The sequence below is a fragment of the Tabrizicola oligotrophica genome (assembly GCF_011008935.1).
GTDB lineage: Bacteria > Pseudomonadota > Alphaproteobacteria > Rhodobacterales > Rhodobacteraceae > Tabrizicola_A > Tabrizicola_A oligotrophica.
Window position 1 is genome coordinate 389,316 of the sequence record NZ_JAAIVJ010000003.1, and the last position, 47,231, is coordinate 436,546.

Genomic DNA, 47,231 nt, shown 5'->3' on the forward strand with positions numbered 1-47,231 from the left:
GGAAGCCATCTCTATGGCCGGCGATCACCTTTCACTTTACCAGTTGACGATTGAGGACGGCACTGCCTTTGCCGAACGAGAGCGGCGCGGCCGCCTGCCGGGACTGCCGGACGAGGCGCTCTCCGCCGACATGTTTGACCTGACGCAGGACATGACGTCGGCGGCCGGCCTTCCACCCTACGAAGTTTCAAACCACGCGAAAGCGGGCGCCGAATCCCGGCACAACATGATTTACTGGCGGGGCGGCGATTACATTGGCGTCGGCCCCGGCGCGCACGGCAGGATCACCACGGAGCGGGCTCGATTTGCCACAGAAAGCCACCGGAGCCCCGCCGTCTGGCTGGAGCGGGCCTTGAAACTCGGCAGCGGCGAATCGTCCAGGGCCACACTCGATCCCGACGAAATGGGGACAGAGTACCTGCTCATGTCACTGAGAACCAAGGAAGGCCTCGACCTGCGCCGCTATGAGGTCATGCGGGGCAAAGGACTCCCCGAAGGCAAGATGCGGGACCTGATCGCCCTCGGGCTTGTCTGGACGTCCGACGGCCATGTAGGCACCACGGCCGCCGGACGTCCGCTGCTGAACGCAGTCCTGAGAGACTTGTGCGACTGACCCAAGCGCAGACGCACTCAGAGGCGCTTGAGGCTTGCATCCATGGCGGCGGCCGAAAGCGCGCTGCAGAGCAGATCCAGCTGGTCGAGTGATCGATAGGCGAGGGTCATCTTGCCACCCCCGGAATGATCATGATCGATACGAACCCCCATGCCCAGCCCGGCAGCGAGGTCATTCTCCAGGGCCCGGGTGTCCGCATCCTTATCCTCGGGCGCGCGCTTGCGCCTGGGCGCCAGCCCCTCCAGCCCCGCCTTTCGAACCAGATCTTCCGTCTCGCGAACGGAAAGCCCTTTGCCGACAACCTTCAGCGCCAGCTCCCCGGCGTTCGGCGCGGTGACAAGCGCCCGCGCATGGCCCGCCGACAGTTTGCCCGTCGCAACCATAGACTGAACGTCGTCCGGCAGGTTCAAAAGCCTGAGAATGTTTGCAATATGGCTTCGGCTTCTTGAAAGCGCCTCGGCCAGCTTTTCCTGGGTGTGGCCAAATCGATCCATCAACTGACGATACGCCAGCGCCTCCTCAATGGAGTTCAGCTCGGCGCGCTGGATGTTCTCGATGATCGCGATCTCCAGCACTTCAGAATCCGAGAATTCCCGCAGGACGGCCGGAACGGCGTGCAATTGCGCGATCTGCGCTGCCCGCCAACGCCGCTCTCCTGCGACAATCTCATATTTTCCAGAGTCAGCGATCTGACGCACGATCAGGGGCTGAATGATGCCCTTCTGCCGGATCGAATCGGCAAGTTCCTTTAGCGCTGCGGGCTCAAAAGTTCGACGCGGCTGGTTCGGATTTGGAACGATCTCTTCGATCGGCAGCAAGAGGTCCGGCCGCCTCGCAGATGCCGACGGCGCAGCACCGTTGGTCAGATTGATGTCCGCCATCAACGCAGACAACCCGCGCCCGAGGCCCCGACGTTCCGACTTCTTTTCCATGCGCCCAAACTTCCTTTCAGCTTCTCAGGGGGTGCCGCGCCAAGATCTCTGCCGCAAGCGAACGGTAAGCCTCGGCGCCCTTCGATGTCGTGTCATAGCTCAAGACCGGCTGGGCAAAGGACGGCGCCTCGCTGACCCGAACATTTCGCGGAATCATTGTCTTGAACACCAGATCACCCAGCGCTTCCCGCGCGTCTGCTTCCACCTGTTGCGCCAGCCGATTGCGGGTGTCGTGCATCGTCAATAGCACGCCTTCGATCCGAAGCGCAGGATTTGCCGCTTGCCGCACCTCACGGATGGTCAACATGAGCTGTGAAAGCCCCTCGAGCGCGAAGAACTCTGTCTGCAGAGGCACCAGGACGGAGTGACTGGCGACCAGCCCGTTCACCGTCAAGAGATTGAGTGACGGGGGGCAATCGATGAGAATGTAGTCGAAACCGAACTCCGACAGGTCCGGCTGACGAAGCGCGTCGTGAAGCAGGAAGCTCCTTTTCTCGCGCGAAACCAGTTGAATATCCGCCGATGACAGATCGGACGAGGCCGGGCACAGCATCAGGCCTTCGATGGCCGTCGGCTGAACGACACGGCCAATCGCCGCCTCTTCAACCAGAAGGTCATAAGTCGAAACGATTCTCTGTGCGGGAGCGATCCCCAGCCCGGTCGAAGCGTTTCCCTGCGGATCAAGGTCAACAACAAGCACACGCCCGCCCGCCTCGACGAGCGCGGCCGCCAGATTGATGGCCGTCGTGGTTTTGCCCACGCCGCCCTTCTGATTTACCACAGCGAGAATTCGGGTCGAATTTTCACCCAGAAGATCAGCCACGACGCAAGTCCCTCAGAAACAGCACGGAAGCCTTGCTGTCGGTGATGCTGCTGACGCGGTCAACCTCAAAATGCCACGCCTTCCTTGCAGCTTCGATTTCAACCTCGGCCCCCGAGCCCTTGAGGAATGCGCAAATGCCGGACGCCTTGAGATGACGCAGGGCATAGCCACACAGATCATCAAGGGCAGCCAATGCCCGCGCCGATACGACATCCGCAGCTTGAGGCGCCAGGGTCTCGGTGCGACAGGCATGCACAGCGACGACGATGCCGATTTGCCGCGCCGCTTCGGAAAGAAAGACGGCTTTCCGCTTGTCGCTTTCCACCAGGGCCACCTTCAGATCCGGCAGGAATTCATCCGCCAGGATGGCGATGACAAGGCCCGGAAATCCACCGCCGCTTCCTATGTCGAGCCAGAGGCTCTGACTGGCTGCGGCGCAACTGAAAAGTTGTACAGAATCAAGAATATGGCGCTCCCAGATTTGATCGGTCGTGGAGCGCCCGACGACATTGATCGTCGGGTTCCACTTTTGTACCAGATCGACAAGAAGCTCCAGCCGCCGGACCAGCCGACTCGACACCACCAGATCTGACCCCAAGGCACGTCCGAGTCTTTCTTCGCGAGTCATTGCCGGGCGGACCGTTTGGATTTCCGGAGGTGCGCCAGAATCAAGGCCAGCGCCGCCGGCGTCATGCCTTCGATCTTGCCCGCCTGCGACAGTGTTTCCGGTCGCCGAAGCTGAAGCTTGATGGCAAGCTCGGCAGACAGACCAGGCATGCCTTTATAAGTGAAGTCCTCAGGGATCAGAATGTTCTCGTCCTTCTGCATCGCCTCGACATCGTGTCGCTGCCGGTCAAGATACTGCTGATAAAGCGCGTCGTTCTCCAGTTGCGTCCGAATTTTCGGGTCCAGATCATCAACCCTGGGATCAAGCTGAGCAATCTGCTCTCTCGTGACACCGGGCATGGAGAGAAGTTTCCACAAACTGCGCTTTCCGCTGTCGAGATTGACCGCAATGCCGTGGGCATTCAGCTGCTTGGAACTGTGAAGGCTTTCCTCCATAAGCGCCCTCCCCGCGCTGAGCGCTGACCGCTTTCTCTCAAAAGCCGCCGCCCGCTCAGGCCTGACGCAGCCGATCTGGAGGCCCAGCGGCGTGAGGCGTTGATCGGCATTGTCAGCACGGAGGGTCAACCGAAACTCGGCGCGCGAGGTGAACATCCGGTAAGGCTCGGTGACGCCGCGATGGATAAGGTCATCAATCAGGACACCGATATAGCTTTCTGACCTGCCAAAGAGGATCTTTTCCTTTCCGAGAACCATGGCCGCCGCATTAAGACCGGCAACCAGGCCCTGGGCGGCCGCCTCTTCATATCCGGTGGTCCCATTGATCTGACCCGCGAAGAAGAGCCCGTCCACGCTTTGGGTCATCAAGGTCTGGCCAAGACCACGCGGATCAAAGAAATCGTACTCGATCGCATAGGCCGGCTGCAGGATCGCCACCTGCTCGAGGCCGACGATTGATCGAACATAGGCCTCCTGAACGCTGACTGGCAGAGAGGAAGAAATGCCGTTCGGATAGATGGTATGATCGTCAAGCCCTTCAGGCTCAAGGAAGACCTGATGCGAGCTCTTGTCGGCAAAGCGCACGACCTTGTCTTCGATCGACGGGCAGTAGCGCGGCCCGACACCCTCAATAAAGCCGCCATACATCGCAGAAAGGTGGAGATGGTCTCGCACGATGTCGTGCGTCTTTTCGTTCGTGTGGGTAATCCCACAAGTGATCTGGCGAACGACGGGCCCGATGCTCATGAACGAAAACATTGACGGATCGTCGTCGCCGTCCTGACGGTCAGTCCGGCTCCAGTCGATTGTCCGGCCATCCAGCCTTGGCGGCGTTCCGGTCTTGAGCCGACCGCCCCTGATGCCAATCTCGGCAAGCTGTGCGGCAAGACGCAAGGACGGCGCATCGCCCATCCGACCAGCGGGGGTTCGGGCGTCGCCGATATGGATCAGGCCATTCAAAAAAGTTCCCGCCGTAAGGATCGCCGCGCCGCAGGAAATGACCTCACCATTGGCGAGCCCCACGCCCCCGAGGCGGCCCGCGGAAATTTTCAGGTCGGTGACTTCTTCTTCAACGACGGTCAGAAGCGGTTCCCGACCGAGCAAATCCTGCACCGCCTTCCGGTAGAGCTTTCGATCCGTCTGTGCCCTGGGCCCCTGAACAGCAGGGCCCTTTCGCCTGTTCAAAAGCCGAAACTGGATACCCGCAAGGTCCGCACCCTTACCCATCACGCCATCCAGGGCGTCAATCTCGCGAACAAGATGGCCTTTGCCCAATCCACCGATGGCCGGATTGCAGGACATCACCCCGATCTTTTCACGATCCAGCGTGATCAAGGCCGTACGCGCACCCATACGCGCCGCGGCTGCGGCAGCTTCAGTCCCCGCATGGCCGCCCCCGATGACGATGACATCAAAATGTTTCACGTGAAACACCCTCACTTCCCGATGCAAAAGCGCGAAAAGATCTCATCAAGCAGATCTTCGACGCCGACCCGCCCGATCAGGATCTCCAAGGCCCTTGTTGCGCCCCGAATCTCCTCGGCCGTCAACTCAGCCGCACCCATTACCTCGACGAGAGACAGAGCGCTGCTCAAATTTGCCAAGGCCCGCTCCAAACCATGACGCTGTCGCTCCCGAATGACAAGACTGGGCCGCGCCGAAAGAACCTCCAACGCCGCAGCGATGCGCGCGATCAGCTCGTCAAGCCCTTCCCCGGTCAACCCCGAAACCGCACCGGCGCGCATCTCTCGCATGTCGGCCTTCGCCAGAAAGACCAGATCCCTCTCTTCCGGAACAAGCGGCAACTCCTCATCGTCGGCAACAAGAAACACCCTGAGGTCTGCTTGCCGTGCCCGCACAAGGGCGCGCTCAATGCCGCGGAGTTCGATCTGATCTTGCGTATCCCGCAACCCGGCAGTGTCCAGCAGAGTCACCGGCAATCCGGCGATCTCCATCCGAACCTCGATAACATCTCGCGTCGTTCCGGCAATCTCCGACGTTATTGCCGCCTCTCGACCTGCAAGCGCATTCAACAAGGTTGATTTCCCGACGTTCGGCGCACCGACGATCGCCACTTCGAAACCCTCGCGAATCCGCTCGGCCGCCCCGGCCCCCGCAAGCTCGGCAGCGATGGCGTCCCTCACCCGTCCCAGTGCCTGACTGACTTCCTCGGTCACGACCTCGGGCACATCCTCCTCGGAAAAATCAATGGTCGCCTCCAGAAGGGATTGAGAGCGCACAAGATCCCTGCGCCAATCCTCAGCCTTCCTGCCCAGCGCACCACTCAGCACCGCCACAGCCTGCCGCCGTTGTGCCTCGGTTTCCGCATCAATCAGATCTGCCAAACCTTCGATCTGCGTCAGGTCCAGCCGCCCATTCTCCAGCGCCCGGCGGCTGAATTCGCCAGCCTCGGCCAGCCGCAGACCAGGTTGCCGGGACAAGGCTGCCAAAACCGCACTGATGGTTGCCGCCCCACCATGGATCTGAAGCTCGACGCTGCGCTCACCGGTAAAACTCGCGCCCTCTTCGAAGGCCAAAACCAGCGCCTGATCCAGCAACGACCCCTGAAACTTCAGGGGCCGCACCCCGGCCAGCCGAGGCTCCGGCAGAGTGCCACAAAGCGCCGCGGCGGCCTCGAACGCCCGCTCACCCGAAATCCGGATAACAGAAACGCCTGCTTTCCCCCGGGCGCTGGCCAGGGCGAAAATCGTATCCATCGTGCAACCCTTTGCTAAGAAACGCCGTCAGGCGTTCATCGAGTCAAAGAACTCCGCGTTCGACTTGGTCTGCTTCAGCTTCGACAGCAGGAATTCGATGGCATCCGTTGTGCCCATCGGATTCAGGATCCGCCGCAGCACATAGGTCTTCTGCAGATCGATCTTGTCGACCAGAAGATCCTCTTTGCGCGTGCCCGATTTCAGAATGTCGATCGCCGGGAACACCCGCTTGTCCGCCACCTTGCGGTCCAACACGATCTCGCTGTTGCCGGTACCCTTGAACTCTTCGAAGATCACTTCGTCCATCCGGCTGCCGGTGTCGATCAGCGCTGTCGCGATGATGGTCAGCGACCCGCCCTCCTCGATATTGCGCGCCGCACCGAAGAACCGCTTCGGGCGCTGCAAGGCATTGGCATCCACACCCCCGGTCAACACCTTGCCCGAGGACGGCACCACCGTGTTGAACGCCCGACCAAGGCGCGTGATCGAGTCGAGCAGGATCACCACATCCCGCTTGTGCTCCACCAGCCGCTTGGCCTTCTCGATCACCATCTCTGCCACCGCCACATGCCGCGTCGCCGGTTCATCAAAGGTCGAGGACACAACCTCTCCCTTCACCGAGCGCTGCATATCGGTCACCTCTTCGGGGCGCTCATCGATCAGGAGAACAATCAGATAGCACTCCGGATGATTCTTTTCGACGGAATGCGCGATGTTCTGCAAGAGAACCGTCTTGCCAGTTCGCGGCGGCGCCACGATCAGCGCCCGCTGCCCCTTCCCGATCGGACAGACCAGGTCAATGATCCGCGCCGAGCGATCCTTGATCGTCGGATCCTCGATCTCCATCTTCAGCCGCTCGTCGGGATACAACGGCGTCAGGTTGTCGAAGTGAACCTTGTGCCTTGCCTTTTCCGGATCGTCGAAGTTGATCTTCGTGGCCTTCACCAGGCTGAAATACCGCTCGTTCTCGCGCGGCGCCTGAATGACGCCTTCAATCGAATCGCCAGTCCGCAACGAAAACTGCCGGATCATCTCCGGGCTCACATAGATATCGTCCGGTCCCGGCAGATAGTTCGCTTCAGGGCTGCGCAAAAACCCGAACCCGTCCTGCAGCACCTCCAGCACGCCATCGCCGCCGATTTCCCAACCTTCTTCGGCATGCTCCTTCAAAAGCGAGAACATCATCTCGCCCTTGCGCATGCTGGGTGCGTTCTCGATCTCCCATTCCTCTGCCATCGACAACAATTCGGCCGGCGTCTTGGCCTTGAGATCGGCAAGGTTCAAATGCTCAACGGTCATGGGAAACCCCTCGTGCCGCCCGGCGGGCGATCAGTGCAACAAACGTCAGGAAAGCGCTTCCGGCCGGACGGCCCGCGCATGCTCCGCACCTAAGCCCGCCCCTGCGGCGAGTCAAGCATTCAGAACTTCAGGATCACGGCAAAGACGATCATCAACATGAAAACCGTCGGCACCTCGTTCATCATCCGGTAATGCCGCCCGCTCAACCCATTCTCCCCGGCCAGGAACAATTTGCGCCGCGCGGCCAGCCACATGTGAAAGGCAGTCATGCCCAAGACCGCCAGCGCCTTTACCCAGGGCCAGACCTCACTCCAGACCACAATCCCCGGCGTCAGAACCAGCGCCAATCCGAACACCCAGCTTGCCACCATCGCCGGAGTCATGATCGCCCGCAAAAGCAGCCGCTCCTGATGCTGAAACAACAGGTCCATCTCGCTGCCCGGCTGAACGCCCTGCTTCCGCAATCCTTCGACGTGATAGACATAGAGACGCGGCAGGTAAAACAACCCCGCCATCCAGGACATCACCGAGACCACATGCAAGGCCTTGGTCCAAAGATACCACTCCGCCAGGAAATCGCCCATCTTCGCCTCGCAATCCCTTCTTCTTAATAAAGAAGAAAGAAAAAATATTGATGATGATGTAAGCCCTGTGGGTAACGGAATACAACCACAGATCCACGAACTTTTCCCCAGGGAAAAGCCTGTGGACGAAAGTTGACTGAAGTCAAAATGCAATAAATATGTATTTAAAAACAATGTGTTGATTGGATTTCCTTCCACAGGACGCCTTCTGCACCCTGTGGAAGATCACTCATCACCAGTACCGTGGAACCGTTGTCCAGATGTGGAGAACGCCCGCCGCGCGTCTTGACAAAACCGGATAAACCGCCCCCTCCTCGACGCCGAGATCGGATCTGCCCCACATTTTCCGGTTTTGCCCCCGCGCCACCCCGGATTTGTCCACAGCCATGTCCCAGCCCTTCGTCCTGGCCTCCTCCTCCGCCATCCGGCGCGACCTGCTGCGCAACGCCGGCCTTGAGGTCAGCACCCAGGCCGCGCGCATCGACGAGGACACCATCCGCCAAAGTCTGGAGGCCGAGGCCGCCAAACCCCGCGATATCGCCGACGCTCTGGCCGAGATGAAGGCCGCCAAGGTCTCTGCCCGCATGCCCGGCGCTCTCGTTCTGGGCTGCGATCAGGTGCTGGACTTCAAGGGTCAGGTTTTCGCCAAACCCGAAACCGCCGCCGAGGCTCGCCAACACCTGCTGGCGCTCCGCGGCCAGACCCATTCCCTGCTGTCCGCCGCCGTCCTTTATGAATCCGGCAAGCCGGTCTGGCGCCATGTCGGTCAGGCCCGTCTGACCATGCGCAGCTTTTCCGACACCTATCTTGACGCCTATCTGACTCGCAATTGGCCCGCGATCGGCCATTCCGTCGGCGGCTACCAGCTGGAATCCGAGGGCGTCCGGCTATTCGACCGGATCGAGGGCGACTACTTCACAATCCTTGGCCTGCCGCTCCTTCCCCTCTTGTCCTACCTCGCCACACGGGGTCTTATTCCCGCATGACAGATCTGCCCAAAATCCCCCTCGCCGGCGTGATCGGCCACCCCATCGCGCATAGCAGGTCGCCGGCGCTGCATGGGTTCTGGTTGCGCCGCCACGGCATCAAGGGTCATTACATCCCGATGGATGTCGCCCCGGCCGATCTGGAAGCCACGCTGCGTCTGCTGCCAAGAATTGGCTTCGTCGGGCTGAATGTCACCATCCCGCACAAGGAAGCGGTCCTGAAGATCGCCGATGTCATCACCGACCGCGCGGCGCTGATCGGGGCGGCAAACACGCTCATCTTCCGCAAGGATGGCAAGATTCACGCCGACAACACCGATGGCGCCGGCTTCATCGCCAACTTGCGCCAGAACGCCCCGAACTGGAACCCTGCCGCCGGTCCTGCGGCGGTTCTCGGTGCTGGCGGCGCCGCCCGCGCCGTCGTGGCCGCGCTGATCGAGGTCGGCGTGCCGGAAATCCGCATCGCCAATCGCACCCGCCCGCGCGCCGATGCCCTGCGCGCCGATTTCGGCGCCAAACTGTCGGTCCATGAATGGGTTCAGGCCGGCAACATGCTGGACGGGGCGGCGACGGTCATCAACACCACCTCTCTGGGCATGGCTGGCAAGCCCGAGTTCCGCGTGCCGATGGATGCGCTGTCGCCGGGTGCCGTTGTCAATGATCTGGTCTACAACCCTCTGAAAACCCAATTTCTTCTTGAGGCCGAACAGCGCGGCGCCAGCATTGTCGACGGGCTCGGCATGCTGCTGCATCAGGCCGCGCCGGGCTTCGAACGCTGGTTCGGCCCGACGCCCGCGGTCGATGAGGAAACCCGTCAGGCCGTGCTCGGATCATGACCGCCTTTCGCCTTGGCCTCACCGGCTCCATCGGCATGGGCAAATCCACCACTGCGGGGATGTTTGCTGCCGAGGGCTTGCCGGTCTGGGACGCCGACGCCGCCGTCCACCGCCTTTATGGCCCCGATGGTGCCGCCGTTGCCCAGATCGCTGCACTTTGCCCCAGGGCCGCCTCGACCCGCGGCATTGACCGCGCCGCGCTGAAAGACTGGATCGCCGCCGACCCCTCGGCACTGGTGCAGCTTGAATCCATCGTTCACCCGCTCGTCGCCGCTGACCGCGATGCCTTCATCGCCAGCGCCGCAGCGGATATCGTCGTTCTCGATATCCCGCTCCTCTTCGAAAAGGGCACCGAGGCCCAGATGGACGCCACCCTGCTTTGCACGGCCCCTGCCGACCTGCAAAAGGCCCGTGTCCTTGCCCGCGGCACCATGACGGAACGCCAGTTGGCGACCATTCTCGCCCGTCAGATGCCCGATGCCGAAAAGCGGGCCCGCGCCACGCATATCGTCGAAACCCTGTCTGTGGACAGCACCCGCGCCTATGTCCGCGCCCTTATCGCCCATATCCGCGAGACCCAAGCCCGCGAGACCGGCCATGCGTGAGATCGTCCTCGATACCGAAACCACCGGGTTTGAACCCAGCGAAGGCCATCGCATCGTCGAGATCGGTGCGGTGGAGCTGTTCAACCACATGCCCACCGGCAAGACCTATCATCAATACATCAATCCCGAACGCCTGATGCCGAAAGAGGCCTTCGAGGTTCATGGCCTCGGCGATGACTTTCTCCGCGACAAGCCGGTGTTCAAGCAGATCGGTCAGGCGTTTCTCGACTTCATCGGCGATGCAAGACTGGTCATCCACAACGCCGCCTTCGACGTCAAATTCCTGAACTTCGAACTGAAGCGAATGGCGCTGCCCGGCATCGAATGGTCCCGCGCCATCGATACGCTCGCCATCGCCCGGCAAAAGTTCCCCGGCTCCCCGGCTTCGCTCGATGCGCTCTGCCGCCGTTTTGGCGTGGACAACTCCGCGCGCGAGAAACACGGCGCGCTGCTCGATAGCGAGATCCTGGCCGAGGTCTATCTCGAACTGATCGGCGGTCGGCAACCGGATTTCGGGCTGGCGAGCCAGCCCTCGAAATCCGCTGCCAGCGCGGTGGCCCAGCATGACGACTGGCGGCCCCGCCCCCGCCCGGAACCCTTGCCGCCCCGTCTGACGGCAGAGGAAGCCGCCAGCCATGCGGCCTTTGTGGCAAAGCTTGGCGAAAACGCGCTCTGGGCCAAGCGGAAGTGAAAAGACCGGCCCGCCTGGGCCGGCCTTCCACTATCACATCAGGTTCAGTTGGCCGGCGTCTGGGCCTGTGCCCGCCGCGCCATCTCTTGCCGGTAAAGCACGAGGAAATCGACGGTGTCGATGTTCAGGGGCGGGAAGCCGCCGTCACGCGTCACATCCGAGATGATCCGGCGCACGAAGGGGAACAGCATCCGCGGGCATTCGATCAGCAGGAAAGGATGCAGCTGTTCTTCCGGTACGCCTTCGACATGGAATACCCCGCCGTAATCGACCTCCAGCAGGAACAGCGTGTCGCCATTGGCCTTGTTCTTCGAGGTAACCTTGTATTTCGTCACGATCTCGAACTGGTGATCTGCCTGCCGCTTGCGGGCGTCAAGGCTGACCGCGACCTGAATATCGGGCTGCACATCGGCCCCGGTGATGCCCTTCTGGGCCACCATGTTCTCGAAAGACATGTCACGCACGAACTGCGCCAGAACCGACATCCGCACCTGCGGCGTCGCGCCGTTTTCCTCGGCCATTGCACTCACTCCTGTTGAACGGGTCGCGGGTGTTCCTAGCAGGTCAGGACCACGGCCTCAATCCTGCGTCCACTGCGAAGGCGGCAGCCGTTCGCCCTGGGGCCGGCGCAGCTCTTCGTAGTCGCCTTCGATGATGTCGTCGTGTTGCGCGGTCGCCCTGCGGAACATGAAGCCAGAAGCGGACAACCTCTGGCCCAGAAGCACCACCATCAGGCGCTGAACCGGTGGCAGCAACAGCAAGAGCCCCAGCGCGCTGGTGAAAAAACCCGGCACGATCAACAGGAGCCCGGCCAGAAGGGAAAGCCCCTTGCCGGCCATCTGCATCATCGGATCGCGCGACCGCGGCTGTCCGACCTGCCCGCCGCGCCGCAGGATCGCCGCGCCCAGAACGGTTGAGCCAAGCACGAAAAACAATGTCAGCCAAAGGCCCAGAACACCGCCAAGAACCACGAACAGCGTGATCTCGATCAGTGGCACGGCAAGAAGCAGCAAGAAAACCGGCATGGCCCCATCCTTTGGCGTGCCTAACTGGACTTGGCCGCCCCCAACCCCTACATAAGATCACAACCCCCCCGGCTCAACTGCCGGGAGCAATTGTTCCGAGGTGTCCATGAACTCGTCGTTGTTGCAGCTTCTGGTCCTTGCCGGGATCGCGGTTTTCCTGATCCTGAAACTGCGCTCGGTCTTGGGCACGCGCGAAGGCTTTGAAAAGCCTCCGGTTCCGGCCGATCAGGTGCGGTCGCGTGGCAAGCGGAATTTCGAGGTGATCGAAGGTGGCCCGGACCGCGACATCACCGATCACGCCGCCGAAGGCTCCGAGATCGCCCGTGCCCTTGCGCAGATGAAACAGGCCGAGCCCGGGTTCTCGGTATCTGACTTCCTGACGGGTGCCCGCGGTGCCTATGAGATGATCCTCATGGCCTTCGAGCGCGGTGATATCGAGGCGATCCGCCCCTTCCTCAGCGATGAGGTCGAAGCCAGCTTTGCCCAGGCCATCAATGCCCGCGAACGCGAAGGCCTGTCGGTCGAGGCGAATTTTGTCGGTCTGCGCGAATTGGCCATCGCCGAGGCGGAGTATGACGCGACCAGCCGCACTGCCGAAATCACCGTGCGCTTCACCGGCGAGCTGACCTCGGTGGTCAAGAACGCCGCCGGCGAGGTGGTGGACGGGCATCCAACCAGCGTGAAGCGTCAGCGTGACGGCTGGACTTTTGCCCGCCGCATGGGGGTACAGGACCCGAACTGGCAGCTTGTGGCCACTGCGGACTGACAGGGGGTCATGCGTGCCGTCCTTGCCCTATGCCTTGCGGCGCTGGTCATGACCTGGGCGACCGGCGCCCCGGCGCAGATGCTGGATTTCGAGGCGCTGGACGGCTGGGAGCATGACAATCACCGGGCCGGGCTGACTGCCTTCCTGCAGACCTGCGATCTGCTGACCGATCCCGACTGGCGCCCGATCTGCGCCTTTGCCGCCGATGCCGGGGCCTCGGACGCCTCCGCCAAGTCGTTCTTCGAGCTGTTCTTCAAGCCGGTCATCATCGGCACGCCGCCTGCGCTTTTCACCGGCTATTACGAGCCGGAACTGAACGGCGCGCTGACCCGCAGTCCGCGCTTCGCCTATCCGATCTATCGCAAGCCCCCGGAACTGACCGAAGGCCAGACTTATCTGGACCGCGCCGCCATCGAAGCCGGCGCGCTGCGCGGCCGCGGGTTGGAGCTTGCCTGGCTGGAAGACCCGGTTGAAGTCTATTTCCTGCATGTTCAAGGTTCTGGACGTATCCGCTTGCCGGATGGACAGATGATGCGCGTGGGCTATGGTGGCAAAAACGGGCATCCCTATCGCTCCATCGGGCAGGAAATGATCCGCCGCGGCACCCATACATTGGCGGAGGTTTCCGCGCAGGAAATCCGCTCCTGGGTCAGGCGGAGCGGAAGGTCTGGCAGTGCGCTGCTGAATCACAACCCGTCTTACGTCTTCTTCCGCAGGCTTGATGACCTGCCCGCCGGCAAGGGGCCGATCGGAGCCATGGGGCGGTCGATCACCGACCTGCGCTCGGTGGCAATTGATCCGGATTTTACGCCGCTCGGCGCGCCGCTCTGGATCGAGAAAGACGGCACCAGCCCTTTGCGTCGCCTGATGGTGGCGCAGGATACCGGCGGGGCTATCAAGGGCATGCAGCGGGCCGATATCTTTTATGGTACGGGGGATGCCGCGGGCGATGCAGCGGGAATGGTCAAGGATGGCGGACGGCTGATCGTGCTTCTGCCCATCGACCGCGCCTATGCCATGTTGCCGGAAGACTGAGCCGTGGTCCGCCGCCGCTCCCTTCGTCCCGAAGAGCAGGAGATCTGGGCCGCAGTGGCGCGCACTGCGACGCCGATGCATCCGGGCCGCCAGCTTTTCCTGAAAGAGGTGGACAGTTCGGCCAAGGCCGTGCCGGTGCAGGCCGAAGCCCCGATGCCGCACGGCCATGCCCAGCCGCGGATGCCGCTGTTCCGGCTGGGCGAAAAGGCGCGATCCGCAACCAGCATCGACCTGCTGCCCACCCCGGCCGAGGCGCTGGCGGCAGCGCCCTTGCAGATGGACGCCAAGACTCACGGCAAGATGACCCGCGGCAAGCTGATGCCCGAGGCGCGCATCGACCTGCATGGCATGACCCTGTCCGAGGCGCATCCAGAGCTGATCCGTTTCCTCCTAAACGCCCAGTCCGACGGCATGCGGCTGGTTCTGGTCATCACCGGCAAGGGCAAGCGCGGGCAGGATATCGGCCCCATTCCGCAGCGCATGGGTGTCTTGCGCCATCAGGTGCCGCAATGGCTGCGTCTGCCGCCGCTGGGGCAGGCCGTGCAACAAGTGGCCGAAGCGCATCTGAAACACGGCGGCTCGGGCGCCTATTACGTCTACCTGCGCCGCCGCTGACTACTGGTTCACTTCCACCGCAATCTCGGCCACCGGGCGCAACACGATCTGCGTCGCGTTCTGCACCGAGAGCACCACCCCCGAGACCAGACCGATGCGCCGCGCGCGGTCGGCCTCGAACGCGCCCTCGATCTGGCCGATACTGTCGATCAGCCGGATCAGTGCCGGGCTGTCGCCCAGAATGAAATGGCCCGTCCCGCTGCCAAACTCGCCGACATCAAGGAACGTCACTTCAAGATCGGCAAGCCGCGAGACATCCGACAGCGAGCCGAGCCGTTCGGATTGCCCGGTGAGCTGCGCCGAAAGCCGCAGCAGCTTGTCGCGGTCCGATCCGAAGATCAGGAAGGGCTGCGGCAGCTTGCCGATCGCCTTGGCCTGCATGCGGAACAGGTCGACGTCGATGTCGGGCGAGATCAGGATCACCCCGGCCAGCCGGTCCAGCGTGGCCCGGTCGCCGCGAATGGCGGCTTGCCGCAGCGACTCCATCGCCAGGGCAGAGCCCATGGAATGCGCCACCAGCAGGATGCGCCGCGCCCCGGCAGCCGCGACCTCGTCCATCAGCTTTTCCAGCCCGTCGCGGGCGAACATCGCGGAATCGCGGTCATAGACATAGCCAAGCGGCCGCGCGGCGGAAGGCCAGGCGTAATGCACCACCGTTCCGGGCAATTCCAGATCATGGGCGAATTGCGCCACCCGGTAGAGCCCTTCGGAGAAATTGTTGTTGTAGCCATGCACGAAGATCACCGCTTCCTGCCCGTGGGCGGCCAGATCGCGCTTCAGATCAGCGCGAAAGGCCGGATCGCTGCCGTAGACCACTTCGGCCGTGGTCAGGAAGTGGCGCCGCGGGTCGGGCCTCGCCAGACGGGTCGGCCAGTTGATCTCGCCTGCCTCGCGCAGCGGCGGGATCGAAATGTCATAGCGGGCAAAGCGCATCTCTTCCGAGCGCGCGGGGCCAAAACGGCCGCCGTCAAACTCCCGCGTGGTGCCGATGAACACCGGCGTCACATCCCCGACTGCCGCCGCCGCGGGGTCAAGCGTGATCGCGCCGCGCGGGGCGCAGGCCAGAAGGACGATGAACGGCAGGATCAGGGCGAAGCGCACTACAGCACATATCGCGATATGTCGGCCGAGCGCGACAGTGCGCCGAGATGCCGTTCGACAAAGCCCGCATCCACCGTCACGCTGTCGCCGGATCGGTCGGGGGCCGTGAAGGACAGCTCTTCGAACACCCGTTCCATCACCGTGTAGAGCCGGCGCGCGCCGATGTTCTCGACGCTGCGGTTCACCTCGGCGGCAATGCGGGCCAGCGCGGCGATGCCGTCGGCGGTAAAGCTGACCGCGACATCCTCGGTTGCCATCAGCGCGGCATATTGCCGGGTCAGCGCGTTGTCGGTCTCGGTCAGGATGCGGACGAAATCCTCCTCGGTCAGCGGCGCCAGCTCCACCCGGATCGGCAGGCGGCCCTGCAGTTCCGGCAACAGATCCGACGGTTTGGCGATGTGGAACGCGCCCGAAGCGATGAACAGGATATGGTCGGTTTTCACCGGGCCGTATTTGGTGGAAACCGTAGTGCCTTCGATCAGCGGCAAGAGATCGCGCTGCACGCCTTCGCGGCTGACATCGGCGCCGCGCGCATCGGAGCGGGCGCAGATCTTGTCGATTTCATCAAGAAAAACAATGCCGTTTTCCTGAACCGCCTCCAGCGCCGCGGCCTTCACCGCCTCGTCGTCCAAAAGCTTGTCCGCCTCCTGGCCAAGCAGGAGATCATAGCTGTCGGCCACCGTCACCCGCTTGCGCGCGGTGCGGCCGCTGAAGGCCTTGAACAGGTCATTCAGCCCCTGCATCTGGTTTTCCATGCCGGGCATCATGCCGAACATGCCCTGCGGCCCGGCCTCCTGCACCTCGATCTCGATCATCGTGCTGTCCAGCTCGCCCCGCTTCAGCTTGCCGCGGAACATCTCGCGGGTCTGTTCGCGGGCGTCCTTGCCGGCCAGCGCCTCGATCACCCGGTTCTCGGCCGCCTCGCGGGCGCGGGCGCGCACGTCGTCGCGCATCCGGGCGCGGGTGTCGATCATCGCGGCGTCGACCAGATCGCGGATGATGCTGTCGACATCGCGACCGACATAGCCGACCTCGGTGAACTTGGTGGCCTCGATTTTCAGGAAGGGCGCCTTGGCCAGCTTGGCCAGACGGCGGGAAATCTCGGTCTTGCCGACCCCGGTCGGGCCGATCATCAGGATGTTCTTCGGGTAGACCTCGTCGCGCAGGTCATCGGCCAGTTGCTTGCGGCGCCAGCGGTTGCGCAGGGCGACGGCGACCGCGCGCTTGGCCTCGCGCTGGCCGATGATGTGGCGGTCAAGCTCCGAGACGATCTCGCGCGGGGTCAGGTTGGTCATTTGGTGATGGCCTCCACCGTCAGGTTGCCGTTGGTGTAGACGCAGATGTCGGCGGCAATCGCCATGGCGCGACGGGCGATGTCTTCGGCGGGCAGATCCGACTGCATCAGCCCCCGCGCGGCGGCCAGTGCGAAATTCCCGCCCGAACCGATCGCGGCGACGTCATGTTCGGGCTCCAGCACGTCGCCCGCGCCGGTGATGACGTAAAGATCGGACCCGTCGGTGACGATCAGCATGGCCTCGAGGTTGCGCAGGTATTTGTCCATGCGCCAGTCTTTCGCCAGCTCGACACAGGCGCGGGCCAATTGGCCGGGGGCGCTTTCCAGCTTTTTCTCCAGCCGTTCCAGAAGGGTGAAGGCATCGGCGGTCGAGCCGGCAAAGCCGCAGACCACGTCATGCCCGCCGGGCGACAGCCGGCGCACCTTGCGGGCGGTGCCTTTGATGACCGTGTTGCCAAGGCTGACCTGACCATCGCCGGCCACCACCACTTGCGCGCCCCGGCGCACCGCCAGAATGGTCGTGCCGTGCCAGCCGGGGAATTTGTCGTCCGCCATGGGTCTCTCCATCGTTTCGGTCACTATGGAAGGGCGGGGCGGAAAACAAAAGGGCGGCCGCAATGGGCCGCCCTTACGCCTGATGATTTCCGCCGATCAGATTGCGGACTGAATCCAGTTGGCCAGCGCAGCCTTGGGCGCGGCGCCGATCTTGTTCGACACCACCTGCCCGTCCTTGAACAGGAACAGTGCCGGAATGCCGCGCACGCCCAGAACCGCCGGGCTGTCGGGGTTTTCGTCGACGTTGACCTTCACGATCTTGACCTTGCCGGCATATTCGGCGGCAAGCTCTTCAAGCGCCGGGCCGATCTGGCGGCAGGGGCCGCACCATTCGGCCCAGAAATCGACGACGACGGGGATGGCCGACTTGCGGACTTCGGCGTCGAAGGTGGCATCGGTGACGGCGACGGTATTGGCACCCATGGCGGGACTCCTGAGGGAATTGGTCAGGCAGCGAAGCTAGGCATGCCGGGCGGGAACGTCAAGGGATAGCGGCGCGATGCAGTGCCGCACTCACCATCTCGGGATCCAGTGGCATCAGCCGGGCGCTGCGGGTCCAAAGGAGGTAGGGCTGGATCGGGCGGTCGGGGTAGACCTGCCGCAGGGCGGCGACATAGGCCCCCATCTGGCGCAGGATGCCCTCGGGCACCTGATCGGGCGTGGCGGGGATCTGGCTGTTTGACTTGAAATCCACCACCGCCACGCGGTCGGGCAGCACGACCAGCCGGTCGATGCTGCCATGAAACAAGGCTTCACCAATCCGGGCGCAGAAGGGGGCTTCGGCCAGGGCATCCGGCGCGAAGATCCAGCCGAGATCGGGCGCCTGCAACAGGCGGCGCGCTTCGGTCAGGGCATCGGCACAAAGCCCGGCCTCCGGGATCAGTGCGGTGGCGGTGACGGGCCAATCCGCGGCCGGCACCAATGGCAGATGTTCAAGCAGAAGATGCACGGCAGAGCCCCGAGCCTTTGCCGCTTCTTCGGTCAGGGACAGGCTTTCGCCGGGCAAGGCCTTGGCGCCGCCGAGATCGGACGGCGAAAGCGGCCGGGCCGGGCGGCTGGCTTCGGGGGCGGGGGTGGCGGTCCAGACGGGAAGCGCGGAGTCTGGCCTGATTTCGTCAGGCTGGGCGGAAACCGGCGCGGGCCAGTCGCCATTCGCCCAGCGCAAGACGCCGCCTGTGGTGGGAACGGCTCCGATGGCTTGCATGGCGCGCTCGACCAAGCGGTACCAGGCCCAATCCTGCACCGGCTTGGGGCCTTCCTTCCGCTCGGTCTTGGCCTCGCCCGCCCCTGCCACGATCAGCCAGCTGCGCGGGCGCGTCAGAGCAACATAGAGCAGCCGCGCGCTTTCTGCGGCCTGATCGGCCTTGCGGCGGGCGCGGGCCTCGCGGATCGCGGCGGGCGAGGCGTCGGCCGGGGTTTTCCAGACCGGCAGGCCGTCGGGCAGGCGGTAGATCTCATCGAGGTCACGCGGATTGCGGTCGGCGGTGTCGGGCAGAATGACGATCGGCGCCTCCAGCCCCTTGGCGCCATGCACTGTCATCACCCGGATCTTGTCGCCTGCCCCATCCATCTGGCGCTTCACCGTGATCTCGTCGGTTTGCATCCAGATCAGGAAACCGGTCAGGCTGGGCACCTCGGTCTGTTCATAGCCGAGCGCCTGCGACAGCAGTTCGTCGATGCCGTCCTCGGCCTCATCCCCCAGTCGGGCGAGCAGGCGTTGGCGGCCCTGATGGCGGGTCAGGATCCGGTCGATCAGATCGAAGGGCCGCAGGAAATCGGCCTGATCGCGCAGGTCGCGCAACATCTGCAATGTGTCACTATCCGCCGGATAGTCTCGCAGCGCTTCCCAGAGATAGCCTTTGCGACCATGGGCCAGGCGGAACAGCTCGTCCTCGGTCCAGCCGCAAAGCGGCGAGCGCAGGACGGCGGCGAGCGACAGGTCGTCTTCGGGCGTGGCAAGGAAGGACAAGAGCGCGGCAAGGTCCTTGACCGCCAGCTCGCCGCCCAGCTTCAGCCGATCCGCGCCGGCAATCGGCAGGCCTTGCTGTTTGCAGGCCCGGATGACCTCGGTGAACACGGCCGAGCGGCGCTGCACCAGTATCAGGAAATCGCCGGCATGCACCGTGCGGGGTTTGCCGTTCTCGCCGATGATTGCGGTTCCGCCGTCGATCATCGCCCGGATTTCCGCCGCTATCCGGTTGGCAAGTTGAGCGGTGTGGTGGGTTTCGCCGATGAGATCGACCGGGTCGTCCCAGTTTTCATCCTCATCAGTCTTGACCGGCTCGATCAGCGGCCAGAGATCGACGCGGCCCGGCATGTCCGGGCGGAAGGCAAGGTGGCTTGGAGCGCTTCCCAGGGCGTCGCCAAAGCCGGCGGCGAAGGTCTCGTCGACCAGCTTCAGGATTGCGGGGGCAGAGCGGAAGGAGTGCGAAAGCTCCATGTCCACGAAGGCTTTGCCGGCGCCGTTGAACTTGGCTTTGAACAGCGCATGTTTTTCATCAAAGGCCGCAACGTCGGCACCCTGAAACGAATAGATCGACTGTTTCTTGTCACCCACCACGAACAGCGTGCGCCCGCGGTCCGCCTGCGCGCCTTCCCCGGCGGTGAACTCTTCGGCCAGAAGCTCAATCACCTTCCATTGGTCGGGCGAAGTGTCCTGTGCCTCGTCGACAAGGATATGGTCGATGCCACCATCCAGCCGGTACAGCACCCATTGCGCGACCGAACGGTCGGTCAGCAGACGCTTGGCGCGGGCGATCAGGTCGTCGAAATCAAGCCAGCCGCGTGCCGATTTGGCCGTCTCATAGACCGGCAGGAAGGCGGCGGCAAAGCGGTGGAGGGCGCGGGTCTTGGCGGCGGCGCCCAAGGCGATCAACGGTTCCTGAGCCGCCTCGATCCGTGCGGCAAGGTCACGATAGGAGGCAAGAAGGGGGCCGAGCGCCTTGGCGGTATCGGCCGTCGGAACAGTTTTGCGGAGGGTTCCCGTTTTGGTCAGACAGGCCGATTTCAAGGCCTCGAACCTTTGGGGCAAGGGTGCAGAGAAATCGACAAGTCTCAGCATGTCGGCCAGGTCGACATCGGTTTTCTTGCCGGCCTTCAACACGGGCAGGCAGGCGGAAACGAGGTCTTGCTCTTGACCAAGGAAGCAGTCCGCGATGACGGAGTCCTCCGTTTCGCCCGGCATGATTCCCAGCGTTGCGTGCAGCCTTTCGACATCGAGCGGCGCGGCAAATCCGTGCCTTGCACCCGCGACCTGCTCCATCAGCGCGGTGAAATCCTCGCCTGTGTAGATGCCGGCCACTTCGGCCATCACCGCCGGAGCCAGACTTTCGGCCATCTCCTCGACGATCTGCGCGCGCAGGAGTTTTGCCGCGCGGTCATCCAGTTCGCGGAAGCCGGGCGAAATTCCGGCTTCCAGCGGGAAGCGGCGCAGAAGTGTGGCGCAGAAGCTGTGGATGGTCTGGATGCGCAGGCCGCCCGGCGTTTCCAGCGCGCGGGCGAACAGGCGGCGGGCGCGGGCCAGGTCATCAGGGCCAAGGGCTGTACTTTCGCCAAGGTTGGCAAGATCTGTCCGCAATGTGTCATCCGGCAGCATCGCCCAGCCGCCAAGGCGCTGGAACAGGCGGTTCTGCATCTCGGTGGCGGCGGCCTTGGTATAGGTCAGGCACAGGATGCGCTGGGGTTCGGTGCCGCGCAGCAAGAGCCGCGCCACACGGTCGATCAGCACGCGGGTCTTGCCGGAGCCGGCATTGGCGGCGACCCAGGTGCTTTGTGCCGGATGGGCGGCCTGGATCTGGCGCTCGGAGGCGTCGTCACGCGGGGTCATGCCGGGTCATCCTCGCCCACGCGCGCCGGGGTGGCGCGGTCGGTCATCTGCCATTCGCCGTAACGGGCGAGGTGATCATAATCGCCCTCCATCCGCTCGGCGAAAACCGCACGGCGCGCGGCATAGCCGGTGCTGCGCAGCGAATACCGGGTGATGAGGCGGAGAAACTTCTCCCATTCGCGGTCAAGATCGATCTTGGCGCGGTCGGTCTCCTCGACCTTCTGGCCGCTGCCAAGGCCGATGTAGGAAAAGCTGGCCACCTCGCGCGGGCCAAGGTTTTCGAACCCGCCGCGTTCGACCATGGCGGCGGTCAGGCGCAGCTGTTTTTCATAGACCTCCTGTTGCCGGGCGGTCGGGGGCGTGCCGGTCTTGTAGTCGATCAGATGCAGCCGGCCATCGGGCAAGGCGTCGATCCGGTCGGGCTTGCCATGCAGCGTGAAGCCCGGAGGATCGATGCGCAGGCTGCCGGGAGTTTCCAGCATGATCGCCGTGCCGCCGTGCCTGCCGTCCTGGATCAGGAAGTGTTCTGCGGCGCGCTCCAGCCGCGCCAGCCAGAGCAGGCGCGCGGCCGGGAAAGGCGTGCTGTCGGCGAGAACTTCGGCCGCGGTTCCGAGCAGCCGGATGCGGGCCGCGCCGCGGGTTTCATCCTCGGGACGGGTGCGGACGAAGCGTTCGAGGATGTCATGCAGCACCGAGCCACGGTCGCGCGGGTCGGGGCTGGCGCGCAGCGGGTCGAGCGGGCGCAGGCGCAGGCTGTGGCGGGCATAGATCGCAAAGGGATCGCGGATCAGGCGGGAGATCTCGGTGAGGGACAGGCGCTCGGGCCGGGCCGTCCGGGGCGGTTGCGGCGCGGGGCGCCTGGCAGGCTGGAAGCGGGGATCGGCGAGGAGATCCGGCGACGGGCGGTCCATCGCCTGGGCCATCTCCAGCCACATCGCGCCGCGGGCCCGCATCTTGTTCAGGGCTTCCGGCCCATTGCGCTCGGGCAACCCGGCCATGAGATTTTCCAGCCGGTTCATCCAGCGCGAGGGCACGGTTTGTGCCTCGGCGTCTCGGGTGGCGCGGGTCAGGATGACGCGCGGGGCAGCGATGGCCTGCTGAAAGTCGTGGGCCGAGAGGCCGATCTGGCGCTCGGGCAGGAGGAGCCCTGCATCCTTGCGCATCTTGCGGTTCAGCCAAGGGTCGGGGTCGGGAGCTTTCGGCCAGACGCCATCGTTCAGCCCGCCGAGAATGACAAGATCGGCGCCCTGAACGCGGGCCTCCAGTGTACCCCAGATCATGATGCGGGGATGGGCCTGGACCGCCTCGCGCACCTCTCCCCCGGCGAAGATGGCCTCGAAAAGAACGGCATATTCGGTGGGGTGGAACTGGCCGCCGTGGGGGGATTCGTCTTGCAGCGACTGGAACGTCTCTGACGCGCTTTGCCCGGCTTCTTTCAGCCAAAGCTCGCCAGAGCCGAAGGGGGCCATGCCGCGCGCAAGGGTTTCGGCAAGACTGCGGTGGCGCGCGACGAGATCGGCGAGTGGGGCAGACCGGGTGGGCGCGAACTGGTCGATCACGGTGGCGAGCATTGTGGCCCAGGACCCCGCTTGCGGATCGTCGCGGGTTTCGGCCCAGCGCATCAGATCGGCTCCGGTCGGGAAGATCGGGCCGTGGCGGCGGATCGAAAGCTCCAGATCGCGGGTCAGGCGCAGATGCGTGCCACGATCGCCGCCCGAGGCGGCCAAGGGATGTTTCAGCAGTGCAAGCAGATGGTCGGCGGTCAGCTTTTGCCCCAGACACCGGGCGATCTGGCGCAGGAAACGACCCGGCGGCGACAGGTTCAGCGGGCGCCCGGCGGAATCGTCGGGCAGGATGCCCCAGCGATCGAGGGCCGCGGTCACCTGCCGCGTGAGATTGCGGTCGGGCGAGACAAGTGCGGCGGTCTGACCGGAGTCCGCTGCCTGACGCAGCATCAGCGCGATGGCCAAAGCCTCGGTCCGGGTTGAGGGGGCCTCGATCAGCGTCAGATCCGCGGTCGCCGCGAGCAGGTCGGGCAGCGCTGGTCCGTCGGTCAGCCATTGGTCCGTCACCGGGGCCGGCCGCAAGGCCAGCGATACCAGCGCGTTGCGGGCGGGGGAGGGCGGCGGCGTGCGGCGCCATGCCGTGATCGACGCAGGGGTCAGGCCAAGTCGGTCGGTTAGGCGACGAAAGCGGTATTGCGGATGGTCCTCGGCGGTCAGCGCATCGTCCATCCGGGCCCAGACCTGTTCCGGTGTGTCAAAGTCGAACCCCGGCAGGATCAGGGCGCCTTGTGGCAGCCGGGCGACCAGCTCCATCAGCCGCAGCGTGGTGCCACGCGAGCCGGTCGAGCCGGCGATCAGCACCGGATGCCGCGGTGGGTCGGCCTGCCAGCGTTGGGCCAGAAGGTCGGTTGCCATGGCAAGCCGCGCTTCGGCGTCGGGTGCGGCGGTCTGGTCGAAGAACTGCGACACGATGCCCAGAAAGGCCTGGGTCCGCGCCCAATGCGCGGCGTGATTCGAGACATCCAGTGCGGCCAGCCGGTCGGGGTGCAGCCCTTCGACGCGCAATTCGGCCATCAGGTCGGCCAGACTGTCGGCCAGATCGTAAAGCGCGTGGCGGGGGGCCAGATCGGGCTGGGCATCGAGAAGCGCCGTGATGAGTTGGGCAAGCTCCAGTCGTCGCCGGAGGCCGGAAACTGCCGGGGGCAGCGCAAGGCCGGGTCGGTCGGCGAGCTCCGTGAGCAGCCGGAGGCGCGGCAGAAGGCGGGCGCCCCGGGCAAGGAACAAGTCGGTCACACGGCGGCGCATGCGGGCAGTGTTCAGATAGACCTCGACCCGCGACATGGCCTCGGGCGGCTGGTCGGCCATGCGCTCGATCAGGCCGGAGACCAGTTCTGCCGGGAAATCGCTGCCGGGCGGCAGGGCGAAAAGGCGCGGGCCGGGGGTGTCAAACATTGCCGGCCGCCAGCAGGGATTCTGCCTGCGCGATGCCCTCGGGCCGTCCGACGTCACACCAGCCGCCCTGATGGACGATGCCGAAGGCGCGGCCTTGGGCGATCATCGCGTCCCACAGCAGGTTCAGCGAAAACACGGTCTTGTCGATATGGGCCAGCCCATCGGTTTTCAGGATCTGCGCGCCCAGATAGACAAGGCCGGGTTTGCCGGCCGCCCGGCTGATCCGGCCGTCGGCACCGATCAGGAAATCGCCATTGCCCGCGTGACCCGTCGCCTGCCGGGCCGGAAGCATGAGCAAAAGCGCGTCCATCCGATCTGCGTCCCAATGGGCGGCAAGTTGGGTCAGCGGGTTTTGCCCGGTCCAGACGGCATCGCTGTTCAATGTCATCACCGGATCCGCGCCCAGCAGCGGCAGGGCGTGTCGCAACCCGCCGCCGGTTTCAAGGATCTGCCCGGGTTCGTCCGAAAGCGCCACGGACCGTCCTTGCAGGTGTCGGGCGACCTGGGCCGAGAGATAGTGGGTATTTACCACGATCTGCCCCACGTCTGCTCCCGCCAGATCAAGCGCGTGATCCAGCAACGGCTTCCCCGCCACTTTGATGAGCGGTTTCGGGCGATTGGCGGTCAGGGCGCCCATGCGCGTGCCCAGGCCCGCAGCAAAGATCATCAGCGGGAAGGGCATTTTCTACCTATTTCTGCAAGGATTTCCGGGGTCGGTTCGGGCAAGAGTGCAGCGCAGGCGCGGGCAAGCGGGGTATTGACCGGATGGGACAGGTTTTGCTGCAACTGACCCCAGACCCGCGGCATCAGACGCAGGTAGCCGGGTTTGCCGGCGACAAGGCAAAGTCGGGTGAAAACGCCCAGGATGCGCAGGGCCCGTTGGGCGCCGAGCACGGCATAAGCCGCGTCGAAGTCGCGACCTGCCCCGGTTGCGGCCTTGAACCTGTGAATCATCCCGGCCTGTGTTTCACGTGAAACGTCGCGGCGCGCGTCTTGCAAAAGCGAGACCAGATCATAACCTGGCTGCCCCATCTGGGCGAGCTGGAAGTCCAGAATGCCGACCCGTCCGATCCCGGCGCGGTCCGGGAGCCAAAGCAGGTTCTCGGCGTGGTAATCGCGCAGGATCATCACCCGCGGGCCATCGGCATGAGAGGAAATCAGATCCTCCAGAACCGCAAGAAATCCGGCGCGGTCTCCGGCGTCGCCCGTCACCGCCTGGCGATACCAGTCAAGGGCAAAACAGGCTGCCTCGGCCCAGTCCGCCGCGGAAAGATCGGGCAGTCGGCCAAGTGCCGGTTGCGACTGGAGCCTGAGAAGCGCATCGGTCGCGGCCGCATAAAGCGGCAATTCCCGCCCGGGCTCGACCTCGATCAAGCGGGCAAATACGCCATCGCCGAAATCCTCCAGCAGCAGGAACCCCCGCGTCAGATCCTGCGCGAGGCAGCGCGGGGCTGACAGGCCAAGCTCCAGAAGATGCCCGGCAATTCGCAGGAAGGCCGCAGGGTCGTCGCCTTTGCCGGGGGGAGCGTCCATCAGCACCGCAGTCTTGCCATCCAGCGTCAGGCGATCATAGCTGCGGTCCGAAGCGTCGCCCGCCAGAAACCGGCGATCGGCGAGTCCCCAGCCGGCCCGAGCCAGAAAGGCCGTGGAAAGACTGTCCCGCTCAGCCATCCGCAAGCTCTTTCGCCAGGGCGGCCCGCAGATCTGCCCTTTTGCCAAAACCGATGACAACCCTCCTGCCATCGCCTTCGGCCTGAAAGCAAAGCCGAAGGGCCTGCGGCGGAGCGTGGCTGCCCAGCCGGTCTGGCCATTCGATCAGGCAGATCGCGGTGTCGAAGGCGGCGTCAAGGCCCAGTTCCAGAACCTCATCGGGATGGCTCAGCCGATAAAGGTCGGCGTGCCAGATCTCGACATCGGCGTGATAGGTCTGAACCAAGGTAAAGGTTGGCGACGGCACGTCCTCGGCCCGGCCAAGCCGCGCCTGAATGAGGGCGCGGGCGAACTGGCTTTTGCCAGACCCGATTGGCCCTTCAAGCAGCAGGCAATCCCCAGGGCCCAACCGCGGAGCAAACCAGCGTCCCAGGCGGTCGGTTTCATCGGCATCAGCCAGGAAAAGTGAAAAGGGGGAGGCGTCGGCAACCATCGTGGGCCGACTCTACCCCGCCTGTCCGCAACCGCAAGCCTTCAGGCCGATTTCAAGGCATCGGACTCGGACCGCACCGGGCGGGCCATTTCGACAGGGTCGAGCGTGCGGAAGGCCGCCAGAGTTGCCCCGCCGGAAAGCGGCGCAAAGCGGCAGGACAGAAGGCGCCCATCCAGCAGACGGGTTTCCGCCGTCCAGCAAATCCGGTTTCCGACTGTGGAAATGAACTCCTCGGCTTCTGACCAAAGACCCGCCGGGGCCGACATCGACCGCCAATGCCCGGCAATGGCGCGGATCGAGTCATTCTGGATATCTTCCTCGGGCGCATGGGACCAAAGGGCCGAATAGGCGAGATTCGACATCACCAGCTGACCCGAGGCAGAGAAAACCGCCACCGCCTCGTCCATTTCGTCGATAACCGCCTGACCCAGCTCCAGGTCCGAGCGATAGCGCCGGCTTCGGGATACCTCGTTGGTGATGTCTTCAATCATCAGGGCCAGCGCGCCGTTGGGGTGCGGACGCCCGATCACCCGGAAGGTCTGACCGTCCGGCAGGTTCCAGGTTTCTTCGTAAAGCCCCGAAGCCGCGGCTTTTTCCATTTCAACGAGCTGGCGGCGCCAGCTGCGATAGTCCTTCGGTTCGGGAATCATCTTGCGATCTCGCAGCGCATCCAGAACCGACACAAGCGAGGGACGCATCGAAAGGAATTCGGCAGGTAGACCCGTGAGGTCAAGAAGGGCCGGGTTGAACAACTGCAATTGCCGCTGCCGGTCAAAGATTGCAAGGCCCGTGGGCAGTTGTGCAAAGGTCTTGGTCAGGGTCTGCATGAAATCGCGCAGCGCCGCTTCAGCATTGACCGCGGCATCCGCAGGCAGGGCGAAGTTCAGCCGCTCCTCGCCGCCTGACATGCCGTATAGATCATACCAGGCGGTGCCTTCGCCCTGAACCGTAACGGCCGCCCGCTGTCCGCGCGCGGCCTCCTGGCTGGCAAGCCGCTCGAACAGGCGCGGCAGGGGCCAGCCCAGCTCCTTGCCGGGGGACAGGGCCGCAATCGCCTTCAGCAGATAGGCGCCATTCGCCCAGACGATGTCGCCCGCCCCGGTCTCGCGCCAGATCAGCATCGGAGCCTTGGCAAGCACCTCGCGCAATTGCTCCACCTCCTGGGTCAGGGCAAAATGCGCCAGAGCGTCGGTCATCATCGGCCTGCCGTCCAGCGCCGGGTCTGTCAGCGCGATGCGCGTCAGACCGCCCTGCAGCGCGGCTGACAGCAAGAGCGGCTTGTCCTGCGCGGTCCGGCCATCCAGAAGAACCTGGCCTTCGGTCTCGATCCGGCGCAGCCGGGTTTCGATATCGGGAAAATACTGCGACAGAAAGCCGATCAGGCGCAGCCAGTTGCCGCCCCTGGCCCGGCTGGTCGCCAGAATCTGTCGCGCGCCCGGAGTTGCATCCACCAGCGTTTCGCCGTCGAACAGAAAGACCGTTCCCGCCTCACCCGCCTGAGCCGCATCGGCAAATACCGAATGTCCCGGCGGTTTCGGCGCCCCCTGCAAGGCGCTGACCACAAGCAACCCGGCAATGGCCGCCACGAAGGCAATCAGCACCAGCGCGAGCGCGAAAAGCCAGTCCAATGCACACCCCTCCCAAGCCGGGATTCTTCCCGCTGCCTTCAACTTAGGGAGGAAAGAGTTAAGGGGTAATTAATGCAAGAAGATGAACGCGCCCGGCATCACGAGATCGGCTGATTTTGCCCCAAGGGCCGGCCTTTCTGCGCGGCAATGCTGTCCAGCGCCCAGGTCGCCTCGACGATCGCGCCCGAGCGTTCCGGGCGCTCTTCCGAGGTCAGGAACGGATCGGCGGCGTTGGCAAAGCTCATCTCTGCGCCAGTGCGCTCCAGCAGGGTCTTGGCGATGAAAAGCCCAAGACCCATGCCCTCATACCCCGGTCGCCGCGGCGCCGCGGCCTCGTCCCGCCGCGAGCGCAGAAATGGATCGCCGATCCGTCCCAGAACCTGCGGCGGAAACCCCTCACCATCGTCGATGATGCGCAGCGTCAGGCTGTGGGCCGTCCAGCTGGCATCCACCCAAACCTGACCTTTGGCGAAATCCACCGCGTTCTGAACCAGATTGCGCAGCCCATGAATCAATTCCGGTCGACGCAGGATTTCAGGCTCGACCCTTTGCCCTCCCGCCGCCGGAGCAAAGCTGAAATGCACCCGCTTGCCACGGTCGAGATGCGGCTCTGCGGCCTCGCGCAGCACCGCGCTCAAAGGTGCCTGCCGAAGGTGGAGATCGTCCTTGCCGGCCTTGCCCATCGACCGCAGGATGTCGCGGCATCGGTCGGCCTGTTCGCGGATCAGACGGGCGTCCTCGGCCAGATCGGGCTGGCCGGACAATTCATCCATCATTTCCGTGCTGACCATCTTGATGGTCGCCAGTGGCGTGCCCAGCTCATGGGCGGCGGCGGCGACTACGCCGCCCAGATCCGTCAGCTTCTGCTCGCGCGCCAGCGCCATCTGGGTGGCCAGCAACGCATCCGACATCGACCGCTTTTCACCCGCAACGCGATGCGAATAGATCCCCAGAAACACGATCCCGATCACCAGCGAGAGCCAGAATCCAAAGCCGATCAGCGCCGGCATCCGGATGGCCTCGCCCCGCATCTGCATCGGCACGTTGAGCAGGGCCAGAACCGTCACGAACAGAATGGCAACCAGACCGAGAAACACCGTCGAGCGCAAAGGCAGCACGCTGGCCGAAACGGTGACTGGCGCAAGGATCAGCAGCGCGAAGGGGTTTGACAGCCCTCCGGTCAGGAACAGCAGAAAACAAAGCTGGCCCAGATCGAACAACAGCGCCACAAGCGCTTCGGTCTCGTTCAGCCGCTTGTTGGCGGGATAGACCGAAATCAGCACCAGATTTGCAATGACCGCGGCGCCGACAGCCATGAAGCAGAAGCCAAGCGGCAGCGAGATTTCCAGCGCGCGGGTGGCCACGGCAATCGCCACCAATTGCCCGCCAATCGCCATCCAGCGCAGAAAGACAAGCGTCTGAAGCCGCAGCCAATCGCCGCGTTCGGGGTTGAAATCGGTGAAATTCCCGGTCGGAGCCATTGTTTCGGTTGACAATCGGTCTTGATGCGCTTCCAGCGATTGTTAAGGCTGTGTCGGCTTGGGTTCAACGCGAACCTGCAAACTCGGGACGATGGACATGACAAGACTTTATGCGGGCGCGGCAGTCCTGGCGGTTGCGGGGCTTCTGGGCGGGACCTGGTGGGCCATTCAATCCGCGCGCGGCGACGACGCATTCGCGGAATGCCGTGTCGGCTCGATCGGGGGCGGTGCGATCGGCGGGCCGCTGTCTCTGGTCAACGGCGAGGGTCAGCCGGTCACCGATATCGAGATCTTTACCAAGCCGACGCTGCTGTATTTCGGCTATACCTTCTGTCCCGATGTCTGCCCGATGGACAATGCCCGCAATGCCGAGGCCGTTGATATCCTGGAGGAAAACGGCCTTGATGTTCAGCCCGCCTTCATCTCGATCGACCCGGCACGCGATACGCCCGAGGTGGTGCGCGACTTTGCCGCCAACCTGCATCCCAAGATGATCGGCCTGACCGGCAGCGAGGATCAGATCAAGGCAGCGTCACAGGCCTACAAGACCTATTTCAAGAAACAGGACAGCCAGGACGGGTTCTATCTGATGGATCACTCGACCTTCACGTATCTTGTCCTGCCGCAGATCGGCTTTGTCGAGTTCTTCAAACGGGACGACACCGCCGCAGACATGGCGGAGCGCACGGCTTGCTTCATCGAGAAAGCCAAGCCGTAGAGTCGCAATTTGACCATGGGCGCGGGACGCATTAGGTGTCCTGCATGCCAAGCAACAAGGACCGCAGCATGGTGGATGAGCCTTCAGCCGAACTCGGCGCCGACCGTAGCCTGCTTCTGGTCGATGACGATGATGCTTTCGTCAAGCGTCTCGCCAAGGCCATGGAGAAACGCGGCTTCGTGACGGAAACCGCCGGAAGCGTGGCAGAGGGCCGCGCGATTGCCGTGTCGCGCCCGCCCGCCTATGCCGTGGTCGATCTTCGGCTTGAAGATGGCAATGGTCTGGATGTCGTCGAGGCCCTGCGCGAGCGGCGCCCGGATTGCCGCATCGTGGTGCTGACCGGCTATGGCGCAATTGCAACGGCGGTGGCGGCGGTAAAATTCGGCGCGACGGATTACCTGTCGAAACCTGCAGATGCAAATGACATCACCAATGCGCTGCTTGCCAAGGGCGACGCAATGCCTGCCCCTCCGGAAAATCCGATGTCGGCAGACCGGGTGCGCTGGGAACATATCCAGCGGGTCTATGAAATGTGCGACCGCAACGTGTCTGAAACCGCACGCCGCCTTTCGATGCATCGCCGCACGCTTCAGCGTATTCTGGCAAAGCGCAGCCCAAAATAATGCCAATTCTTGCCAATTGCGGAATTAGGGGCTAATAAGCCCTATCGGCGCTTGGAAAGGATGCAAAAATGACAATCAATCTGGACTCCTTGTCGCTTAAAGAGTTGAAAGACCTTCAATCTCAGGTGGCAAAATCCATAGCTTCCTTTGAAGATCGCAAAAAGAAACAGGCACTTGCCGAGCTTGAAGAAAAAGCCCGCGAAATGGGCTTTTCCCTGGCCGAGCTGACCGGCGCCGCGATCGTGAAAACCCGCAAGCGCGCGCCGGCTGTTCCGAAATATGCCAATCCGGCAGACAAATCGGATACCTGGTCGGGCCGTGGCCGCAAGCCGCGCTGGTTCGAAGCTGCGCTCAAGGCCGGGAAATCGCCGGAAGATCTGGCGATCTGATTTCAGCAGGCCGCCAGCAGCGCCTGATGTCTGGCAATAAAGGCCGTCCGCACCGTCGCGGGCGGTTGCGGCTGGATTGTCAGGCCCCGTTGCATTGCCAACTCGGGTTTGCCGAAAAGCCTGTCCGCCTCGACTGCCGAAAATCCGGCAATCTGCACCGCCTCGGCCCAGGCCGAGATTTTGTCCGCGGCCTTGATTGCTTTCTTTATTGCAACCGGTAATTGTGCCGGCAGGCCAAACCGCAAATGTACCGCCGCCGTCAACCGCTGATCCAATTCGCCGTATTGCGCCCCAATGGCGGCCTTGACCGGGCTGATCATGTCGCCGATCACGTACTCCGGCGCGTCATGCAAAAGCGCCGCCAATTGCCAGCGCGGCGCAATTCCCGGATTCTGCCGGGTGAAGATCTGCTCCACCAGCAGCGAATGTTCGGCCACCGAATAAGGCCAGTCGCCCATGGTCTGACCGTTCCACCGCGCGACGAAGGCAAGGCCGTGGGCGATGTCTTCGACTTCGATATCCATCGGCGTCGGGTCGAGCAGGTCCAGCCTGCGGCCAGATAACATGCGCTGCCAGGCGCGGGGTTGCTTCATGATGCGGCCTCGGTTGTCGAAACACCCTGATAATGCTATCTGCCCCGCAATCAAAGGATCAAGGAGAGCGCCGTCATGGCCGCCGATTACATCGTCAAAGACATCGCCCTGGCCGAGTTTGGCCGCAAGGAACTGACCATTGCCGAAACCGAGATGCCGGGCCTGATGGCTTGCCGCGACGAGTTCGGCAAGGCGCAGCCGCTGAAAGGGGCGCGGATCGCGGGTTCGCTGCACATGACCATCCAGACCGGCGTGCTGATCGAAACGCTGAAGGCGCTGGGTGCCGATGTGCGCTGGGCGTCGTGCAACATCTTCTCGACGCAGGACCACGCCGCTGCCGCCATTGCCCAGTCCGGCACTCCGGTTTTCGCCATCAAGGGCGAAAGCCTTGAGGAGTACTGGGATTACACCGATCGTATCTTCCAGTTCGGCGGCGAGGGTGGCACCTGCAACATGATCCTCGACGATGGCGGTGACGCCACGCTGTACATCCTTCTGGGCGCGCGGGTCGAGGCCGGCGAGACCGACCTGATCGAGACGCCGACCTCGGACGAGGAAGTTTGCCTGTTCAACCAGATCAAGAAGCGGCTGAAGGCCTCGCCCGGCTGGTTCACCAGGCAGCGCGCCGAGATCAAGGGCGTGTCGGAAGAAACCACCACCGGCGTACATCGCCTGTATGAGCTGCACAAGAAGGGCCAGTTGCCCTTCCCGGCGATCAACGTCAACGACTCGGTCACCAAGTCGAAGTTCGACAACAAATACGGCTGCAAGGAATCGCTGGTCGACGGCATCCGCCGCGCCACCGACACCATGATGGCCGGCAAGGTCGCCGTGGTCTGCGGCTATGGCGATGTGGGCAAAGGCTCGGCCGCGTCCTTGCGCGGTGCCGGCGCCCGGGTGAAAGTCACCGAGGTCGATCCGATCTGTGCGCTGCAGGCCGCGATGGACGGCTTTGAAGTAACGCTGCTGGAAGACGAAGTCGCTGCCGCCGACATCTTCATCACCACCACCGGCAACAAGGACGTCATCCGCATCGAGCATATGCGCGCGATGAAAGACATGGCCATCGTCGGCAATATCGGCCATTTCGACAACGAAATTCAGGTCGCCAGCCTGCGCAACCACAAATGGACCAACATCAAGGATCAGGTGGACATGATCGAGATGCCTTCGGGCGCCCGCATCATCCTGCTGTCCGAAGGCCGCCTCTTGAACCTTGGCAATGCCACCGGCCATCCGTCCTTTGTGATGTCGGCCTCTTTTACCAATCAGGTTCTGGCCCAGATCGAGCTGTGGACCAAGGGCAACGACTATGCCCCCGGCGTCTATATCCTGCCGAAGGCGCTGGATGAAAAGGTCGCCCGGCTGCATCTGAAGAAGATCGGCGTGAAGCTGACGGAACTGCGCAAGGATCAGGCCGACTATATCGGCGTCAAGGTCGAAGGCCCGTTCAAGAGCGAGCATTACCGCTACTGATTGTCGCCACTCCGGCATCGAAAAGGCCCCCTTGCGGGGCCTTTTTCTTTGGGGGGAAGTTCCGGCGACATTTCCCTTTGTGCAGATTTCTTCCTCGCCTAAGCTTCGGCCTGCAATTTTACCCAAAGAGCCACGCATCCAATCAGGGGAAGAACATGGGCAAGAGAGACGAACTGATCGCCAAATACGCCGACGATCTGAAGACCAAGTGCAAGGTGACGCCGGACATGGCGCTGTTGACCAAGGTGACGATTGGGTGCGGTCCGTCGATCTATGACAATGACGCCCAGACCGTCGCTGCCAGCGACAAGGACGAGTTGGAGCGGATCAGGGCCAATTTCCTGATGAAGAAGCTTGGCCTTGCCGATGGCCCGAAGCTGATGGACGGCATCAACGCCGCCATCGACACTTATGGCAAATCCGAGCGCAACAAGTTTCGTGCCGTGTTCTATTACCTGCTGGTGAAACATTTCGGCAAGGAAGCCGCCTACAAATAAGCTGCATCCGGCATTGAACTTCCCGGGACAGGCGGCCATGGTGCCGCCCGTCTGCATCTGGAAGGCCGCCATGTCAGCCCAATCCCCGACTCACAGCGCCGAAACGACCGTTGTCCCGGTGATTTTTGCCGTGGCGCTGGGTCATTTCCTGAATGACCTGATGCAGTCGCTGATCCCGGCGGGTTATCCCCTGCTGAAAGAGAACCTCTCGCTGTCCTTTACCCAGATCGGCCTGATTACCTTTGTGTTCCAGGGCACCGCCTCGATCCTGCAACCGGTGATCGGGTTCTATGCCGACAAGCGGCCCATGCCCTATGCCCTCTCGGCCGGCATGGCCTCGACCGGGGTCGGGCTGGTGCTGCTGGCCAATGCCTCCAGCTTTGGCATGGTGCTGCTGGCGGTCGCGCTGATCGGGCTTGGCTCGTCGATCTTCCACCCGGAATCCTCGCGCATTGTGCGGCTTGCGGCCGGAATGAAGCCCGGGTTCGCCCAATCGGTGTTTCAGGTCGGCGGCAATGCCGGCTCGGCGCTTGGCCCGCTGGCGGCGGCCTTCATCGTGTTGGAGCGCGGGCAGGCTTCGATCGAATGGTTCGCGGGCGTGGCCTTGGCCGGCATGGTGCTTCTGTTCTTCATCGGGCGCTGGTATCAGGCGGCAGGCGTGGCCCGCGCCGCCCATCGCAAGGCCCGCGCCCTTGCCTCTGCGCCGCCGCCCGAGGTGGCCCGGCGCGGCATGGCGCTGTTGATGGTGCTGATCTTCTCGAAATTCGTCTACACGGTTTCGTTCTCCAGCTATTACACCTTCTACCTGATCGAGAAGTTCGGCCTGACCAAAGCCGAAGCCAATCTGAGCCTGTTTGTCTTTCTGGCCGCCGTGGCCGCCGGAACCATCATCGGCGGGCCGATTGGCGACCGGATCGGGCGGCGGCGGGTGATCCTGTGGTCGATCCTTGGCATCGTGCCGCTGTCATTGGCCCTGCCCTGGCTGCCGCTCTTGCCGACGATTGCCGTTGCCGCGCTGGCAGGCATGGTGCTGGCATCGGCCTTTCCGGCCATGGTGGTCTATGCGCAAGACCTGATGCCACAATATACCGGCATGGTCGCCGGCCTGCTGTTCGGTCTGGCCTTCGGCATCGCGGCCATCGGCGCGGCCGTGCTGGGCGTTCTGGCCGATCACTGGGGGATCGTTGCGGTCTATCAGGTCTGCGCCGCCTTGCCGCTGCTTGGACTGGCGGCCTTCCTGCTGCCAGACACCCGACACTGACGGTCGCCGGCATTCGCCTCAAACCTTAGACGCTTCGGCTTTGCCTCGGCAGGCGATTCCGGGCTAGCGTCAACCCAACAGGGCAGCATGTCCGGGACCTTTTCAGAACACGTGCGGTGCGAGGGGAGCGCGTGGGGTGGTGAAGGGTCTCGTAGGGGTGCGAGGCCCTTCATTCTTTCAACCCCGCACCATGATCTCGACCCCGAGAACCGTGGGCAGGTGCCGCGCGATCTCGTCCCAATGGTCCCCCTCGTCGGCGCTGAAAAACACCGAGCCGGAATTGGTGCCAAAGGCGACGCCCGCCGGGTCCAGCCGATCCGCCGCCATGGCTTGCCGCAGAACGGTGAAGTAACAGCCTGACTGAGGCAGCCCGCTCCGCAGATCCTGCCAGCTTTGCCCGCCATCGCGTGACCGCCAGACTGCGGCCCTGGCCTCCGGCGGATAGCGCCCCGCCATGTCGCCATTCAGCGGCACGGTCCAGACAGTCTCGGTGTCGCGGGGGTGGGTGGCAATCGGAAAGCCAAAGGTCGAGGGCAAGCCGTGGGTGATGTCGTCCCAACTGCGCCCGCCATCCGGGCTGCGAAAGACGCCGTGGTGGTTCTGCTGGTAAAGCACTTCTCCCGTCCCGGCGGCGCGCGCCATGTTATGCACGCAATGGCCCGTCTCATGACCGCATTGCCCGGTCTCGGGGTGGGCATGCAGATGATCCGCCGCCGCATTCGAAAGCCGGTTGCGCCGCTCCCAGGTTTCGCCACCGTCTTCCGAGTGAAAGACCCCGGCCGCCGAAATCGCCACCCAGAGTTTCCTCCTGTCCTGCGGGTCGGAGAGGATGGTGTGCAGCACCAGCCCCGCTCCGCCCGGTTGCCAGTCTGGTGCGGAGGGATGGGCGTTCAGCCCGCCAAGGCGCTGCCAGCTTTCGCCCATGTCGTCGCTGGCGAACAGCACCCCCGGCTTTCCTCCGGCATAAAGCCGGCCATGGGCGAAATGCAGCACCCAGATCGCGGCCACCTCGCCGGTAAACGGTGCGGGCGGGTCGGGTTGCATGCCAATCTGCGCCGCAAAGCCCGGTTCGTTGGCCAGCCACTCGTCGAACTTGCCGTTGGACAGTTTGGCAAGGGTCCAGCTTGCGCCGCCATCCGTGCTGCGCCAGATGCCGGCGCCCGTCCATTCCGACCCTCCGGCGGCCCAGAGACAGCCGGAAACCGGATCGCCCAGCACATGATTGATGTTCCATCCGCTGCAATGCGGGCCGCTCAGGCCCCAGTCTTTCCGCGCCCTGTCCGATGACAGCACAAACGCCCCTTTGGTCGAGCCGACCAAGACAGACACACCCATGGCACCCTCCCTGTTCGCCCGTTCAGGCTAACACCGGGGCGCAGTCGGCCAAAGCGGATTTCAGGGGGCCACGCCACCCATGCCGCAGACGATCCGCCATTCCTCGGGCGTGACCGGCTGCACCGACAGTCGGGTGTTGTTGACGAGAACCATCCCCTCCAGCCCCGGCTGCACCTTGCAGTCCTCCAGTGTCACAGCGCGCAGAAAGGGCCTGACCGCGCGGATGGTGACACAGTCCCAGCGCGGATCATCGGTCGTGCTGTCGGGCGCGCTTTCGGCGATGACCTCGACGATTCCGACGATCTCCTTGCCGATGTTGGAATGGTAAAAGAATCCCAGATCGCCGACCTTCATCGCCCGCATGTTGTTGCGCGCCTGATAGTTGCGCACCCCATGCCACTCCTCGCCCAGATCGCCCCTGGCCACCTGATGCGACCAGCCCCAGACATCGGGTTCGGATTTGAACAGCCAGTGGTTCATCCGATGACCTTCTTCCATTCCTCGATCCGCACCTTGGCGAAAAGCCCGGCCTTGGCATAGGGATCGGCGGCAGCCCAGGCTTCGGCCTCGGCCTTCGAGCCGACCTCCAGGACCACCAGCGACCCTGACATCTCGCCCATGTCGTTCAGGAAGGGACCGGCCATTTCCACCACGCCCGAGGTACGGATATGGTCCAGATGCGCGTCGCGGTTGGCTTTGCGAACCTCCAGATGGTCGGCCTTGTCGGTGCAGATCAGGGCATAGCGCATGGGGGTCATTCCTCTTTCAATGGGCGGGTCATCAGGGCCTGAATGGCGTCGGAAAGCTGGATCTTGCCATCCACCAGCGCAGCAATCATCCGGGTGATCGGCATGTCAATCCCGTCGCGGCTTGCCAGCGCCGCAACGGCCCGGGCCGTGGCCGCGCCTTCGACGGTGACGGTGGGATCAAAGCTTGTACCCTGCCCGATGGCGTGGCCAAGGCGGAAGTTCCGCGACTGGTTTGAGGTGCAGGTCAGCACCAGATCCCCGAAACCCGAAAGCCCGGCCAGCGTTTCCGCACGCGCGCCTTTGGCCAGGGCAAACCGCTGCATCTCGGCAAAGCCGCGTGTCATCAGCGCGGCCCGCGCGCTGTCGCCAAGCCCCGCCCCCATCACCACGCCGGCGGCAATGGCGATCACGTTCTTCAGCGCCCCGCCGAGTTCGGCGCCGATTACATCGGTGCTGCGGTAAAGCCGCAGGGTGGGCGTTGAAAGCCTGGATTGCAGAGGTTCGTCCCCGCCCGCCAGAGTCAGGGCCGTCGGAAGGCCGCGGGCGATATCGGCGGCAAAGCTGGGTCCGGTCAGCACCGAAACCGGGCTTTCCGGGCAAGCTGCACGGATCACCGCGCTGGGACCAAGCCAGGTTTGCAGATCAATGCCTTTGCAGCAGGCCACCAGAGACCGACCCTGAAGCTTGTCGCCATGCAGCTTCAGAAATCCGGCAAGTGCCTGCATCGGCACGGCCAGCAAGATGACTGCCACGCTGGAAAACAAGTCACTATCGGCTGTAACAGTGACGCAATCCGGGATCATCACACCCGGAAGATAGCGCTCATTCCTGCGGGTTTTCGCCAGGTCGCCGACATCGCGCGCCCAAAGCGAAACCGCCCGCCCCTCACGTCCCAGCGCGATGGCCAGGGCCGTGCCGAATGCTCCTGCGCCTGCAATCGCGATCATGCCTTGGCCCCCTTCTTGCCGGAGCCGATCATCGGCGCCGCCGTTTGATCCAGTGGCCAGCGAGGCCGGGCCGCCAGCGTGGCATCGTCTCGCGCGCCCAGACGGAAGCGCTCGATTCCCGCCCAGGCGATCATGGCGGCATTGTCGGTGCAAAGCGCCAGAGGCGGGGCCAGAAAGCGAACGCCCATGCGGTCGCACAGCGCGGTCAGTCGTGAACGGATCAGCGTGTTCGCCGCAACGCCGCCCGCAACCGCCAGAAGTGGCGTGGGTGGATTCAATGCCAGGTAGCGCTCCAGCGCCCGGCGGGATTTCTCGGCCAACACATCCGCGACTGCCGCCTGAAAGCCCGCGCAAAGGTCGCGCCGATCCTGCACGGTAATGCCGCCCTTCTCGGCGATCACCGCATCGCGGGCGCGTAGCAGGGCGGTTTTCAGGCCGGAAAAGGACATGTCGCAGCCCGGCCGGTCCAGCAACGGCCGGGGGAAGGCAAAGCGTCGGGCGTCACCCTGCGCCGCCTCGGCCTGCACCGCGGGTCCTCCCGGTTGCGGCAACCCCAAAAGTTTCGCTGTCTTGTCAAAGGCCTCGCCCGGCGCGTCGTCAATCGTGCCACCAAGTCGTTCAAAATCGTCGACGTTGCCTGCAATCAGAAACTGGCAATGCCCGCCCGAGACCAGAAGCAAGAGATAGGGAAAGCTGACCGCATCGGTCAGGCGCGGCGTCAGCGCATGGCCGGCAAGGTGGTTTACCCCGACCATCGGCAGCCCGCTGGCCGCCGAAAGGCCTTTGGCCAGCATCACACCTGACAAGACCCCACCGATCAGCCCCGGCCCTGCCGTGACGGCGATCCCGTCCAGATCGGAAAGCCGCAAGTTCGCGCCCGCCAGCGCCGCCTCCACACAGTGGTCCAGCCGTTCGGCGTGGGCACGGGCGGCGATCTCCGGCACCACCCCGCCAAAGGCGGCGTGCAAGGCGGTCTGACCTTCGACGATCGAGGCCAGAATCTCGGCCGGCTGGCCCGGCACATGGCGCACTACGGCGGCGGCGGTGTCGTCGCAACTCGATTCAATGCCAAGAAAGGTCAGCGCCTGCGTCATCACGGTCTGTCGTTGCCTCGGGGGTCTTGCGCAGGTAACACCTTGGCCATGGCCAGACAATCCCGCGCCCCCACGCTTCTTTTGACCCGTCCCGCGCCGCAAAGCCAGCGCTTTGCTGAGGATCTGGTCGCACGGATCGGCGAGGTGCCAGTGGTGATTGCGCCCCTGATGCAGACCGAGTTTCACCAGCCCGCGCTTCCGCCGTTTCCGTTCCGTGCCGTCATCTTCACATCGGAAACCGGGGTTGCGGCGGCCTTGGCCCTTGGACAGGCGCTGCCGAAGCGCGCCTTCTGTGTCGGAAACCGAACCGCCGATGCCGCCCGCCGCGCCGGATTCGACGCGCAATCGGCGGGGGGAGAGGTCAACGCCCTTGCCCGGATGATCCAGGCTTCTGGTGTTGAAGGTCCGTTGCTTCACCTGCGCGGGCACGACAGCACGGGAGATCTGGTCGAAACATTGACAAAGGGCGGTCTAGAGACTGTTTTCCTGGTGGTCTACACCCAGAAACCCGCCAATCTGATCCCCGAAGCTGCGGCGCTGTTCTTGCACGATCAGCCCGTGATCGTGCCGATCTTCTCGCCACGCTCGGCCCGGCTGCTGGCCGAAGCGGTGCCGGTGAACCGTAGGGCGCCGCTCTGGATTGTCGCCATCAGTGCCGCCGCTGCCAAGGCCGCCGCAGACTTGTCCCCGGCGAGGCTGGTCATCGCCGATCATCCCGACGGCGAAAACATGCTTCATGCCGTCGCGGGGCTGTATATCTCGGCCGGCAAAGCTTGAACCCGGGCGGGGCAAGGCATTAGCTTGAGACTTGCCGCGGGCGCATGGGGGACAAGCATGGCCGAGACTGACGAGACCACCGCCCGGAGCGATGACGATGCCGCGCCCGTGGTCATGGCCGAACCGGCCGCGGACCAATCCCCGGTGGCCGAAGCCGTGAAACCGCAGGAACCGAACCGGCGACGCGGCGGCTTTCTCGCGCCGGTAATCGGCGGCGCGCTGGCCGCTGCGGCGGGCTTTGGGTTGGCGCAATATGTGCCGAACGGCTGGCCGCTGCAGGATACCACCGCGCTGGAACAACAGCTTGCCACCCAGACCGAGGCCATCGCCGGCCTGCAGGCCCGGCTTGCCGCGGTTGAAGACGCCAAGGTGCCCGACATCTCGCCGCTGATGGATACGCTTGCCACGTTGAACGGGCGGGTGGCCGCCCTTGAAACCGGCCCGGCGGAACGGGCCGAGGAAATCGCAGCGCTGGCGCAAGCCGTGGCAGCCCTGCAAGCCCGGCCGGTTGCCGCCCCACAAGCTGGCGGTGAAGTTCCCGACAACATCACCGCCCTTGCAGCCGAAGCCGAGGCGCGGTTGCAGGAGGCCGAGGCCCAGGCGGTGCAGATGAAAGCCGAGGCCGAGGCGCTGATCCGCGCGGCGATCGCCCAAGCGGCCTTTGGTCGACTGCAGGCCGCCGTCGACAGCGGCGCCCCCTTTGCCGCGATCCTTCCCGAGTTGGGGCTTACTGTGCCTGAAGCGCTGCAAGCCCATGCCGAGACGGGCCTGCCCAGCCTTGCCAGCCTGCGGCAGACTTTCCCCGAGGCGGCGCGGCTTGCGCTTGAGGCCGCTCTGCGCGCCAATATGGGCGACAGCTGGACCGAGCGGGCCACGAGCTTTTTCCGCAGCCAGACCGGTGCCCGCTCGCTGACGCCGCGCGAAGGCAGCGATCCCGATGCCATCCTGTCCCGCGCCGAAGCGGCCTTGACCGCGGGAGATCTGGCCTCGGCGCTTGATGAGCTTGCCGCCCTGCCCGAACCCGCGCGTGCCCCGCTGACCGACTGGCGGGCAAAAGCTGAAGCCCGCCAGGCGGGGCTGCAAGCCCTTGATGACCTTGCCGGCAAGGTCGGGGAATGAGGGGGAAACCATGCTCTGGTCACTTCTGAAGGTTCTGTTCTTCGTGGTCGCCGTCGCGGCCCTGACCTGGGGGGCGAGCCTGCTTCTGGACATCGGCGGCGGGATCCGCCTTTCCGCGGCGGGCTATGAGTTCACCCTTGGCCCCCTGCAAGCGATCATCGGCCTGTTGGTGCTGATGCTGGCGATCTGGCTGTTGATGAAGACCATCGGCTTTGTCGTTGCCACGCTGCGGTTCTTCAATGGCGATGAAACCGCGATCTCGCGCTATTTCGACCGTGACCGCCAGCGCAAGGGCTATCAGGCCTTGTCCGATGGCTTTCTGGCCCTGGCCTCCGGCGAGGGTCGGCTGGCGCTTTTGCGGGCGCAGCGGGCCGAGAAATATCTGGAGCGACCCGAGCTGACGACGCTTCTGGTGGCACAAGCTGCCGAGGCCGCGGGAGATACCGCCCGCGCCGCCGCAGCGTACAAGACGCTTCTGGCCGATGACTCTACCCGCTTTGTCGGTATCCGCGGTCTGTTGCAGCAGAAACTGGCCGAGGGCGATACCGAAACCGCGTTGAAGCTGGCGGAGAAAGCCTTTGCGCTGAAACCCAAGCATGCCGAAACGCAGGACGTGCTTTTGAAGCTGCAGTCGCAAAGCGCCGACTGGAAGGGCGCGCGGGCCACGCTGGGCGCCAAGCTCAGGGCCGGCGCCATGCCGAAGGACGTCTTCCGCCGCCGTGATGCCGTGCTGGCCCTGCAGGAAGCCAAGGGCATCATGGACGAAACCGCGAGCCTGGAGGCGCGCGAGGCCGCCATCGAGGCCAATCGCAAGTCGCCCGACCTGATCCCGGCCGCCGTCATGGCGGCCCGCAGCCTGATTGCCAAGGGCGACCGGAAAGGCGCGACGCGGGTGGTGAAAAAGGCCTGGGAAGGCATGGCCCACCCCGATCTTGCCGCCGTCTTTGCCGAGATCGAACCTGAGGAAACCCCGGCCGCACGGTTGAAACGCTTCAAGCCGCTGATTGCACAGCACCCGGACCATGACGAAACCCGGCTGATGCAGGCCGAAATGCTGATTGCTGCCGAAGATTTCCCCGCCGCCCGCCGCGCGCTGGGCGATCTGGTCGAACGTCACCCGACCCAGCGCGCGCTGGCCGTCATGGCCGCCATCGAACGCGGCGAAGGCTCGGACGACGCCGTGGTGCGCGGCTGGCTGTCGAAAGCCCTGGTCGCGCCGCGCGGGCCGCAGTGGTGCTGCGACAAGTGCCAGGCGATCCATGCCGAATGGCACCCGATCTGCGACAATTGCGGCGGCTTCGACACGCTTTCCTGGCGCGAGCCACAGGAGAACACCGCGCAAAGCACCCGCGGCGCCGAGCTGTTGCCCCTGATGGTACACCCCCCGGCCAAGCCCGAAGCCGCGCCCCGGGATCCCGGCCAGGAGCCGGAAATCATCGACCTTGCCGCCGTCGCAAGAAGTGCAGATTAGGGCTACACAGCGCCGGGAAGGGGTGCTAATAGCCCGTCACCTAAGGCCGGTGTAGCTCAGCTGAATACGACCCAGTTAGTTGCGCCGCTGGTATTTATATAGTGGGGTCCTTGCAGGGCCATGACCGAGAAGGATGCCGGTGTAGCTCAGCTGGTAGAGCACGTCATTCGTAATGATGGGGTCGGGGGTTCGAGTCCCTTCACCGGCACCATCCTTCTCAAGAACTTTCACTCAAATACAGATCACTTGCGGGGCGCTGAAGCAGGTCCTTCGGCACGTTGCCTTGTTTCAAAGCCGAGAAAAGGTAGTAGCGATACTCAAGACGATTTCGCGAGGATGTCAACTTTCACCGGAACGTGCCAGTATCTCGTCGTGGGGCCGATCCAGCTTACCTCGCAGCGCGTCCAGGATCGCCATCCGGATCAACGCTCGATAACACTGACGATCGTGTGAAGGAAGCGCCGAGCCTTTGGTCATCCAGCGTGGCACGAGCATCAGCATTAATGGCCAGAACAGCACTGGACCGATGGCAAGCCGATAGACCCGGAAAAGATTGCGGTGGTGATAGTAGGTTTTCCAGTAGGGTCGCATCACTGCGCCATGCAGGGCCGTCGCGCATTCGTGTTCAAAATGGACGCGAGGGTCGAAGGCATTCGACAGTCCTGCTCGTGCCAGCCGCAAGGTATAGTGGACGTCATCACCATAGATGAACATGCGGCCATCCGGAAAGCCGCAGCGTTCGACTGCGACTCGGGAAATGAATTGGCCAACGAAAGAACCACCGTCAATTGAAACGGGCGCCCCGGCGCTGTAGGCCGCATCGGGGATGTGAAAGGCCCGCCGTCCGCCCAGCTTGAGGAAAGTGTCGCGAAACACGCCCGCATGCCAGAAGGGGTTCCGCCATGGCCGGTTCATCTCGCAGATTGTCCCGTCCGGGAAATAGACTGCAGCCAGAACCGCACCTTCGGGGCGAGGCAGAGTGGCGCGAAAGGCGGCTATTGCGCCTTGGTGCGGGCGACCATCATCATCCATCAGAAGATACCAGTCAGGATCGAATCGCGCGCGCGCCTCGCGCATACCGGTTTCAAAGCCCTTGGCGCCGCCACCGTTCACAGCCTGTTCCAGAACAATCATCCGATCGTCATGCAAGGTCCGCAGCCATTCGCGCGTACCATCCGTCGAGCCGTTCTCAATGACAATCAGGTGATCGATCGGCTCCTGCAAAAGGCGCAGCAGGGTGCGCTGGCACTTCTCGAGCCGATTGTAAGTGACGACAATGGTGCATAGCGTTGCGTGGGACATGGACGACCTGAGCCCTGTTGCAGGCAGATGGCGGATGCAGGCTTTCATCCCTTCCGAATGCCCACCGCCGCCCTAGCTTATCCCGCGCTGATCGTCCACCCTGCCAGTGAGCGGGAGAACTCCGTCCCGACCCTCGCACTTCAATTCCCGAGGGAAACACGGTAGAACCTCCAGAAATCGCAACCGTCACCCGTTGGGGGCACAGCTCGGGGCTCGGACTCTCAATGGAAGCTAACTGCCGTATCGGTCATCACGCGACGGGCAAAACGAACCTTCAGGCATTTCGAGATCAGAGAACGCCAGGAAACTCCGGCCCGGCATCCGCTTCGAGAGCCACAGCACTCTGGCCCTCAGACGTACTGCCGAGATTTCTCGACCGAGCTGCGCAATGACGCCACAGACATCTAATCCAGTTTCGCCAAGAATTCCAGGAATGGCAGACGTGACTCACTTCACAATACAATCAATGCTTTGGCCAGAAGCTGGCATAACAACCGAACGGGATCTTTTCTTTCGGCTCTATGGTGATGTCGTGCATTCCCTGAAAGGCCGCAGTCTGACTTTCTCGCTTGGTGGCGTGGCCAATTTTGCGACGTCGGCCAACCTGTTCAACCTCGGGAAATGGCAACGGCATTGTGGCCAAACAGACATTATTCTGCGGTTGGCGGGTCGGGGTAATTTCGCGCTGATCGTGCATCAGGCTGCACCTGAAAAATCATGGGAGTGCATCTACAGCGAAGCTGTCGAACTGACACCTGATGCCCCTTATCGGCTGAATCTGACCCCGCTAATCTCTCGGGTGTCAGGAGGTGTCATCTTCTTCGAGTTGCGGGCACTTGGAGATGGGTACCTGAATGATGCAAGCTGGGAAACGACGGCGGCCCCCAAAAGTTTGCCCCAATTGGTTTTGTCAATCACGACCTTCAAGCGTGAAGAAGCCGTACGTGCCAGCGTCGCGAGATTTGAAGCCTTTATGTCTCGATCAGAGCTGGCCCCGTACCTTCACCTGGTGGTGGTGGACAACGGGAAAAGCGCTGAAATCCAGGCATCCTCACATGTAACGCCCATTGCGAATGAGAACTTGGGGGGATCAGGGGGCTTTGCCAGAGGCTTGCTGGCGGCGGAAGAGAGGGGCGCCAGCCATTGTCTGTTCATGGACGACGACGCCTCCATTCATATGGAAGCGGTCGAACGGACCTGGGCTTTTCTTGCCTATGCGGAGGACTCCAGGGTCGCAGTGGCGGGGGGGCTGACAATGGCCAACCATCGCTGGGCGCTTTGGGAGTGCGGGGCAATATTCGATCGAGTCTGTCGCCCGAAGTGGAATGGAACGGATTTGCGCGCACTTCCTGAAGTTCTGAAGATGGAGTTTGACTCAACCGGAGCAAAGCCGCACAATTTTTACGGTGGTTGGTGGTATTTCGCTTTTCCTATAGCGCACGTGAAATACCGACCTTTTCCGTTCTTTGTTCGCGGCGATGACATCAGCTTCTCGATCGCAAATGACTTTGAAATAGCCACTTTGCCAGGTGTTTTGTGTTTCCAAGACGCAGACTTTTCTGACAAGGAAACCCTGCAGACGCTCTATCTCGATCTACGCAGCCACTTGGCTCACCACCTCTCGCTGCCAACTATGGAAATTGGGCGCAAGGGAATCTTGCGAATCGTTGCTCAGTTCTTTTTGCGATCAATGGTTCAGTCACATTACGAGACGCTTCAAGCCTTGAGACTTGCGGTGACGGACGTCATGGAGGGCCCGGAGTTTTTCGTAAAGAACGCGGACATGGCAGAGCGTCGCGCCCGGATTGGTAAGATGCGGAATGTGGAGGCCTATGCACCTCTTCAAGGCATGGCGCCAACTTCGCGCCGAAAGTTTGATCCTCGCCGCAATAAATTCCTTCGCACCATCATGAAATACTCCCTGAACGGGCATCTGCTGCCCTTCTTCGGATACTGGGGCAACACGGTTACTTTGAAGTCAAGTCAACGTGGCCAATTGAATGAAGTTTGGGGCGCATCCCGGATCACATATCTCAACAGCGAGGGCACACAGAGCTTCACTGTCCGCCACTCGAAGCTGGTCGCTGCCAGGGAAGCTGTGGCGATACTTGGCATTATGGGCAAGTTGGCATGGAACTATCCGCACTTGAGTAAGATGTGGCGCCAAGGCTACGCACAAATCACACAGGGCGGCTTCTGGTCCAAGAAATTCGAGGCTGGTAACAACAATCCCCAAGTTTGAAAGACCGGGAGTTCTTCTGTTTGAATCGCCCCTAGTTTCCTAGACGCCTCGCAGTTTCAGTTTTTGCTGCTGTTCGAAGGCGATCGGTGACAGCATGCCGTTCCTAACGTGTTTGCGCTGCGGGTTGTAGAAGAACTCGATGTAGTCGAACACGTCCTGCCGTGCCTCTTCGCGGTTTTTGTATTTCTTTCGCCGGATGCGTTCGCGTTTGAGCAGGTTGAAGAAGCTCTCCACGACTGCATTGTCCCAGCAGTTCCCGCGGCGGCTCATGCTGGGAGCCAGATTGTGCTGCTCGAGGAATTCTTGCCACTCATAGCCGGTGAACTGGGACCCTTGGTCAGAATGCACGTAGACCTTGGTCTTTGGTTTTGACCTGCCCCCCGGAAGTTCCCTCGCTGTGATGTAGAGTCTGCCCAACCTGAAGGAGCAGACGACATGAGGAAAAGCCGTTTCACCGAAGCGCAGATTATCGGGATGATCAAAGAGCAGGAGGCAGGCTTGCCGACGGCAGAGCTGTGCCGGAAGCATGGGCTCAGCCCGGCAACGTTCTACAAGCTGAAGGCGAAGTATGGCGGGATGGACCTGTCGGACACCAAGCGCCTGAAGCAGCTTGAGGACGAGAACGCCAAGCTGAAACGCTTGGTGGCGGATGTCATGCTGGACAATGTGGTTCTGAAGGATCTGCTGGGAAAGCCCTGACGACGCCGGTGCAACGGCGGGACGCGGTGCTGCGGGCGATGAAGGGTCATCCGATCTCTCAGCGCCGGGCCTGCGTCCTGATCGGTGTCGATCCCAAGACCGTGCGGCGCGAGAGGCCGCCCGATAACCCGGATATCCGTCTGGAAATGAACAAGATCGCCGAGAAGCGGCGTCGGTTTGGCTATCGGCGCATTGGTGTCATGCTGGAACGTGTGGGAATGGTGATGAACGAGAAGAAGCTCTACCGGATTTACCGGGAAGAGGGCCTGTCGGTGCGCCGCCGTCGTGGCCGCAAACGGGCTCGTGGCAGTCGCACGCCGATGCCGGTTCCACTGCGGCCAAACCAGCGCTGGTCGCTGGACTTC

45 protein-coding genes, 1 tRNA gene and 2 pseudogenes (1 of these 48 only partly in view) are annotated in these 47,231 nt (G+C 63.3%); 20 read left to right on the plus strand and 28 right to left on the minus strand.

The annotated features are described in order from the left end of the window. Window positions 1-613, plus strand: the 3' portion of a protein-coding gene (gene hemW / locus G4Z14_RS08340) for a radical SAM family heme chaperone HemW (RefSeq protein ID WP_164624589.1). It extends 542 nt beyond the left edge of the window; the window shows 613 of its 1,155 coding nt (coding positions 543-1,155); its start codon lies beyond the left edge, outside the window; it ends in the stop codon at window positions 611-613. Window positions 614-630: 17 nt separating this feature from the next. Here the strand turns inward: hemW and G4Z14_RS08345 are convergent, their stop codons facing one another. The 7 genes from G4Z14_RS08345 to G4Z14_RS08375 all read right to left on the minus strand — a co-directional run bounded on the left by G4Z14_RS08345 (window position 631) and on the right by G4Z14_RS08375 (window position 8,030). After that, entirely contained in the window at window positions 631-1,545 is a 915-nt protein-coding gene (locus tag G4Z14_RS08345; protein WP_164624591.1) for a ParB/RepB/Spo0J family partition protein, read from the minus strand. Between the two features lie 16 nt (window positions 1,546-1,561). Next, a complete protein-coding gene (locus G4Z14_RS08350) occupies window positions 1,562-2,368 on the minus strand; it encodes a ParA family protein (RefSeq protein ID WP_164624593.1) in 807 nt (268 codons plus the stop codon). After that, a complete protein-coding gene (gene rsmG / locus G4Z14_RS08355; RefSeq protein WP_164624595.1) occupies window positions 2,361-2,996 on the minus strand; it encodes a 16S rRNA (guanine(527)-N(7))-methyltransferase RsmG in 636 nt (211 codons plus the stop codon). Before rsmG ends, G4Z14_RS08350 begins: the two co-directional genes overlap by 8 nt. Continuing rightward, window positions 2,993-4,855 carry a tRNA uridine-5-carboxymethylaminomethyl(34) synthesis enzyme MnmG gene (mnmG, locus tag G4Z14_RS08360; protein WP_164624597.1) on the minus strand — a complete coding sequence of 621 codons (1,863 nt, stop codon included), beginning with the start codon at window positions 4,853-4,855 and terminating at the stop codon, window positions 2,993-2,995. Before mnmG ends, rsmG begins: the two co-directional genes overlap by 4 nt. Window positions 4,856-4,866: 11 nt before the next feature. Continuing rightward, window positions 4,867-6,147: a tRNA uridine-5-carboxymethylaminomethyl(34) synthesis GTPase MnmE gene (mnmE, locus tag G4Z14_RS08365; RefSeq protein ID WP_164624599.1), complete on the minus strand. Its 1,281-nt coding sequence runs from the start codon at window positions 6,145-6,147 to the stop codon at window positions 4,867-4,869. Between the two features lie 27 nt (window positions 6,148-6,174). After that, the gene (rho, locus tag G4Z14_RS08370) at window positions 6,175-7,446 is read right to left on the minus strand and encodes a transcription termination factor Rho (protein ID WP_164624601.1); all 1,272 of its coding nucleotides are present in this window, start codon (window positions 7,444-7,446) and stop codon (window positions 6,175-6,177) included. Window positions 7,447-7,565: 119 nt separating this feature from the next. Beyond that, window positions 7,566-8,030 carry a CopD family protein gene (locus G4Z14_RS08375; protein WP_164624604.1) on the minus strand — a complete coding sequence of 155 codons (465 nt, stop codon included), beginning with the start codon at window positions 8,028-8,030 and terminating at the stop codon, window positions 7,566-7,568. A 386-nt stretch (window positions 8,031-8,416) separates the two neighbouring features. Between G4Z14_RS08375 and G4Z14_RS08380 the strand changes: the two genes are divergently transcribed. From G4Z14_RS08380 to dnaQ, 4 genes are read left to right on the plus strand one after another with little or no spacing between them, the layout of a single operon-like run. Next, window positions 8,417-9,016 (plus strand): Maf family protein, encoded by a 600-nt coding sequence (locus G4Z14_RS08380; RefSeq protein WP_164624606.1) that lies wholly within the window; start codon window positions 8,417-8,419, stop codon window positions 9,014-9,016. Further along, window positions 9,013-9,852 carry a shikimate dehydrogenase gene (locus tag G4Z14_RS08385; RefSeq protein ID WP_164624608.1) on the plus strand — a complete coding sequence of 280 codons (840 nt, stop codon included), beginning with the start codon at window positions 9,013-9,015 and terminating at the stop codon, window positions 9,850-9,852. The genes G4Z14_RS08380 and G4Z14_RS08385 overlap by 4 nt, the downstream gene beginning before the upstream one ends. Continuing rightward, complete coding sequence (coaE, locus tag G4Z14_RS08390; protein WP_164624609.1) at window positions 9,849-10,457, plus strand: dephospho-CoA kinase; 609 nt, start codon at window positions 9,849-9,851, stop codon at window positions 10,455-10,457. Before G4Z14_RS08385 ends, coaE begins: the two co-directional genes overlap by 4 nt. Beyond that, entirely contained in the window at window positions 10,450-11,148 is a 699-nt protein-coding gene (gene dnaQ / locus G4Z14_RS08395; RefSeq protein ID WP_164624611.1) for a DNA polymerase III subunit epsilon, read from the plus strand. The genes coaE and dnaQ overlap by 8 nt, the downstream gene beginning before the upstream one ends. Window positions 11,149-11,192: 44 nt before the next feature. Here dnaQ and secB read toward each other — a convergent pair whose 3' ends face one another. Together secB and G4Z14_RS08405 are read right to left on the minus strand one after the other, a co-directional pair. Continuing rightward, on the minus strand, window positions 11,193-11,669 hold the full coding sequence (secB, locus tag G4Z14_RS08400; protein WP_164624613.1) for a protein-export chaperone SecB: 477 nt from the start codon (window positions 11,667-11,669) through the stop codon (window positions 11,193-11,195). Window positions 11,670-11,726: 57 nt separating this feature from the next. Then, window positions 11,727-12,173 (minus strand): FxsA family protein, encoded by a 447-nt coding sequence (locus G4Z14_RS08405; protein WP_164624615.1) that lies wholly within the window; start codon window positions 12,171-12,173, stop codon window positions 11,727-11,729. Window positions 12,174-12,279: 106 nt separating this feature from the next. Between G4Z14_RS08405 and G4Z14_RS08410 the strand changes: the two genes are divergently transcribed. Genes G4Z14_RS08410 through G4Z14_RS08420 form a run of 3 tightly spaced genes read left to right on the plus strand, consistent with a single transcriptional unit; the run spans window position 12,280 to window position 14,589 of the window. Next, window positions 12,280-12,939, plus strand: coding sequence for a Tim44/TimA family putative adaptor protein (locus G4Z14_RS08410; RefSeq protein ID WP_164624617.1), 660 nt, complete (start codon window positions 12,280-12,282; stop codon window positions 12,937-12,939). A 9-nt stretch (window positions 12,940-12,948) separates the two neighbouring features. Next, the gene (mltA, locus tag G4Z14_RS08415; protein ID WP_164624619.1) at window positions 12,949-13,974 is read left to right on the plus strand and encodes a murein transglycosylase A; all 1,026 of its coding nucleotides are present in this window, start codon (window positions 12,949-12,951) and stop codon (window positions 13,972-13,974) included. Between the two features lie 3 nt (window positions 13,975-13,977). After that, the gene (locus tag G4Z14_RS08420; protein WP_164624622.1) at window positions 13,978-14,589 is read left to right on the plus strand and encodes a Smr/MutS family protein; all 612 of its coding nucleotides are present in this window, start codon (window positions 13,978-13,980) and stop codon (window positions 14,587-14,589) included. Here G4Z14_RS08420 and G4Z14_RS08425 read toward each other — a convergent pair whose 3' ends face one another. From G4Z14_RS08425 to regB, 11 genes are all read right to left on the minus strand, one after another. Further along, on the minus strand, window positions 14,590-15,690 hold the full coding sequence (locus G4Z14_RS08425; RefSeq protein ID WP_164624624.1) for an alpha/beta hydrolase: 1,101 nt from the start codon (window positions 15,688-15,690) through the stop codon (window positions 14,590-14,592). Beyond that, complete coding sequence (gene hslU, locus G4Z14_RS08430; protein WP_164624626.1) at window positions 15,690-16,985, minus strand: ATP-dependent protease ATPase subunit HslU; 1,296 nt, start codon at window positions 16,983-16,985, stop codon at window positions 15,690-15,692. The genes G4Z14_RS08425 and hslU overlap by 1 nt, the downstream gene beginning before the upstream one ends. Further along, window positions 16,982-17,539: an ATP-dependent protease subunit HslV gene (hslV, locus tag G4Z14_RS08435; RefSeq protein ID WP_164624629.1), complete on the minus strand. Its 558-nt coding sequence runs from the start codon at window positions 17,537-17,539 to the stop codon at window positions 16,982-16,984. The genes hslU and hslV overlap by 4 nt, the downstream gene beginning before the upstream one ends. Window positions 17,540-17,635: 96 nt before the next feature. After that, window positions 17,636-17,962 (minus strand): thioredoxin, encoded by a 327-nt coding sequence (gene trxA / locus G4Z14_RS08440; protein WP_164624631.1) that lies wholly within the window; start codon window positions 17,960-17,962, stop codon window positions 17,636-17,638. 58 nt (window positions 17,963-18,020) lie between these two features. After that, complete coding sequence (addA, locus tag G4Z14_RS08445; RefSeq protein ID WP_164624633.1) at window positions 18,021-21,365, minus strand: double-strand break repair helicase AddA; 3,345 nt, start codon at window positions 21,363-21,365, stop codon at window positions 18,021-18,023. Continuing rightward, window positions 21,362-24,322 (minus strand): double-strand break repair protein AddB, encoded by a 2,961-nt coding sequence (gene addB, locus G4Z14_RS08450; protein WP_164624635.1) that lies wholly within the window; start codon window positions 24,320-24,322, stop codon window positions 21,362-21,364. Before addB ends, addA begins: the two co-directional genes overlap by 4 nt. After that, window positions 24,315-24,989 carry a nucleotidyltransferase family protein gene (locus tag G4Z14_RS08455; protein WP_227751599.1) on the minus strand — a complete coding sequence of 225 codons (675 nt, stop codon included), beginning with the start codon at window positions 24,987-24,989 and terminating at the stop codon, window positions 24,315-24,317. Before G4Z14_RS08455 ends, addB begins: the two co-directional genes overlap by 8 nt. Next, window positions 24,989-25,993, minus strand: a complete 1,005-nt coding sequence (locus G4Z14_RS08460; protein WP_164624640.1) for an aminoglycoside phosphotransferase family protein — start codon at window positions 25,991-25,993, stop codon at window positions 24,989-24,991. Before G4Z14_RS08460 ends, G4Z14_RS08455 begins: the two co-directional genes overlap by 1 nt. Further along, complete coding sequence (gene tsaE / locus G4Z14_RS08465) at window positions 25,986-26,465, minus strand: tRNA (adenosine(37)-N6)-threonylcarbamoyltransferase complex ATPase subunit type 1 TsaE (protein ID WP_164624642.1); 480 nt, start codon at window positions 26,463-26,465, stop codon at window positions 25,986-25,988. The genes G4Z14_RS08460 and tsaE overlap by 8 nt, the downstream gene beginning before the upstream one ends. Window positions 26,466-26,506: 41 nt before the next feature. Continuing rightward, window positions 26,507-28,093: a PAS-domain containing protein gene (locus G4Z14_RS08470; protein ID WP_164624644.1), complete on the minus strand. Its 1,587-nt coding sequence runs from the start codon at window positions 28,091-28,093 to the stop codon at window positions 26,507-26,509. 98 nt (window positions 28,094-28,191) lie between these two features. Further along, window positions 28,192-29,574 carry a sensor histidine kinase RegB gene (gene regB / locus G4Z14_RS08475; RefSeq protein WP_164624646.1) on the minus strand — a complete coding sequence of 461 codons (1,383 nt, stop codon included), beginning with the start codon at window positions 29,572-29,574 and terminating at the stop codon, window positions 28,192-28,194. Between the two features lie 97 nt (window positions 29,575-29,671). On the opposite strand from regB, the gene G4Z14_RS08480 reads away from it, so the two are divergent. The 3 genes from G4Z14_RS08480 to G4Z14_RS08490 all read left to right on the plus strand — a co-directional run bounded on the left by G4Z14_RS08480 (window position 29,672) and on the right by G4Z14_RS08490 (window position 31,304). Beyond that, on the plus strand, window positions 29,672-30,292 hold the full coding sequence (locus tag G4Z14_RS08480) for an SCO family protein (protein ID WP_164624649.1): 621 nt from the start codon (window positions 29,672-29,674) through the stop codon (window positions 30,290-30,292). 68 nt (window positions 30,293-30,360) lie between these two features. Then, window positions 30,361-30,915: an ActR/PrrA/RegA family redox response regulator transcription factor gene (locus G4Z14_RS08485; RefSeq protein WP_164624727.1), complete on the plus strand. Its 555-nt coding sequence runs from the start codon at window positions 30,361-30,363 to the stop codon at window positions 30,913-30,915. A gap of 68 nt (window positions 30,916-30,983) precedes the next feature. Then, on the plus strand, window positions 30,984-31,304 hold the full coding sequence (locus G4Z14_RS08490) for an H-NS histone family protein (protein ID WP_164624651.1): 321 nt from the start codon (window positions 30,984-30,986) through the stop codon (window positions 31,302-31,304). 2 nt (window positions 31,305-31,306) lie between these two features. Here the strand turns inward: G4Z14_RS08490 and G4Z14_RS08495 are convergent, their stop codons facing one another. Further along, window positions 31,307-31,897, minus strand: a complete 591-nt coding sequence (locus G4Z14_RS08495; protein ID WP_164624729.1) for a YfbR-like 5'-deoxynucleotidase — start codon at window positions 31,895-31,897, stop codon at window positions 31,307-31,309. Between the two features lie 75 nt (window positions 31,898-31,972). Between G4Z14_RS08495 and ahcY the strand changes: the two genes are divergently transcribed. The 3 genes from ahcY (at window position 31,973) to G4Z14_RS08510 (ending at window position 35,131) form a co-directional block, all read left to right on the plus strand. Next, window positions 31,973-33,373, plus strand: coding sequence for an adenosylhomocysteinase (ahcY, locus tag G4Z14_RS08500; RefSeq protein ID WP_164624653.1), 1,401 nt, complete (start codon window positions 31,973-31,975; stop codon window positions 33,371-33,373). Between the two features lie 155 nt (window positions 33,374-33,528). After that, a complete protein-coding gene (locus tag G4Z14_RS08505; protein ID WP_164624654.1) occupies window positions 33,529-33,870 on the plus strand; it encodes a DUF2853 family protein in 342 nt (113 codons plus the stop codon). A gap of 70 nt (window positions 33,871-33,940) precedes the next feature. Further along, on the plus strand, window positions 33,941-35,131 hold the full coding sequence (locus tag G4Z14_RS08510; protein ID WP_164624656.1) for an MFS transporter: 1,191 nt from the start codon (window positions 33,941-33,943) through the stop codon (window positions 35,129-35,131). 177 nt (window positions 35,132-35,308) lie between these two features. Here G4Z14_RS08510 and G4Z14_RS08515 read toward each other — a convergent pair whose 3' ends face one another. Genes G4Z14_RS08515 through tsaD form a run of 5 tightly spaced genes read right to left on the minus strand, consistent with a single transcriptional unit; the run spans window position 35,309 to window position 39,256 of the window. Continuing rightward, window positions 35,309-36,466 carry a WD40/YVTN/BNR-like repeat-containing protein gene (locus G4Z14_RS08515; protein WP_164624658.1) on the minus strand — a complete coding sequence of 386 codons (1,158 nt, stop codon included), beginning with the start codon at window positions 36,464-36,466 and terminating at the stop codon, window positions 35,309-35,311. 60 nt (window positions 36,467-36,526) lie between these two features. Then, window positions 36,527-36,946 carry an EVE domain-containing protein gene (locus G4Z14_RS08520; protein WP_164624660.1) on the minus strand — a complete coding sequence of 140 codons (420 nt, stop codon included), beginning with the start codon at window positions 36,944-36,946 and terminating at the stop codon, window positions 36,527-36,529. Next, the gene (locus G4Z14_RS08525; protein ID WP_164624661.1) at window positions 36,943-37,215 is read right to left on the minus strand and encodes a YciI family protein; all 273 of its coding nucleotides are present in this window, start codon (window positions 37,213-37,215) and stop codon (window positions 36,943-36,945) included. Before G4Z14_RS08525 ends, G4Z14_RS08520 begins: the two co-directional genes overlap by 4 nt. A 5-nt stretch (window positions 37,216-37,220) precedes the next feature. Next, window positions 37,221-38,162: an NAD(P)H-dependent glycerol-3-phosphate dehydrogenase gene (locus G4Z14_RS08530; RefSeq protein ID WP_164624663.1), complete on the minus strand. Its 942-nt coding sequence runs from the start codon at window positions 38,160-38,162 to the stop codon at window positions 37,221-37,223. Beyond that, complete coding sequence (gene tsaD / locus G4Z14_RS08535) at window positions 38,159-39,256, minus strand: tRNA (adenosine(37)-N6)-threonylcarbamoyltransferase complex transferase subunit TsaD (protein WP_164624665.1); 1,098 nt, start codon at window positions 39,254-39,256, stop codon at window positions 38,159-38,161. Before tsaD ends, G4Z14_RS08530 begins: the two co-directional genes overlap by 4 nt. A gap of 48 nt (window positions 39,257-39,304) precedes the next feature. On the opposite strand from tsaD, the gene G4Z14_RS08540 reads away from it, so the two are divergent. The 4 genes from G4Z14_RS08540 to G4Z14_RS08555 all read left to right on the plus strand — a co-directional run bounded on the left by G4Z14_RS08540 (window position 39,305) and on the right by G4Z14_RS08555 (window position 42,834). After that, complete coding sequence (locus G4Z14_RS08540) at window positions 39,305-40,033, plus strand: uroporphyrinogen-III synthase (protein ID WP_164624667.1); 729 nt, start codon at window positions 39,305-39,307, stop codon at window positions 40,031-40,033. A 57-nt stretch (window positions 40,034-40,090) separates the two neighbouring features. Beyond that, entirely contained in the window at window positions 40,091-41,152 is a 1,062-nt protein-coding gene (locus tag G4Z14_RS08545; protein ID WP_164624669.1) for a COG4223 family protein, read from the plus strand. 10 nt (window positions 41,153-41,162) lie between these two features. Beyond that, window positions 41,163-42,623 carry a heme biosynthesis protein HemY gene (locus G4Z14_RS08550; RefSeq protein ID WP_164624671.1) on the plus strand — a complete coding sequence of 487 codons (1,461 nt, stop codon included), beginning with the start codon at window positions 41,163-41,165 and terminating at the stop codon, window positions 42,621-42,623. Between the two features lie 135 nt (window positions 42,624-42,758). Then, a tRNA-Thr gene (locus G4Z14_RS08555) sits at window positions 42,759-42,834 on the plus strand. 128 nt (window positions 42,835-42,962) lie between these two features. On the opposite strand, the gene G4Z14_RS08560 is transcribed toward G4Z14_RS08555, so the two are convergent. Continuing rightward, the gene (locus G4Z14_RS08560) at window positions 42,963-43,925 is read right to left on the minus strand and encodes a glycosyltransferase (protein ID WP_164624673.1); all 963 of its coding nucleotides are present in this window, start codon (window positions 43,923-43,925) and stop codon (window positions 42,963-42,965) included. A gap of 433 nt (window positions 43,926-44,358) precedes the next feature. On the opposite strand from G4Z14_RS08560, the gene G4Z14_RS08565 reads away from it, so the two are divergent. Continuing rightward, the gene (locus G4Z14_RS08565; RefSeq protein WP_164624675.1) at window positions 44,359-46,167 is read left to right on the plus strand and encodes a glycosyltransferase family 2 protein; all 1,809 of its coding nucleotides are present in this window, start codon (window positions 44,359-44,361) and stop codon (window positions 46,165-46,167) included. A 39-nt stretch (window positions 46,168-46,206) separates the two neighbouring features. Here the strand turns inward: G4Z14_RS08565 and G4Z14_RS08570 are convergent. Further along, a pseudogene (locus G4Z14_RS08570) lies at window positions 46,207-46,542 on the minus strand (IS3 family transposase); the annotation flags it as partial. A 60-nt stretch (window positions 46,543-46,602) separates the two neighbouring features. Between G4Z14_RS08570 and G4Z14_RS08575 the strand changes: the two are divergent. Beyond that, window positions 46,603-47,231: pseudogene (locus G4Z14_RS08575) on the plus strand (transposase); the annotation flags it as partial.

What these genes read in the sequence shown, in the direction of transcription:
- trxA (WP_164624631.1), bottom strand. Translation starts at nt 17,962, where the DNA reads ATGGGTGCCAATACCGTCGCCGTCACCGATGCCACCTTCGACGCCGAA.
- G4Z14_RS08550 (WP_164624671.1), top strand. Translation starts at nt 41,163, where the DNA reads ATGCTCTGGTCACTTCTGAAGGTTCTGTTCTTCGTGGTCGCCGTCGCG.
- G4Z14_RS08405 (WP_164624615.1), bottom strand. Translation starts at nt 12,173, where the DNA reads ATGCCGGTTTTCTTGCTGCTTCTTGCCGTGCCACTGATCGAGATCACG.
- G4Z14_RS08525 (WP_164624661.1), bottom strand. Translation starts at nt 37,215, where the DNA reads ATGCGCTATGCCCTGATCTGCACCGACAAGGCCGACCATCTGGAGGTT.
- G4Z14_RS08380 (WP_164624606.1), top strand. Translation starts at nt 8,417, where the DNA reads ATGTCCCAGCCCTTCGTCCTGGCCTCCTCCTCCGCCATCCGGCGCGAC.
- G4Z14_RS08480 (WP_164624649.1), top strand. Translation starts at nt 29,672, where the DNA reads ATGACAAGACTTTATGCGGGCGCGGCAGTCCTGGCGGTTGCGGGGCTT.
- G4Z14_RS08375 (WP_164624604.1), bottom strand. Translation starts at nt 8,030, where the DNA reads ATGGGCGATTTCCTGGCGGAGTGGTATCTTTGGACCAAGGCCTTGCAT.
- tsaE (WP_164624642.1), bottom strand. Translation starts at nt 26,465, where the DNA reads ATGGTTGCCGACGCCTCCCCCTTTTCACTTTTCCTGGCTGATGCCGAT.
- rsmG (WP_164624595.1), bottom strand. Translation starts at nt 2,996, where the DNA reads ATGACTCGCGAAGAAAGACTCGGACGTGCCTTGGGGTCAGATCTGGTG.
- rho (WP_164624601.1), bottom strand. Translation starts at nt 7,446, where the DNA reads ATGACCGTTGAGCATTTGAACCTTGCCGATCTCAAGGCCAAGACGCCG.
- G4Z14_RS08540 (WP_164624667.1), top strand. Translation starts at nt 39,305, where the DNA reads ATGGCCAGACAATCCCGCGCCCCCACGCTTCTTTTGACCCGTCCCGCG.
- hslV (WP_164624629.1), bottom strand. Translation starts at nt 17,539, where the DNA reads ATGGCGGACGACAAATTCCCCGGCTGGCACGGCACGACCATTCTGGCG.
- G4Z14_RS08410 (WP_164624617.1), top strand. Translation starts at nt 12,280, where the DNA reads ATGAACTCGTCGTTGTTGCAGCTTCTGGTCCTTGCCGGGATCGCGGTT.
- addA (WP_164624633.1), bottom strand. Translation starts at nt 21,365, where the DNA reads ATGACCCCGCGTGACGACGCCTCCGAGCGCCAGATCCAGGCCGCCCAT.
- addB (WP_164624635.1), bottom strand. Translation starts at nt 24,322, where the DNA reads ATGTTTGACACCCCCGGCCCGCGCCTTTTCGCCCTGCCGCCCGGCAGC.
- hslU (WP_164624626.1), bottom strand. Translation starts at nt 16,985, where the DNA reads ATGACCAACCTGACCCCGCGCGAGATCGTCTCGGAGCTTGACCGCCAC.
- G4Z14_RS08510 (WP_164624656.1), top strand. Translation starts at nt 33,941, where the DNA reads ATGTCAGCCCAATCCCCGACTCACAGCGCCGAAACGACCGTTGTCCCG.
- tsaD (WP_164624665.1), bottom strand. Translation starts at nt 39,256, where the DNA reads ATGACGCAGGCGCTGACCTTTCTTGGCATTGAATCGAGTTGCGACGAC.
- ahcY (WP_164624653.1), top strand. Translation starts at nt 31,973, where the DNA reads ATGGCCGCCGATTACATCGTCAAAGACATCGCCCTGGCCGAGTTTGGC.
- G4Z14_RS08530 (WP_164624663.1), bottom strand. Translation starts at nt 38,162, where the DNA reads ATGATCGCGATTGCAGGCGCAGGAGCATTCGGCACGGCCCTGGCCATC.
- G4Z14_RS08505 (WP_164624654.1), top strand. Translation starts at nt 33,529, where the DNA reads ATGGGCAAGAGAGACGAACTGATCGCCAAATACGCCGACGATCTGAAG.
- coaE (WP_164624609.1), top strand. Translation starts at nt 9,849, where the DNA reads ATGACCGCCTTTCGCCTTGGCCTCACCGGCTCCATCGGCATGGGCAAA.
- G4Z14_RS08460 (WP_164624640.1), bottom strand. Translation starts at nt 25,993, where the DNA reads ATGGCTGAGCGGGACAGTCTTTCCACGGCCTTTCTGGCTCGGGCCGGC.
- G4Z14_RS08545 (WP_164624669.1), top strand. Translation starts at nt 40,091, where the DNA reads ATGGCCGAGACTGACGAGACCACCGCCCGGAGCGATGACGATGCCGCG.
- G4Z14_RS08455 (WP_227751599.1), bottom strand. Translation starts at nt 24,989, where the DNA reads ATGATCTTTGCTGCGGGCCTGGGCACGCGCATGGGCGCCCTGACCGCC.
- regB (WP_164624646.1), bottom strand. Translation starts at nt 29,574, where the DNA reads ATGGCTCCGACCGGGAATTTCACCGATTTCAACCCCGAACGCGGCGAT.
- G4Z14_RS08560 (WP_164624673.1), bottom strand. Translation starts at nt 43,925, where the DNA reads ATGTCCCACGCAACGCTATGCACCATTGTCGTCACTTACAATCGGCTC.
- G4Z14_RS08490 (WP_164624651.1), top strand. Translation starts at nt 30,984, where the DNA reads ATGACAATCAATCTGGACTCCTTGTCGCTTAAAGAGTTGAAAGACCTT.
- G4Z14_RS08495 (WP_164624729.1), bottom strand. Translation starts at nt 31,897, where the DNA reads ATGAAGCAACCCCGCGCCTGGCAGCGCATGTTATCTGGCCGCAGGCTG.
- G4Z14_RS08385 (WP_164624608.1), top strand. Translation starts at nt 9,013, where the DNA reads ATGACAGATCTGCCCAAAATCCCCCTCGCCGGCGTGATCGGCCACCCC.
- G4Z14_RS08515 (WP_164624658.1), bottom strand. Translation starts at nt 36,466, where the DNA reads ATGGGTGTGTCTGTCTTGGTCGGCTCGACCAAAGGGGCGTTTGTGCTG.
- secB (WP_164624613.1), bottom strand. Translation starts at nt 11,669, where the DNA reads ATGGCCGAGGAAAACGGCGCGACGCCGCAGGTGCGGATGTCGGTTCTG.
- mnmE (WP_164624599.1), bottom strand. Translation starts at nt 6,147, where the DNA reads ATGGATACGATTTTCGCCCTGGCCAGCGCCCGGGGGAAAGCAGGCGTT.
- G4Z14_RS08565 (WP_164624675.1), top strand. Translation starts at nt 44,359, where the DNA reads ATGGCAGACGTGACTCACTTCACAATACAATCAATGCTTTGGCCAGAA.
- mltA (WP_164624619.1), top strand. Translation starts at nt 12,949, where the DNA reads ATGCGTGCCGTCCTTGCCCTATGCCTTGCGGCGCTGGTCATGACCTGG.
- G4Z14_RS08520 (WP_164624660.1), bottom strand. Translation starts at nt 36,946, where the DNA reads ATGAACCACTGGCTGTTCAAATCCGAACCCGATGTCTGGGGCTGGTCG.
- G4Z14_RS08485 (WP_164624727.1), top strand. Translation starts at nt 30,361, where the DNA reads ATGGTGGATGAGCCTTCAGCCGAACTCGGCGCCGACCGTAGCCTGCTT.
- G4Z14_RS08345 (WP_164624591.1), bottom strand. Translation starts at nt 1,545, where the DNA reads ATGGAAAAGAAGTCGGAACGTCGGGGCCTCGGGCGCGGGTTGTCTGCG.
- dnaQ (WP_164624611.1), top strand. Translation starts at nt 10,450, where the DNA reads ATGCGTGAGATCGTCCTCGATACCGAAACCACCGGGTTTGAACCCAGC.